Raw genomic sequence first — 54,954 nt, 5'->3', positions numbered from 1 at the left:
TACAGGTCGCTGAGCGTCGACGTGATGACCCGCGCCGTGAAGGTGGAGGCGTTGAACGAGTGCTCGGCGTAGAGGATCATCGACCGGTTGAACGCGTCGACGACCACGGCATCCGCCTCTTCGCCGAACGTCATCCAGAGGAAGTTGGCCGAGTAGTCGAGGTCATCGCGCGGCTCGATGAGCTCCTGCCCGCGGCGGCGGCGCTGGCCGTAGGCCACGATCGCGGGGAGCGCCGCGAACAGGCGGATGCTGCGCTCGAGGTTCTGCTCCGGGCTGCCGCCGGCATCCAGCACCGATCCGCCCGCACCGGGGTCGGACGCTCCGATCAGGCTGACCGCCGTGCGAACCTCGTCCATCGGGTGCGCGTCCAGCGGTACGAGGTCGATCGCGGCCCGCACGTTGTCGGCGAGAGCACGGTGCCGTCGCTCCTCGACGCGGAACGCCGCGAGCTCCTCCGGCGTCGGCAGCTCCCCGTGCCACAGCAGGTACGCCACGGCCTCGAACGACTGCGTGGCGGCGAGTTCCTGCACCGGGTATCCGCGGTAGAGCAGGCTGTTCGTCTCGGGATTGACCTTCGAGATGGAGGTCGTGTCGACGACGACCCCAGCGAGGCCCTTCTTGATGTCCGGTTCGGTCATGCTCACTCCTTCGTGTGCTGCTTCGTGTGCTGCGGCGCTCAGCGACCGGGCTGGTCGAGCGTGAAGTTGAAGACACCCGAGTCGAAGTGGTTGTACGACTCGTAATCGATGAGCTCGTAGAGATCCGCGCGATGCTGCATCTCTCCGAGCATCGACGTGAGATGCCCGTCCGTGTTCAGCGTATCGAGCGCGCGGCCCGCCGCGCCCATCGCGGTGCGCAGCAGCGACACCGGCCAGATGACGATGCTGACGCCCGCGCTCTGCAGCTGAGACGTCGAGAAGAGCTCGCTCTTCCCGAACTCGGTCATGTTGGCGAGGATCGGCACGTCGAGCGCGTTCGCCATCGCCTCGAACTCCGAGAGCTCGCGCATCGCCTCGGGGAAGATCGCATCCGCACCCGCATCCACGAGCGCCTTCGCGCGGTCGATCGCGGCATCCAAGCCCTCGATCGCCCGGATGTCGGTGCGCGCCATGAGCAGGAAGTTCTCGTCGCGGCGCGCATCGGCGGCGGCGCGGATGCGCTTGATCGCCGTGCTCTCGTCGACGACGCTCTTGCCGTCGAGGTGCCCGCAGCGCTTGGGGTTCACCTGGTCTTCGATGTGCATGCCGGCGAGCCCGGCATCCTCGAGCTCCTGGATGGTGCGCGCGACGTTCATCGGCTCGCCGAACCCGGTGTCGGCATCGACGATCGCGGGCAGATCGGTCATGCGGGCGATCTGCTTGGCACGGCCGGCGACCTCGGTGAGCGTCGTGAGTCCGATGTCGGGGAGCCCCAGGTCGGCCGAGAGCACGGCGCCCGAGATGTAGACGCCCTCGAAGCCCTTCTCAGCGATCAGGCGCGCGCTCAGCGGATTGAACGCACCGGGGAAACGCAGCAGCTCGCCGCTCGCGAGGCGCTCACGCAGCACGCGGCGCTTCTCGGCCGGGGTGGTGGTGGAGTACAGCATCAGAAGAGGCCCTTCGGAGCGTCCGCGGCGTCGAGCAGGCCGGGCTTCGCGACGATCGACAGCTCGCCGACCTCGGCCGCGGTCAGCTCGGGCAGGCGCTGCACGAGTTCGAGGAAGCGCTCGATCTCGGCGGACTCGAGCACGGGCTCGGCCAGCAGCCGGAACTTGGCGATGTAGTTCTCGCGAGCGAAGGGGCGGGCGCCGAGCGGGTGCGCGTCGGCCACGGCGATCTCATCGACGACGGTCGAGCCGTCGGTCAGACGGAACTCGACACGACCGCCGAACGCCTTCACGTCCGGGTCCTCGGAGTGGTAGCGACGGGTCCACTCGGCATCCTCGGCCGTGGTGATCTTGTGCCACAGCGCGACGGTGTCTTCCCGACCCGCGCGCGACGGAGCGTAGGAGTCGACGTGGTGCCAGCCGCCGTCCTGCAGCGCGACGGCGAAGATGTACGGGATGGAGTGGTCGAGCGTCTCGCGCGACGCCGTCGGGTCGTACTTCTGCGGGTCGTTCGCTCCCGAGCCGATCACGTAGTGCGTGTGGTGGCTGGTGTGCAGCACGATCGCCTCGATGTTCGCCGGGTCGCGGAGGGCCGGGTTCTCGGTGCCGAGCTTGCGGGCCAGATCGATCCACGCCTGTGCCTGGTACTCGGCCGAGTGCTCCTTCGTGTACGAGTCGAGGATCGCGCGCTTCGCCTCACCGGCGGCGGGCAGAGGCACCTCGTACGCGGCATCCTTGCCGTCGAGCATCCATGCGATCACGCCGTCCTCCCCCTCGTAGATCGGGGCGGGGCTGGTCTGACCGCGCATCGCGCGGTCGACCGCCTCGACGGCCATCTTGCCGGCGAAGGCCGGGGCGTGCGCCTTCCACGTCGAGATCTCGCCCTTGCGGCTCTGGCGGGTGGCGGTGGTGGTGTGCAGCCCCTGGCCGACGGCCTGATAGATCGTCTCGACGTCGAGCCCGAGGAGCGTGCCGATGCCGGCGGCGGCCGACGGGCCGAGGTGGGCGACGTGGTCGATCTTGTGCTTGTGCAGGCAGATCGCGCGCACGAGGTCCATCTGGATCTCGTAACCGGTCGCGATGCCGCGCACGAGCGCCCGACCATCGGCGCCGGTGTGCTGCGCGACCGCGAGGATCGGCGGGATGTTGTCGCCGGGGTGCGAGTACTCGGCGGCGAGGAAGGTGTCGTGGTAGTCGAGCTCGCGCACGGCCACGCCGTTCGCCCAGGCCGCCCACTCGGGGCTGGTGCGGTGGTCGAGGGCCGCGCCGAAGAGGTTGGCGCCGACGCCGCCGGTCGAGACCGGGTGGCTGAACGCCTGCGCACGGGCGGCGTTGATCGGGGCGCGGGTGAGGGAGGCCGCCGCCACCGAAGCGTTGTCGATGATGCGGTTGATGATCATGTCGACGACCGGCTGCTCGACCTCGACCGGGTCGGCGGCGACCTCGGCGATCTTCCAGGCGAGCTGGTCTTCGCGGGCGAGGTTCTCGTCGCTGCGGTGGACGCGGACGTGGTGGGTGACGGTCATGGTCTTCCTTCGGTCGCGGGGGCTGTCGCCGGATCGGCGGGGAGGGAGTCGAGGATGCCGGTGAGCGCGTTGTGCAGGTGCACGTGCGTGGCGTGGGCGGCGAGGTCGCCGTCGCGGGCGGCAAGCGCCTGGGCGATCGTGCGGTGCTCCGAGGCGGATGCCGCGAGCCGCGCGGGCTTGTCGCGGGCCATGCGCCGCACCCGCACGAGGTGCGTGCGCACGGTGCGGAGGGCGGCGGCGATGTAGTCGTTGGCGACGGCCGCGTCGAGGGCCGCGTCGAAGCGGGCGATCAGGGCGTAGTAGGCGTCGCGGCCCTCGCCGGCTTCGAGGTCGACGTGCGCGAACTCCTCGGCGAGTGCGGCGAAGACGGCGGCGTCTCCGCGGGTGGCGGCGAGGCGGGCCGAGGTCTCTTCGAGCGCGCGGCGGATCTCGAAGAGCTCGCGGATGTCATCCGCATCGAGGTCGGCCACGACCGTGACGCGCGGCGACTGCTGCACGACGAGTCCGTCGGCGGCCAGACGACGCAGGGCTTCGCGGAGCGGTGTTCGGCTGACGCCGAGCCGCGCGGCCTGCTCGACCTCTCCGAGGACCGAGCCCGCGGGGAGAGCCCCGGACTGGATACCGTCGAGCAGCGCCGCGTACGCGCGATCGCCGGCGGTGGTGCGCTCGACGGAGAGTGTCATGACTTTAGCGTATACACAAAGGAGGTACCGGCGACCTCATCTGTCGGAATCGATGGACCTCGTATACATAAGATGCGGAGAGCTCAGGCATCCGTTTCTCGAAGCACCTCGGGTATCCACGTGCCCAGGAGGACGGCGATGATCACGCCCCCCGCCGGTGCACCTTCGTCGACCGGAGCTCCGAGGGGCAACGGCCCTCGCGATCCGACGATGGCTGCCCGCTCCGACTCGCTCAGCCGGGCCGTGAGGTCGGCCTGCATCCGCACGCCGATCGCGGCGACCTCGGGGCGCATGCGCGCGAGCGCCACGTTGATGGCCGTGTCGATCTCTTCGGTGCCTTCGGGGTCGGCCGCGCGTGCGACGAAGTAGACGATGAGCGCACCGATCCCGATCGCCGCCGCTCCGATCACCACGGGTGCCGTCGGCAGGCCGCGCGATGCTTGGAACGCCGCGGCGACGACGAGCGCGACCGTGACGATCGCCTGCGGACGCAGCACACCCGCGTTCTGCGGACGGAATCGGCTCGATAGGACGACCAGAAGGTCGCCGACGGCCGCGGCCGCCGCGAGCGCAGTCGTGATGATCGCCGTCTCCGCCGGATCGAAGCGGACCCCGATCGTGAGCGTGGCACCGATGGCGGCGCAGAGCGCCGCGGCGAGCAGGACGAACGAGGTCCACCCCCAGTGCGGGTTCCGGGAACCGTACTTCACACGCAGCCAGGCCCAACAGTCCTTCCGCGCCTTTTCCGCCGCCTCTCGGGCGGAGTGCCAGGTCTCGATCGCGAGGTCCTTGAGACCGACCCGCTCGAACGCGTCCATCTCCGACTTCGCGGCGTCGAGGAGCTCGCGCTGCGTGGGCCGGACGCTCACGCCTTCTGGCGCGAGTAAGGATGCCAGTGGGCCGTGAGCGCTGCGATCATCGCGCCGCCGGCCGGCGTCTGCTCGGGCACGGGCTCGAGCACGATCCCCTCGGCTGTGAGATCGGCGAGCACTGCTGTGCGCAGCGCGACGATGCGCAGGCTGTCTTCGACGCCCAGCTCTTCGGATGCGTTGGCCTGGATCTCCGCTGCGCGTGCATCGAGTTCGGGTTGCATGCGCTCGACGGCGACGTTGACCACCGTGTCGATCTCGAGCCTCTCCTCGGGGCGCAGCATCCGCACGAGCAACACGAGCAGCATTCCGCCCACGCCGATCACTCCCCCGGCGATCACCAGTGGCAGCACCCACATCTCCGGACGGGAGAGCTGGAACGCGACGGCGGCGCCGAGGGCGATCGCGAGGCCGATCTGCATCCGCACGGCGGCCCAGTTCCACGGACGCCAGCCGGTGGCGGCGAGGACCATGAGGTCCGCCAGCGCGGAGAATCCGACGAGCACCGCGAGCAGTACCTCCGTCTGCGCGGGGTCGCTGCGGAACCCGCTGGCGACGGCGGCGGACACCGCTCCCGCGAGGAGGGCGGCGAACAGCACGAAGATCGCCCATCCACCATGCGGACTCCGAGCGCCGTACTCCCGTCGCATCCGCCGTCGGCACTCGCGCCACGCGTTCTCGGCTGCGTCACGAGCATCCGCCCAGATCCGGAGCGCGAGGTCCCCGTGCCCGACGACGCCGAAGACCGCGCGCTCGACCTCCTTCGCATCGATGTGCGCGGGGTTGGTCGGCAGATTCGAGCGCGTACGCGCGACCTGCTCGGTGAACTCCTCAGGCATGACCCTCACTCTGCTCTGCGATGTCGAACGTGACCACGACCTGTTCGGCGAGGCTCTGCACCACGGCTGCTGCGAGTGGCGTCAGAGACGACAGCGCTGCGACGACGCAGCGTCCGTGCACATCCAGGACGTACACGGTCGACACGGTCTGGGGCAGTGCCACGGCGTCGTCGCCGATCGCACCCTGCTCGTCGAGCAGGGTGACCCGCCAGCCGGAGACGCCGTCGAGGTCGAACCGCAGCGCCTCACCCGGCCAGGGGCTGGGCACGAGCGCCTCGGCGATGCCGACCGCGCCCTCGCCCGTCACGGGCGCGGGAACGCCATCGAGGGCCGCGATACCGAGCATCGCGTACAGCTCGGCGTCCGGATCGCACAGCAGCAGAACCGCACTCAGGTCGGTGTCGACGCGGGCACCCAGCGCCAGAGCGGATGCCGTCGCGACGGCCTCCCGCACGGCCTCGGGCGCCGTGGCGACCTGGCGCTCGTACCAGGCGGCGACCTCGTCGATTCCGGGAACGATCTGCCAGACCGCGGGATCGGGCTGCATCGTCAGCTCAGCCACGACGCCACCTCACGCTGGCGACGATGCCGTCGCACAGGAGCGAGATCGCGCTCATCGCTTCGTCGGGCAGCTGCGCACCGTCGGCGCCGCGAAGGATCTGCGAGCGGAACATCAGCCCTACGGCCGGCTGCCCCGGAACCGGGATCAGATACCCCGAACCGGCGATATCGACCTCGCCACCCTCGAGCTCACTGCGCTGATCCGCACCCCACCGGAGGATCGTGCCTGCGGGGTCCAGCGGAGTTGCACCGCGGGTGGAGATCAGGCCGCTCCCGACATCCTGCAACGACCCCCCGCCGGGCGCGCGCAGCCAGGACGCCACGAGACTCACCGGCACGAAGTCCTCCGGGGCGACGCTCGCCGGGGCGAAGACACGCACGATCTCTGCGCGAGAGGCGTCGGCGCGTGCTGTCGCCATCATCTCCTCGACCCTCGCCCGCATGATCGCGCGGTTCGCGACGGGGAACTGGTCGAGGACGGCGTCGAGACGCGGGCGCATCGAGGTGAACGACGCGTCCGTGGCTTCCCACCCCGCGGGAAGGAGAACGGCGAACGCGGGCATCCCCGCGGATCCTCCGACGAGCTCGGCGCGCAACGACATCGGGAGCCTCCGTGGAATCGACGGCGTCGAATGCGCCGGTATCGAGCCTAGTTGTTCGAGCTCAGGGCAGCGAGACCGGTGAGGCTGCCGAGCACTCGCAGATACGCGTCAGCCGCACCGCCGATCGCCTGCCCGGCCGTGGTCGGGTTTCCCGCGAGCGCCCGCCATCCCGCAGCCAATCCGCCCGTCCATCCGAAGTCCGTCGTGAGGAAGCGCGGGGTGTACAGCATCCGCATCAGGTTCTGGGAGTTGAGGCCGTGGGTGCCCGAGAAGAGGTCCGGGATCCTCGTGCGCAGGAAGTCGTCGAGTTTGCCGCCGAACTGGGCGAAGTCGTCGCCGCCGATGCGGAAGGCGGCCGCAATCCGCGGGAATCTGCCCGGGTTGACGAAGGTCGCGAACTTGGCGAGCTTGCCGAACGGGATGATGCTGATGGCAGCGAGCGCCACGCTGCCCCAGTCGCCGCGGCCCGCGTTGAGCTTGGCGATCTCCCCGAGCAGGCTGAGCACACCAGCGACGGCTGCCAGCACGGCGGCGAGCAGGGCCAGCGGGCCGGTGATGAAGAAAGCGACGACGAGAAGTGCGATACCCACCCAGAGCAGCACCGCGAGCATGGCCTCGACGAACGGCATCGAGTTGTCCCAGAAGCTGTCGGAGACACCGTCCTCGTTGACCTGCTCGAGACTCGAGCAGGCGGTCTCGTAGGCGTTCTCCCACGTCTCGGTCGGGGCGTCGAAGCCCGACCAGTAGTACTCCCAATCCTCGACGGCGGAGTCGAACGCGGCCTGCTCCGAAGCATCCGTGGGCGCCGTGCCAGTCTGCTCGACGTCGTTGCGCTCGTTGCGCTCCCACTCGAGTCGGTCGGCGGTGGCGCCGCCGAGCGCGGTCGACGCGGCCCTGACCTCCTGCCAGGTGCGCTCCGCTCCACTCACCCGCCAGCCGGTCTCGCCCTGCGCGGTCGAGAGGCTGCGCCCGTAGGCGGCGAGCGCCTCTCCGCTCGGCCGGTACCGCGACGCCGCGGTCGACAGGTCGGCGTGGACCTTCTTCGCCTGCTCGCGGATCGCCTCGAACGACTCCCCCTTGCCGACCGTCCCGTCGGCGAAGAGTTCGAGGGTGCGTGCGGCGCGGGCCATCTTCTCGCCGAGGGCCTCGATGTCGGCGGCGTGCGCGGCGATCGCGCCGGGGTCGCCGTCGATCGTGCGCACCTCGCGTCGGCCGGGGGTGTGCGGCATCTCGGCCTGCGAGTAGATGTAGGAGTTCTCGGTCATTCCTGCGTCTCCATGCTCCGGGCGAGTTCGTTGTCGGCTTCGATCCACCCGTCGCGGGCATCGTCGATGCGGGTCTTCATCTCTTCGAGCTCCCGGCGCAGCGTCTCGCGCTTGTCGTCCCAGGCGGACTCGAACTCGTCGGCGGCACGGGAGAGCCGCGTGTCGCCCATCGGCTCGTCGATCGCCTCGAGCAACCGTCCGGTCCGGGCACCAGCGCCCGCTTCGCCGAACTCCGCCATGATCGCCCCGAGAGCCGTGCTCAGCTCCCGCATCGACTCCAGCGGGATCTCCACCCCATCAGCCATGTCGCCCCTCCGATTCCGAGCACCAGCATAAAGGCGAGGGGCGCGGGGTCGCGATGGGGAGAAGGACCCATCCCCTTCCGATCGATGAGGTTTCAGCGCCCCTCCGGCACCGGCTCGACGAATTCCGCGGGCGGCGCGGGCTCGCCGAGCTTCACCACGACGACGCCCGCGAGCACGAGCGCTCCGCCCAGTGCCTGCAGCAGATCGGGCAGTTGCCCCAGCAGCAGCCAGCCGAACAGCAGTGCGGCGACGACCTCGGCGAGCGCGACGAACGATGCCAGCCTCGATCCGAGCATCCGCGTCGAGGCGATCCCCAAGAGATAGGCGAGGGCCGTCGCGAGCACACCCATCGCGAGCACGGGCACGAACCACGGCACGGTGCCGAAGCGGTAGGCGATGTCGTCGGTGCTCCAGGCGATCGGGAGGATGCCGACGGCTCCGGCGATCGTGAGCCCGACCGCGCCGAGCAGCAGCCCGCTGCCGGCGAGCGCGAGAGGCGGAAGTCCGGTGTCGGCCTTGGCCGACAGCACGAAGTAGGTGGCCGCGCCGACCATCGCGCCGAGCGCCCAGAGGATGCCGGCGACGTCGACGTCGGCACCGGTGACGATGTCGAGCATGAGCACGAGGCCGACGAAGGCGATCGCGGCGCCCAGGATGCTGCGGCGGCTGGGCTTCTCGCCCCGGCGGATCCAGAGCCAGAGGATGACGGCGACCGGCGCCGTGTACTCGATGAGCAGGGCGAGCCCGACGTCCATGACGGCGACGGCCTGGAAGTAGAACAGCTGCGTCGCGGTGACGGCGAGCAGTCCGTAGGCGGCGATGATGCCGGCGTTGCGGCGCAGCAGGTGCCAGCGCCCGCGCAGGGTGAGGATCGTCGGGATGAGGAGCACGAGGGCGGCGACCCAGATACGCGCGGTGACGGCGGCGCCGGGCGTCCACCCGGCGTCGATCAGACCGCGCGCCCATCCACCCGACATGCCGAACGCGAAGGCGGCGCCGATCGCCAGCGGGAGACCCAGCTTGACGCCGCGCGCCGTCCGCACGTCATCGGTCACAGTGCTCATGGCAGGTGACGCTACTCGCGGCGAATGTAAGATGTCAACATGATCTTCACCGATGACACGACGGATGCCCTGCAGGCATCCGTCTGGCTCGTGAACTCCGCCGAGCACCCCGACATGCTCGAGACCCTCGCCGACGAGGAGACCTTCCTCGAGGAGTTCCCCTACACCGGCCGACTCGAGCGGGACGAGGCCGAACTCGCCGATCTGCGCAGCATCCGTTCGCGCCTGCGCGCCCTGCTGCTCGCGCCGCGCGACGAGATGGCTGAACGCGTGAACGACGTGCTCACCGACACCCCCGTCGCGCCGCAGCTCGTGCGCCACGGCGACACCGACTGGCACCTGCACGCCGTCGGCGACGAACGGCCTCTCGCCGAACGCGTGCTGATCGAGACCGCGATGGCCCTGGTCGATGTGATCCGGCAGGACGAGGGCTCCCGCCTCTCGATCTGCGACGACGAGACCTGCGAGGCGATCGCCCTCGACCTCAGCCGCAACCGGTCCAAGCGCTACTGCTCCCCCACCTGCGCCAACCGCAACGCGGTGGCCGCGTACCGCGCCCGGCAGGCGGAGGGACAGCTGCGCACCTGCGCAGCAGACCACGCGCAGATGGATGTAGACGCCAACCTGTAGTAACAGGTATGCTCACCTGTAATGACAGGTTGTGGCGCGATGCCCGACCAGCAATGACGCTGCGCGACGAGGAGCACCGATGCCCACCTTCCACACCCCGCCGATCCAGCCGATGGCGATCGCCTTCGACGCCGAGAAGCTGACCCTCTCGCCCGAGGGCCCCACTCTCACCCGGCGGATGTCGGACCTCGAGGGACTCTTCCTCGACCACGACGCCTGGAAGGCCGCAGCCGAGGACGACAACCCCGTCGTCTACACCGTCGTCAGCTCGCCCGTGCCCGAGACCGATCGCGAGCTGCCCCAGTCGATCACCACGATCATGCCCGGCGACACCTCCGGCGAGCTCTGGATGACCAAGGGCCACCAGCACCCGAACCACCAGGGCGAGATCTACCTCGCGCTCAAGGGTCGCGGCGGGCTGCTCATGTTCGACGGCGAGCGCACCGAATGGCTCGACATGCTGCCCGGCACCATCGGGTACATCCCGCCGGGTTGGGCCCACCGCTCGATCAACACCGGCGACGAGCCCTACGCGTTCCTCGCGGTGTACCCCGGCGGCGCCGGTCACGACTACGGCTGGGTGCTCGAACACGGCATGGGATCCCGCGCCTACCGCGGCACCGACGGCTCGGCCGACCTGCGCCCGTACACGACCGCGAGCTGAGCCGGCCATGCTGATCGCCCACGACCTCGGCACCACGGGGAACAAGGCTTCGCTGCACCACGACGACGGGCGCCTGGTCTCATCGGTCACGGTGCCCTATCCCGCGCACTTCGCCGCGGGCGGTGTCGCCGAGCAGAACCCGCTCGACTGGTGGAACGCGGTCGTCGAGGCGACCCGCACCCTGCTCGCGGAGACCGGCACCCTCCCCACCGAGGTCGCGGGTCTCGTCGTGGGCGGTCAGATGATGGGCGCCGTGCTGCTCGACGCCGACGGCGAGCCCGCCCGCCCGGCGATCATCTGGGCCGACACCCGCTCGGGCGCGCAGCAGCGCGAGCTCGAGCAGGCGCTCGGCGCCGAGCACGCCTACGGCATCCTGGGCCACCGGCTGAACCCCACCTACTCGGTCGAGAAGATCATGTGGGTGCGCGACAACGAGCCCGACGTCTGGGCGCGTGTGCGCCGGTTCTGCATCGCGAAGGACTTCATCGTGCTGCGCCTCACCGGTCGCCTCGCGACCGACCGCTCCGACGCCTCGGGCACCAACGCCTACGACCAGCGCACCGGCACGTGGTCGAGCGAGGTGCTGCAGGCGGCACGTCTCGACCCCGCGCTGTTCCCCGAGATCCTCGACTCCACCGCGATCGCGGGCCCGCTGACGGATGCCGCGGCCGAGGCCCTCGGCCTGCACACGGGCGTGCGCGTGGTGATGGGTGGCGGCGACGGCCCGCTCGCCGCGGTCGGCTCGGGCGTGGTCGCGCCGGAGGACGGCGCCTACGTGTGCCTGGGCACCTCGTCGTGGATCTCGTTCGCCGCGGATGCGCCGCTGCACGACCCGGCGATGCGCACCTTCACGTTCGACAACGTCGTGCCGGGGTCTTTCGTGCCCACCGCCACGATGCAGGCGGGCGGAGCATCCGTCCAGTGGATCGCCGAGGCGCTCTCGGCCGACCCGGCGCACCCCGACACGGGGCGGCTCACCGCCGAGGCATCCGCCGACGTCGACACCGACGACCTCTATTTCCTGCCCTACCTGCTCGGCGAGCGCTCCCCCCTGTGGGACCCGGACGCCCGCGGCGCCTTCGTGGGTCTCGCCCGTCACCACACCCGTGCGCACCTCGTGCGCTCGGTGCTCGAGGGCACCGCGTTCAACCTGCTCACCTGCATCCAGGCGTTCCGTGCCTCGGGCGCCACGATCGACCGCATCGACGCGGTCGGCGGCGGCGCGCAGAGCGATGTGTACCTCTCGGTGCTCGCCGATGTGTGGGGCGTGCCGGTGCGCCGTCGCACCATCGTCGAAGAGGCGAACAGCCTCGGCGCCGCGGTCACGGGTGCCGTCAGCCTGGGCCTCGCCGAGTTCTCGGCCGCCCGCGCGCTCAGCGAGGTCACCGCCGAGTTCACACCCGACCCCGCCCGCCACGCGGTCTACGCCCAGCGCCACGCGCGCTTCACCGAGGCGTACACGGCCCTCGCCCCCTGGTTCGCCGGGCGACCGAGCGTCGAAACGACGAACTGATGGGCGTCATCCTCGTCACCAGCCGTTCGTTCTCCGACGGCGACCTCGACCTGGTCGAGCGGGCGGCGGTCGCCGGGCACCGCATCCTCCGCGGCCCCGCGCACCACGACCTCGACGAGCTGCGCGTGCTGCTGCACGGGGCGGATGCCTGGATCGCCGGCACCGGCCCCGTCACCGGCGCGCATCTCGCCGCGGCGCCGAAGCTCAAGATCATCGCGCGCTACGGCGTCGGCACCGAGGCGGTCGATCTGGCCGCGGCCCGGAGCCGCGGCATCCCGGTGTCGAACACTCCCGGCGCGAATGCGGATGCCGTCGCCGATCACGCGGTCGGCCTGATGCTCGCCGCCCTGCGGTTCGTGCCCGACGGCGATCGCCGGGTGCGGGCGGGCGACTGGGGAGTGCGCCGGGGCCGTGAGCTGGGAGCGGCGACCGTGGGGATCGTGGGCTTCGGCCGCATCGGCCAGGGGGTCGCGAAGCGGTTGAGCGGATTCGGATGCCGCATCCTCGCCGCCGACCCGTTCCTCCCCGCCGAGATCGTGCGCGCCGCGGGCGCCGTGCCCACGGTGCTCGACGAGCTGTTCGAGACGGCCGATCTGATCTCGCTGCATGCGCCGGGCGGCCAGCTGCTCGTCGATGCCGGCCGACTCGCCCGCATGCGTCGCGGCAGCGTCATCGTCAACACCGCCCGTGGCGACCTGATCGACGAGGCCGCGGTCGCCGACGCCCTGCACGACGGCATCCTCGCCGGCTACGCGGCCGACACCCTCGACGGCGACACGGCTGCGAAGAACAGCCCCCTGCTCGCCGATGCCCTCGCCGATCGGGTGATCGTCACCCCGCACCTCGGCGCCCAGACGACCCAGGCCGTCGACAACATGGGCTCCCTCTCGCTCGACGACGTGATCGCCGTGCTGAAGGGCTCCGACCCCCGCTTCCCCGTGACCGCCCCGTAGGAGAACCCGATGACCACTTCCCTTCCCGCTTCCCTCCCCGTCGACGCGGATACCGGCGCCGGATACATGGGCTTCGTCGGTGTGAGCACCGGATCGTCGTCGATCATGCAGGTCTTCCCCCGCTGGGCCGATGTGCTGGGCCTCCCGACCCGCGAGCTGGTCGGGCACGACCTCCCGATGGACGCCACACCCGCGCAGTACGTCGCGATGGTCGAGCAGATCCGCGACGACCCGAACCACCGGGGAGCACTCGTCACGACCCACAAGATGAACGTGTACGCCGCGGCATCCGATCTCTTCGACGAACTCGACCCGTTCGCGGTCTCGTGCAGCGAGATCTCGAGCATCTCGAAGCGCGGCGACCGCCTCATCGGCCGCGCGAAGGACCCGATCACCGTCGACCTCGCCCTGAACGACTTCCTGCCCGCCGATCACTTCGCCCGCACGGGAGCCGAGGTCGTCATCCTCGGTGCGGGCGGATCGGGCACGGCGCTCAGCTGGGCCCTCGCCGAACGAGCGGATGCCCCGACGCGGGTGACCGTGACGGCGCGCAGCGACGAGGCGCTGGAGCACCTGCGCGCCGTCCACGCGCAGCACGGCACCGCGGAGGGACTGATCCGTTACGTGCGCACCGACTCGCCCGCCGAGGCCGCGGCCCTGGTGGCGGCGGCGCCGGCGGGCTCCGTGATCGTGAACGCCACCGGCCTCGGCAAGGACCGCCCCGGCTCTCCCCTGCCCGACGACGTCGTCTTCCCCGAGAACGCGTACGTGTGGGAGTTCAACTACCGCGGATCGCTCGAGTTCCTGCACCAGGCCCGCGCTCAGGAGCAGGCGCGGTCGCTCGTCGTCGTCGACGGCTGGCGCTACTTCATCCACGGCTGGTCGCAGGTGGTCGCCGACGTGTTCGAACTCGATCTGACTCCCGAGATCGTCGAGCAGCTCGCCGAGGCGGCGGAGTTCGCGCGCCGATGATCCGCACGGTCCTCGGCGACATCGACCCGGCGCTGCTCGGGGCGACGAACTATCACGAGCACCTGTTCCAGGTGAGTCCGCTGCTGCCCGGTGACGAGCTCGACGACGAGGCGCTCTCGGGCGCCGAGGCCGAGGGTCTGCGCGACAGCGGGTTCGCCGCGATGGTCGACGCGACCCCGTTCGGGATCGGACGCGACTCCGAGGCCGTCGCACGCATCAGCGCCGCGACCGGACTGCACATCGTCGCCACGACCGGGCGCCACCGCGAGGCGCACTATGCCCCCGAGCATCCCACCCGCACCTGGGGCGTCGACGCCCTGACCGCGCTGTTCGTGCGCGACATCGTGGAGGCGATGCCGGTCGACGACGCCGAGGTTCTCACCTCGCCGACCCCGCGCACCGCGCACGCCCCCGACGGAGCCCCGGTGCGCGCCGGAATCCTCAAGGGCGGCATCGACTACTGGCGCATCAGCGACTTCGAGCGCACGACCCTCGACGCCCTCGCGGCCGCGCACCGCGAGACCGGGGCGCCGATCATGGTGCACCTCGAGTTCTGCACGGCGGCCCACGAGGTGCTCGATCTGCTCGCGGCCGCGGGCGCGGCATCCGATCGGATCGTGCTCGCGCACGCCGACCGCGATCCCGACCCGGGCCTGCACGCCTCGCTCGCCGAGCGTGGCGCCTACCTCGGTTACGACGGCATGGCCCGGCCGCGCACGCGATCGGATGCCGAGCTGCTCGCCCTCACCGCCGCGGTCGTCGAACGCGGCGCCGGCGACCGGGTGCTGCTCGGCGGCGACGTCGCGCGCCGCACCCGCTACCTCGCCTACGGCGGGATGCCCGGACTCGCCTACCTCGGCGAGCGCTACGTGCCGCGCCTGCGCGCCCTCATCGGAGACGAGGCCGTGGATCGGATGCTCGTCACCAACCCCGCCCGCCTGCTCACACTCTCGCGCTGAACCGACCGACCTCTGGAGACACCGTTGTCCGACGCATCCGCATCCGAATCCGAACCCACCATCCTGCACGCCACCTTCACCGCCCGCCCCGGCGAGGGCGATCGCGTCGCCGAACTTCTGCGCGAGTTTTCCGTGGAAGTACAAGCAGAAACAGGTAACGTGGTCTTCGATGCCACGCGACTCGTCGACGATCCCGATCGCTTCTTCGTGTACGAGGTCTATCGCGATCACGCAGCGTTCCAGGCGCACATCTCGGCCCCGGCCGGTGTGCCGTTCAATGCGGCGCTGCAGGAACTGATCGTGGAACCCTCTTCGCAGCTCACATTCCTCCGCCGTCTCTGACGGCGGATGCAACCGGAGGATCCCCCCCCTCTCTCCGGTTGGGAAAGGCCCGGTGTGTCCCCCTCGGATACCGGGCCTTTCCGGCGTCCGGGGCTCTCTCGTGGCGGGGCCCTTCGACAGGCTCAGGGACCCAGAATCTTCGTGCATCGCTCCGAAACTGGGTCGCTGAGCCTGTCGAAGCGTCCCGTACGCGCAACAACGGAGGAGAACTCGCCTTCCGCAGGAAGCATCCGCTCCTCCGGTCCTCCCGAACGCGAGATCTCCTCCCGAACGGATGCCGCAGACATCACCCGGGACGCGAAGAGGCCCCCCACCCGAAGGTGAGGGGCCTCTCGATCCGGAGATCAGATCACTGGTAGAGAACCGCGGCGATCTTGTCGTCCTCGAGGTTCGTCTTGTCGTACCAGTACGAACCCGTGTCGTAGAACTCGTCGACCGTCTCGCCGTTGGCGGCGTCGTACGCGGCCTGCACGACCTGCGCACCGATGCCGATCGGGTCCTGCGTGATGGCGCCGGCCATCGTGCCGTCCTTGATCGCGTTGATCTGGGCCGCACCGGAGTCGAATCCGACGATGGTGAGCTTGCCCTTCTCGAGCCCGAGCTCGTTGACCGCGTTCACGACGCCGATGGCGGAGCCCTCGTTGGTGCCGTAGATGCCCTTGAGGTCGGGGTGCGCGGCGATCATTGCCTTGGCGATGTCGGCCGACTTCAGGTGGTCGCCGTCGCCGTACTGGATGTCGACGATCTCGATGTCGGGGTAGTCCGACTCGATCTTCTCGACGAAGCCGTCACGACGCTCGACACCGGTCGAGTTGATCTGCGAGTGGCCGACGATGGCGACCTCGCCCTCACCGCCGATGAGCTCGGCCATGTGCTCGGCAGCCAGGGCTCCGGCGACCTTGCTGTCGGTCGCGGCGAGGCTCAGGCCCACGTCGCCGTCGCACGGTGCGTCGAAGTACACGACGGGGATGTCGGCGGCCTTGGCCTTGTCGAGGTAGGGCACGCAGGCCTCGGGGTCGAGCGCGGCGTACGCGATCGCCGCCGGCTTCTTGTCGATGGCGGTCTGCAGCATCTGCAGCTGCGCGTCGACCTCGGTCTCGGCGGCGGGGCCCTCGAAGGTGATGGTGACGCCGAGCTCGGCGGCCTTCTCCTCCGCGCCCTTCTTGACGGCCTGCCAGAACTGGTGCTGGAAGCCCTTCGAGACGAGGGCGATGTACATCTCGTCACCACTGCCGGCGTCGCCACCGGCGTCGCCGCCGCCCGCGTTGCTCGAGCAGCCTGCCACGACGATCGCCGCCGAGGCGATCAGAGCCGCGAACGCGGCCTTCTTTCCGAACTTCATGGAAACTCCGTTGTTTGTGTGTGTGCCGGCCCGGGAGCCGGAGTGGGACATTCGTGGTGCGGTGTGCCGGTGCGGATCGCTCCGCGGTGTCGGCCGGGTCGCCGATCGGAGGCGGCGGGCACAGCGCCGCCTCCGGGGTCAGGTGCGTGCGCGGTTGCGCAGGGAGTCGAAGAACACCGCGATCAGGATCACGACGCCGACGACGATGTTCTGCCACTCGGACTGGATCGACATGATCCGGAGGCCGTTGACGAGCACGCTCATGATGAGCGCACCGATCACGGTGCCGAGGATCGAGCCGCGTCCGCCGAGCAGCGAGGTGCCGCCGATGATGACGGCCGCGATCGCCTGCAGCTCGTAGCCCGTACCGATCTGCGGCTGGGCCGAGTCGAGGCGCGAGGCGATGATGACGCCGGCGATGCCGGTGAACGCTCCGGCGAACATGTAGACGAAGATCGTCCAGCGGCGCGTGTTGACGCCCGAGAGGCGGGTGGCCTCTTCGTTCGAGCCGATCGCGAAGGTGTAGCGGCCGAGCAGCGTCTTCGACAGCACGAGGTACGCGATGACCGCGAGCACGAGCGTGATGAGCACGGCGTTCGGGAGGCCCGGGATGAGGGTGCCGAGGGCGATCTGCTTGAAGTCCGGAGCGGACGACGAGAAGTAGATCGGCGCGACGCCCGAGATCACGAGCGCGAGGCCACCGGCGATCATCATCATCGCGAGGGTCGCGATGAACGGGGGCAGCCGCAGGAACGTGATGTTCACGCCGTTGACGAGGCCCATCAGCACACCGGTGGCGATACCGCCGATGACGCCGACGAACACCGGCAGCCCCATGTTGGTGATGAAGACACCGGTCATGACCGAGCAGAGCGCCATGCCGGTGCCGAGCGACAGGTCGATGCCGCCGGTGATGATCACGAACGTGGTGCCGAGGGCGAGGATGCCGATGACCGCGGTCGAGAGCAGGATGCCGGAGACGTTGCTCCAGGTGAGGAAGTTCGGGCTGGCGACCGAGAAGAAGATGAACAGCACGACGAGCGTGCCGAACGCCAGCGACTGCTGCACCTGGCGTCGGAGGAAGCCGCCGATGTCGCGCTTGTCGGTGTTCTCGTTGACGGCGGTCTGGATGATCGTCGTCGTCGACGACCCGTTCTGCGGGGTGCTCATCAGTCTTCCTCCCCATGGGCTGCGAGTTGCATGATCTTCTCCTGGCTGGCTTCCTCGTTGCGGAGCGTCCCGGTGATCCGGCCGTTCGCGAACACGGCGATGCGGTTCGCGACGCGGAGGATCTCGGGCAGTTCCGACGAGATGACGATGATGGACTTTCCCTGGTCAGCGAGCTGCTGCATCAGGCGGTAGATCTCTTCCTTCGCTCCGACGTCGATGCCGCGGGTCGGCTCGTCGAAGATGAGGATGTCGCAGTCGCGCATCAGCCACCGGGCGATGACGACCTTCTGCTGGTTGCCGCCCGAGAGCAGCTTGACGACCTGATTGACCGAGGGCGTCTTGACCCGCAGTTGCTGGACGTACTCCTTGGTGCGGTTCTTCGCCTTGCCGTCGCCCATCCAGCCGATCCCGTTGGCGTAGGAGCCGAGCGAGGCGAGCACGGTGTTGAAGGTGACGTCCTGTTCGAGCATGAGCCCGAGGAGCTTGCGGTCCTCCGAGAGGTAGCCGACGCCGTGCTTGACGGCATCCGCGGGCTGCCCGATCTTCGCCGGCCGACCCGAGATGGTCACCGTGCCGCCGTCGCTGGGGTCGGCACCGATGATCGCGCGAGCGGTCTCGGTGCGCCCCGCGCCCATGAGACCGGCGAACCCGAGGATCTCGCCCTTGTGCAGCTGGAACGAGATGTCCTTGAGCAGGCTCTTGGTCGACAGGTCCTGCACCTCGAGCACGACCGGGTCGTTGATGTGATCGCGGGCGGTGGGGCGGGTGCCCTCGTCGATCGCGCGTCCGACCATCATCTCGATGATCTTCGGGATGCTGACCTCGGCCTTGTCGAGTGATCCGATGTATGCACCGTCGCGCAGCACGCTGACGCGGTCGGCGAGGCGGCGCAGCTCGTCCATGCGGTGCGAGATGTAGACGATGCCGGTGCCGGATGCCTTGAGCTGCTCGATCAGCACGAACAGCGTCTCGACCTCGGAGTCGGTGAGCGCCGAGGTCGGCTCGTCCATGATGAGGACCTTGGCGTTGAACGAGAGGGCCTTGGCGATCTCGACCATCTGCTGCTCGGCCACGGTCAGGTCGCCGACGCGGGCCTTGGGGTCGAGGTGGATGTTGAGCCGCTGGAGCAGCTCGGCCGTCTGCTGGTTGAGCTTGCGCTCCGACAGGAACGGACCGGTGCGCGGCTCGCGCCCGACGAAGATGTTCTGCGCGACCGTGAGGTCGGGCATCATGTTGAGCTCCTGGTGGATGATCGTGATGCCGAGCTCCTGCGCCTGGAGCGGGCTCGTGAGCTCGACCTCCCGGCCCTCGAACACGATCGTGCCCTCGTCCTTGGCGTAGATCCCGGAGAGGATCTTCATGAGGGTCGACTTGCCGGCGCCGTTCTCTCCGACGAGGACGAGAACCTCCCCGGCGCGCACCTCGAGATGCACGTCCTTGAGCGCCTGGACACCGGGGAATCCCTTGCTGATGCCCTCCACTTTGAGGATGGGATCACTCACGTGCCTCACCTGCTTCCTTGAAGGTTCTTGTTCACTGCTGCTTCGTTGCTGCGTTCACCCGATGGGGTTAAACATCGGATCAATTCTGACGCTCCGCGGTCTCCCGCGCAAGTTGTACCTAAATGTATCTAATGAAGTCCGGGAGGGGAAGACCTGTAATAACAACTTGGTCACAGCTTCCCCGCCCGAGCGATCCGGCTAGTGCAGACGGATCGAGTCGACCGCGATGAGCTTGTCGCGGATGAACGCGTTCGCGTGCGCGCCCAGCTCGACGTTGTCGGTCCACAGATTGCGCCAGATCCCCAGCATCCGGCTCAGATCGGGCGCGACGACCGCCGACGAGAACGACTCGAACACGATCGGGCCGTCGTAACCGATGCGCCCCAGCGCCTTGAAGAACGTGTCGAAGTCGACCGATCCGGTGCCGAGGTAGCCGCGGTGGCTCTCGCCGATGTGCACGTACTGCAACTGCGGAGCGGCGTCGAGCACCGGCGCGAACATATCCGACTCCTCGATGTTCATGTGGTACGTGTCGAGGTGGATGCCGAGGTTCGGTCGGTCGATCCGGCCGACGAAGTCGATCGCCTGACGCGCGGTGTTCAGCACGTTCGTCTCGTAGCGGTTGACGACCTCGAGGGCGACCGAGACGCCCCGCTCGGCGGCGTGGTCGGAGACCTTCGCGATCGCGCGGCGGCTGCTCTCGAGCCCCTCGGGGGTGACCGGCTCCATGTACTTCTTCATGGCGCTGTAGATGACGCCGCAGAAGTGGGTGCCGCCGAGGTCGGCGAGCACGTCGACGGCGCGGAGCAGCAGGGCCTCGCCCGCGGCGAGGATCGCCGGGTCGGAGCTCGTCACATCGGTCGCCTCCGACAAGCCGAGCGAAGCGCTGACGGCGAGATCGTGCTCTTCCAGAGCGTCTTTCGCGGCGGCGACGTCGAACGAGAACGGATCCATGAGGGGGAACTCGATCAGGTCGAAGCCGGCCTCCTTGGTCTTCTCGACCGACAGACGGATGCCGTCGGCATCGAAGTTCCCGGTCCAGACGAGCCCGTGACAGCCGATGTTCATGCGATCCCTCGGAGGCGGGTGTGCGGCACCGTCGCCTCCATCGATTGGCACGTGCCAAAGCGATGTGCAGGTCACGCTATGCGCCGCGCCCGATCGATGTCAAGAACTTTCTTGTAACGTGCCAATAACGTCGGTTACGCTGATGCCACCCATCGGCGCACGGTGCGCCGCACGGTGATCACGGAGGATCGATGCCCGCGAGCGTCAAAGACGTCGCCGCCCTCGCCGGCGTCTCGTCGTCGACGGTGTCGAACTACCTCAACCACCCGCACGTGCTCCGCGCCTCCAGCCGCGAGAAGGTGCGGGCGGCCATCGAGGAGCTCGGCTACGTGCCCAACGAGTCGGCCCGCCAACTGCGTGCGGGGTCGAGCACCGCGCTCGCCCTGATCCTGCTCGACGCGTGGCTCCCCTACTTCCACGAGCTGTCCCGCGGCGTCGAAGACATCACCCGCGAGGCCGGCTGGTCGCTGTTCTTCAGCAACAGCAACCGCGACGGCGCGCAGGAGAGCCGCAACCTCGACATGTTCGAGGCGCACCGCGTGCAGGGCATCATCATCTACCCCTTCGGCGATGTCGTGCCGCGGCTCGAGACACTCGCCGATCGCGGCATCCGCTCGGTCGTCGTCGGCCCCATCCCGCCCTCCACGAAGGTCGCCTCGGTGCTCTTCGACGACGTCGGCGGCGGCCGCCTCGCGGGCGAGCACCTGCTCTCGATCGGACGCCGACGGGTGATGTTCCTCGGCAGCCCGACCGTCAGCCAGTCGAACGACCGCCTCGCCGGACTCCGCCAGGCGGTCGAGGCGACGGATGCTGCGATCGAGGTGATCGACGTCGATCACCTCACCACCGATGACGGCATGACCGCGGGGGCGCGCATCGCGGCCCTCCCCTCCGCCGAGCTGCCCGACGCGATCTTCGCCGCGAACGACATGGTCGCGCTCGGGGTGCTCACGCAGCTGGTGCGCCACGGCATCCGCGTGCCCGACGACGTCGCGATCATCGGCTTCGACGATGTCGCCCAGGCGCATCAGGGCGTGGTGCCGCTCACGAGCGTGCGGCAGCCCGGCTACGACATCGGTCGCGCTGCGGGGGCGGTGCTGCTGCAGCAGCTCGCCGATCCCGCCGCTCCGCCACCCGCGATGACGCCGTTCGCCGCCGAGCTCGTGGTGCGCGAGTCGACCGTCGGGCGCTTGCCAGCTGCCGGGCGTACCTAACTCAGGAAAAACTGCCCGGAACCCCCGCTTGCGGGGTGATTCGGCCCGCTTCGGCCCGTTCGTCCTGAGTTGGGTACGCATTGTCGCGCGCAGAGATCCGGAGAAGTGCGTCCGAGTGCCACCGGATCGACCCATTCCGGGCTTCCCCTCCCCGAATCTCCGGAGTTGTGAACCGCGAGCGCCCGAGATCTCAGGCCGACGCGTGCCCGACCACGCCCTTGCGCAGCAGCGCGTTGCCGTATTTGCGCGTCTCGCCCGTGCGCACCATCAGATACGCGGATGCCGCAACCTCGTAGTACGCGAAGCGCTCGACGAACCGCGTGGTCTCGCGCTCGGTACCCGCGGCGACCATCAGCTCGCGCTGCACCTCGAGCACCTCGCCATCGGCCGAGGTCATCAGATCGAGGCCGGGGGCGTCGTCGAGCGGCAGCACGGTGCGGATCGCCGCGACGACCTCGGGCGTGGTCGTTCCGGGCAGGTCGATCACCCGTGCGCCGAGCCCCCAGGCGGGGAAGTGCGCGTCGGCGATCACGACCGAATCGGAGTGCCCCATCCGATCGAGGTGCAGCAACAATTCACCGGTGAGCAGGGGATGGATGCCTTCGAGCACGGGGTTCCTTCGATCGGGGTGGTGCGTGACCGCGCGGTTCGGGTCCGCGCGGCCACGGGTCTTTACGGCCACGGGGCAGCGGCGGTCAGCGCGCCGGGATGAGCCCCTCGGCGGCCAGGTTCTGCCAGAGCTCGGCGGGGATCGCCAGCGCGGCGTACGCTGCGTTCTGCTCGAGCTGCGCGGGGCGGCTGCCGCCGACGACGACCGAGCGCACCTCGGCCGCCTGCAGCGGGAACTGGATCGCGGCGGCCGGCAGCGGCACACCGTGGTCGGCGCAGACCGCGGCGATGCGCACGAGGCGATCCCACAGGTCGTCGGGCAGCTGACCGTACTCGTACCGACCGTCGCGGCGCGGTTCGCTCGCCGCGAGCAGTCCGGAGTTGAAGACGGATGCCGCGACGATCCCCGTTCCGGTCTCCTGGCACGCCGGCAGCACGTCGGCGGCGGCGGGCTGCTCGAGCAGCGTGTAGCGCCCCGCGACCATGATGAGGTCCAGGTCGGCGGAGCGCACGGCGGTCGCCAGGGCATCCGACACCATCGACCCGATGCCGATCGCCGCGACCTGTCCGTCGGCGCGCAGGTGCTCCATCGCGGGCAGGGCCTCGGCGAGCGCGAGGTCGAGGTCGTGCCGCTCGGGGTCGTGCAGATAGAGCAGGTCGATGCGCTCGATGCCGAGGCGCTCGCGCGACTCGTCGAGGCTCCGACGGATGCCGTCGGCCGAGAAGTCCCACACCCGCTGCAGGTCGTCGGGCACGTGGAAGTCGTTGGCCGTGTCGAGGCCGCCCGTGTGCTCGGGGTTCGGGCGCAGGAGTCGTCCGGCCTTGGTCGACAGCACGAACTCGTCGCGGGGCTTCGTCTGCAGGAAGGCGCCGAGGCGCCGCTCCGACAGGCCGAGGCCGTAGTGCGGGGCGGTGTCGTAGTAGCGGATGCCGCTCTCCCACGCGGCATCCAGCACCGCCCAGGCGTCGTCGTCGCTCAGCGCGCGGAAGAGGTTGCCGACGTTCGCCGCACCGTAGCCGAGGGCGGGGATGTCGAGCACGTGATCAGGCGACGACATGCGCGCCGGTCCACGTGTAGGTGCGGATGCTGTCGGCCTTCATCTCCATGCCCGACCCGGGTGCGGTGGGGGCCATGTACGACCCGCCCTGGATGTCGGTGGGCACGACGAAGTGCTCGTGCAGATGGTCGACGAACTCGATCATCCGGCCTTCGCGGGTGCCGGTGACGGCGACGAAGTCGAACATCGACAGGTGCTGCACGGCCTCGCAGAGCCCCACTCCGCCGGCGTGCGGGCAGACCGGGACCCCGAACTTGGCGGCGAGCAGCAGGTTGGCGATGTTCTCGTTGACGCCGGCGACGCGTACGGCGTCGATCTGCATCACCGAGATCGCGTCGGCCTGCAGCAGCTGCTTGAAGATCATGCGGTTCTGCGCGTGCTCCCCGGTGGCGACCCGGATCGGGGCGACGCCGCGGGCGATCTCGGCGTGGCCGAGGATGTCGTCGGGGCTGGTGGGCTCCTCGATCCAGGCCGGGTGGAACTCGGCGAGCGCGTTCACCCACTCGATCGCCTCCGACACCTCCCAGCGCTGGTTCGCGTCGATCGCGATGGGGAAGTCGGGGCCGCACACCTCGCGGGCCTTGCGGAAGCGGCGGATGTCGTCGTCGAGGTCGGCGCCGACCTTGAGCTTGATCTGGGTGAAGCCGTCGGCCATGGCCTCACGGGCGAGACGCTCGAGCTTCTCGTCCGAGTAGCCGAGCCAGCCGGGGCTGGTCGTGTACCCCGGGTAGCCGGTGGCGAGCAGCTCGCGCTCGCGTTCGATGCGGCCGGGTTCGGCGGCACGGAGGATCTCGAGGGCCTCGTCGCGGGTGAGGGCGTTGGTGAGGTAGCGGAAGTCGACGAGGTCGACGAGCTCCTCGGGCGTCATCCGCGCGAGCAGCTGCCAGAGGGGCATCCCCGCACGCTTGGCCTTGATGTCCCACAGTGCGTTGATCGCGGCGCCGATGGCCATGTGCATGACGCCCTTCTCGGGACCGAGCCAGCGCAGCTGCGAGTCGCCGATGATCTCGCGGAAGGTTCCGCCCATGTCGTCGAGCAGCGGTTCGATCTCGCGTCCGACGAGATGCCCCGCGAGCGCGTCGATCGCCGCGACCTGCACGTCGTTGCCTCGGCCGATGGTGAACACGAACGCGTGGCCCTCGATGCCGTCCTCGGCATCGGTGCGCACGACCACGTACGCGGCCGAGTAGTCGGGGTCGGGGTTCATCGCGTCGGAGCCGTCGAGGCTGAGCGATGTGGGGAAGCGGATGTCGGTGGTGTCGAGTGCGACGATACGGCTCACGGGTACGGTTCCTCTCGGGGCATGGAGAAATCCCATGCAATCCCTTGGAGTGTAAACATCCGATGTCTATACTGTCAACGACGACGGCCGTCACTGGGCGGCCACCCGAAGGATCAGGAGAATCATGAAGTTCGCGCGGCTCGGCACCCCAGGTACAGAGATCCCCGTCCTCGTCGAGGGTGATCGCTACCTCGACCTCCGCTCGGTGACATCCGATGTGAACGGCGATTTCCTCGAGAGCGACTTCGTCTCCCGCGTCGCCGCCGCCCGCGACGCCGGTGAGCTCCCCGAGCTCGAGGATGCCGCGGCCCTCCGCATCGGAGCGCCCATCGCGCGTCCGAGCGCGGTGATCTGCATCGGCATGAACTACGCCGCGCACGCCGCCGAGTCCGGCTCCGAACCGCCGACCATCCCGATCCTGTTTCTGAAGACCCCGAACACCGTGGTCGGCCCGAACGACACCGTCACGATCCCCCGCGGCAGCAGCAAGACCGACTGGGAGGTCGAGCTCGGCATCGTCATCGGCACCCGCGCCGCGTACCTCGACTCCCCGGAGGAGTCGATGGCCCACGTCGCCGGCTTCGTACTCGCGAACGACGTCTCGGAGCGCGACTTCCAGATGGCCGTCTCGGGCGGCCAGTGGTCGAAGGGCAAGATCGCGGCGGGCTTCAACCCGACCGGCCCGTGGCTCGTCACCCCCGACGAGGTCGACCACCACGCGCTCGGCCTGCGCAGCTTCGTCAACGGCGAGCCTCGTCAGGACTCGAACACGAGCGACATGATCTTCTCGGTCGAGCACATCGTGCACCACCTGTCGCAGTACGTGACCCTCGAGCCGGGCGACCTCATCCTCACCGGCACCCCACAGGGCGTCGCGCTCTCGGGCAACTTCCCCTACATCGCCCCGGGCGACGTGGTCGAGGTCGAGATCGACGGCCTGGGCCACCAGCGCCAGGAGTTCGTGGCCTGGGAGGCGGCGAAGTGAGCGGCGCGCTCGACGGCCTGGTCGCGATCGTCACCGGCGGCGCCTCGGGCATCGGCGCGGCGATCGCCGCGCGGCTGCACGAGGACGGCGCGCAGGTCGCGATCCTGGACCGCGACACCTCCGGAGCGGATGCTCGTTTCGCCGCGTTCACGGCCGACATCTCCGACCGGGCGAGCGTCGATGCGGCGATCGCCGCCGTCGGCGAGAAGTTCGGCCGCCTCGACATCGTCGTCAACAACGCCGGGATCGGCGCGACCGGCGACATCACCGCCAATGATGACGACGAGTGGGCCCGCGTGCTGTCGATCAACGTCACGGGCATCGCCCGCGTGACCTCGGCCGCTCTCCCCTGGCTGCGCGAGTCGCCGGCCGCGGCGGTCTGCAACACGGCATCCATCGCCTCCACGACCGGGCTCCCCCAACGGGCGCTGTACACCGCATCGAAGGGCGCCGTCTCGGCCCTCACCCGCGCGATGGCGGCGGATCACCTGCGTGAAGGCATCCGCGTGAACGCCGTCAACCCGGGCACCGCCGACACCCCTTGGGTCGGGCGACTGCTGGGCGCGGCATCCGATCCCGACGCCGAGCGCGCGGCCCTCGAGGCCCGCCAGCCGCACGGCCGACTCGTGAGCCCGGCCGAGGTCGCGGCGGCCGTCGCCTACCTCGTCTCGCCGGCGGCCGGTTCGACGACCGGCACGTTCATCGAGGTCGACGGCGGCATGGCCCAGCTGCGCCTGCGGTCGGAGTAGACGCGGGGCGCACGTCGCCCGTCGCACGCCACGGAGGAGATCTCGCGTTGCGCAGGAGCAGATGGTTCGGATGCTCCTGCGCAAGGCCAGATCTCCTCCGTTGCGTGCGCGGGGTCAGGGGCCAGAATCGTCCGGTTCGTCGCTCGGCCACTCCCCCAGGGGAAGCAGTCGCTTCCGACCGAGAGATATATCGGCTCGCCCTCGATCGGGTATGAGAATGCGAGCCCGACCCCATCGCCGGTCCTCAGTCGGCCCGTCCGCGACTCCCGAGTGGATAACCCGTACGCACCCCCTGATTCAGCCCCCGAACAGCCGCCCGAAGAATCCCCGGCGGGGAGCATCCGCCGACTCCACCCGCGGGTCGTCCAACCGGTAGAACCGCCGCCCGTTCGCCCACAGGATCGCGTCGACGTCGTGCCCGCGCGTCTCGGCCCACTCAACCACGGTGTCGAGCCAGCGCTGCCGCGCGTGCGGCTGGTACGTCGCCGAGCCGTCGGCCGGCGCGTGCGGGTCGCCCTCCTCGGCCGGGCCGATCGAGGACACCGGCCAGTCGCTCCCCCACATCAGGCGCTCGACGCCGAAGGCATCCGCGGCGGCGTCGAGGAACGGCACGAGCTGCTCGGCGCTCCACACGCCCCCGGATTCGGCGGGCAGACCCGAGAGCTTGCAGAACGCCTCCGGATGCTTCGCCACCTCCTCGATGTCGCGCACCCATTCCGCGGACGGGGCGAGCGGGGCATCCGCCGTGCCGACGGCCGGCTTGCCGAGGTGGTCGAGCACCATCCGCAGCTCCGGCACGGCGCCGGCGAGGCGGGCGATGTCGGGCAGCTGCGCGGCCCGCACGCACACGTCGAACGTCCACCCGCGGGCGGCGACCTCGCGCGCTCCGGTCACGAAGGCGCTCGACACGGCGAGGCCGTCGGGATCGTTCTGCAGGTTGTGGCGCACACCGACGACGAGCGGATGCGTCGCTAACTCCTCGAGATGCGTCACCGTGTCGACGCCGCGGTGCAGCTGCGCTCCGGCGACGATTCCGGCGATCCCGAGGCGCCCGGCGAGGGACTGCACCCACCGCACCTCTCCGATGTAATCGCCCTCGGTCGTCTCGGCCTGGACGAACACCGCCTCCTCGCGCTCGACGTCGAGGCGATCGTGCTCGACCTCCGTCTCGGCGAAGCGGTAGGCGTAGGGACCCTCCAGCCAGGTGTAGGTGAGGACTTCTTCGTCCCACATGTGCAGGTGCGTATCGAGGACTCGCATACGCCCATCCTGCCTCAGACATCGGATCACTGGCTAGGATGACGGCCATGGCAGTCACCGATGAGGCGATCGAGAAGATCAAGGCGATGATCGTGTCGGGCGAGCTGTCGCCGGGCGATCGGCTTCCCCCAGAGAAGGAACTGTCGGAGCGTCTCGGCCTGTCGCGCAACTCGATGCGCGAGGCGGTGAAGGCCCTCGAGGTCATCCGCGTGCTCGACGTGCGCCGCGGCGACGGCACCTACGTGACGAGCCTCGAACCGCACCTGCTGCTCGAGGCGATCTCGTTCGTGGTCGACATGCACGACGACGACTCGATGCTCGAGATCTTCGCCGTACGGCGGATGCTGGAGTCGCAGGCCACCGGCCTCGCCGCGACCCTCGGCGATGACGAGCAGGTCGCGGCCCTCGTCGACGAGGTCGAGCGCGTCGATGCCTCGGTGACGATCGAGGAACTCGTCGAGCACGATATCCGCTTCCATCGCGAGATCGTCGGCATGGCCGGCAACGCGTACCTCGCGAGCCTGATCGAGCACCTCAGCAGTCAGACCGTGCGCGCCCGCGTGTGGCGCGGACTCACCGAGGGCGGCGCGGTCGAGCGCACCCTGTCGGAGCACCGGGCGATCGCCGATGCCATCGCCCGCCACGACCCGGCGCTCGCGACCTCGCTCGCCACGGCCCACATCGCGGGCGTGGAGCGGTGGCTGCGCCAGGCCGCCTCGGCCTAGGCATCCGCCCCTCCCGCTCACCGCAGCGCATCGATCGGTGCGAAATGACGGTTCTGAGGCGCCATAACCGACATATGGCACCGATCGATGCGAACTCTCACACCGATCAGTGCGCGCGTCGGCGCCCCGCGCCGAGAACCGCTACGCGCCGAGGCGCACCATGGCCGCGTCGAACTCGGCCGCCGAGCTGTCGCTGACCTCGTGGAACAGCGCCTGTTCGATCACGTCGGGCGCGGCGGTGAAGTAGGGCACTCCCGCAAGGCGCAGCCCGACGATGTCGTCGGCCGTGCGCAGCGACGCCGCGAGCACGTTCGATCCGCTGCCCTCGCAGACCTCCTGCATGCGGGCGATCACGGTGTCGCCATCGATACCGGCGTCGCGCATGCGCCCGAGGTAGGGCGCGATGTACTGGGCACCGATGCTCGCACACGCGAGCGCCTGGGCGACGGAGTAGACGGCCGTCACGAGCACAGTGGCGCCGTCGGCGACGAGGGCGGATGCCGCGGCGAACCCGGCGGCGGTCGCCGGCACCTTCACGGCGACGCGCGGTCCGAGTTCGCGGATGCGCTCGGCGTTGCGCACGAACGACGCGGTGTCGCCGCCCCACGTCTGGAAGAAGATCTCGGCGGCGCCCTCGGACTCCCACCGGGCGTAGAGCTCCGGGATCTCGCCGGCGGTGCGCCCGCCGCGTTCGAGGATCGTCGGGTTCGTGGTGACACCGTGCACGACGCCCGCGGCGAGGAGCCGGGACACCCGGTCGACGTCGGCGCTGTCGACGTACAGGCGGGGGGCGATCACGGTCATCGGGACTCCTCGGGGACAACCTGTCGTTACAGGTTCGCTTTCGGCTAATGTAATGACAGGCGCGGGGCGATGTCAAAGCTCCGGCCGACGTACATCGCCGTCGAAGACGACCAGGAGCGACATGGCCCCCGCACACCCCGAAGACCGTTCCGGCGTCGTGATCGTCGGCAGCGTCACCGCCGATGTGACCACCTTCTCGCAGCGCCTCCCCGCGCGCGGCGAGACGATCCTGGGCGATCAGTTCACCCTGATGCTGGGCGGCAAGGGCGCTAACCAGGCCGTCGCCGCCGGCCGTTCCGGCGCCCGCACGAGCTTCGTCGGATGCGTGGGCGACGACCTCTTCCACGACCTCGTCGTCGACGGCCTGAGCGAGGCCGGGGTCGACCTGGCGCATCTGCGCACCGTGCCCGGCCCGACCGGCATCGCGCACATCCGTGTCGACGCCTCGGCGCAGAACGACATCGTGATGGTGCCGCTCGCCAACGCCTCCCTCAACACCGACCAGATCGACGAGGCGCTCGCCGCCCTCGCCCCGACCACCTCGGTGCTGCTCACCCAGCTCGAGACGCCCTCGGCCCTCACGGCGCACATCACCGGCCGCGGCCGCGAGCACGGCATGACCGTGATCCTCGACCCCGCACCGGCCGCGACGCTGCCCGTCGAGGTGTGGGCGAACGTCGACATCGTCACGCCGAACGAGACCGAGGCGACGCTCATCAGCGGGATCGAGGTGACGGATGCCGCATCCGCCGAGCGCGCCGGACGCTGGTTCCTCGACCAGGGCGTCGGCGCCGCGGTCATCACCCTCGCCGGACAGGGGTCGTGCGTGGTCACGTCGGACGGGGCATCCGTCATCCCGCCGTTCCCCGTCGCCGCCGTCGACACCACCGCCGCCGGCGACGCCTACGCCGGGTATCTCGGCGCCGCGCTCGCGAACGGCAGCAGCCTCGCCGACGCCGTGCGCCTGGCGACGGCCGCGGGCGCCCTCACCGTCACGAAACAGGGTGCCTCGCCGAGCCTGCCCCTGCGCGCCGACGTCGACGCGTTCCTCGCGGAGCGCGAAGCGGCGCCCGTGAACTGACCCCACCGCCACCCGACCACAGAGACCGGAGCCGCCATGCGCAAGACCGCGACCACGATCAACCCCGCGCTGTCGCGGGTCATCAGCGAGACCGGGCACACCGACCTGCTCGTCGTGACCGACGCGGGCCTGCCGATCCCCCCGGGGTCCGAGCGCATCGATCTCGCCTATCGCCCGGGGGCGCCCGCCTTCTTCGACGTGCTCGACACCGTGCTCGCCGAGCTCGTCGTCGAGGGCGCCACGGTCTCGGCCGAGGTCGCCGAGAAGAGCCCCGAAGTGCTCGAGGCGCTGCGCGAGCGATTCGCCGGCATGGACTTCGAGATCGAGCTCGTGCCGCACGTCGACTTCAAGAAGCTCACCCACGGGGCGCGGGCGTTCGTGCGCTCCGGCGAGTTCACCCCGTACGCGAATGTGATCCTGCACGCGGGCGTGGCGTACTAACATGTCCGCCGTGCTTCCCGACGCGATCGACCGCCACTCCGCCGCACCCATGTACGACCAGTTGCGGCAGCTGATCGTCGACGGCATCGCGCGCGACGGGTTGCAGCCGGGCGATCCCCTCCCGGGTGAGCACGGACTCTGCGAGCGCTACGGCGTCTCGCGCACCGTCGTGCGCCAGGCGCTCGCGCAGCTCGAGCACGAGGGTCTCGTCGAGCGCGTCAAGGGCAAGGGCACCTTCGTCTCGCGCCCGCGCACGGCGGAGAGCCTGGTGCACACGCTCGTGGGTCTCTACGACGACGTCGAGCGTCGTGGCGGCCACGTGCACAGCGACGTGCTGCGCCACGAATTCGCCGTCGCCGACGACGAGATCGCGGCGGCCCTCGAGATCCCGGTCGGGTCGCGGGTCGTGGTGCTCGAGCGGCTGCGCCACGTCGATGACGAACCCTGGTCGCTGTCGACCACGTGGATGCCGGATGCCGTCGGCGCGGTCACCCTGGGCGTCGATCTGTCGGACTCCTCTCTGTACCGGGTGCTCGCCGAGCACGGCATCGTCGCCACCCGCGGTGTGCGATCGGCCGAGGCCACGGTCGCGACGCACGAACAGGCCGGCCACCTCGGCGTCAGCGCCGGATCCGCCCTGCTGCGCCTGCGCAGCGTGAGCCGCACCGACGACGACACCCCGATCGAGTACTTCATCGCCTACCACCGCGGAGACCGCTCGCGCTTCGAGTTCCAGCTGCAGCAGGAGCAGTCGCAGGCCTCCCTCCTGCACGTCGACGGCCGCGGAGGCATGACCCTCGCCGGCAGCACGAGGGTCCAGCCGTGACGGGCGACGACCGGACGCCCGACGCCGCAGCGGGAGCGGATGCCGACGCGGTCGTCCCGCCGGAGGCGCCCACGCCCGTCTCTCCCCCTGGGCCCGCGCAGCCGCCGTTGGCTCCGCCGGTAGGAGCGGATGCCGCAGCCCCCACTCTCCCGGCCGGCGCCCCGCTGCCGCCCGGTCACCGCCCCGCGCACCAGCCGCCGGCGTACCAGCCACCCGTTTACCAGCCGCCCGCGAGCTACCGGCCGACTCCGGCGTACCAGCCGGCCCCCGCGTACCAGGCTCCTCCCGCGCACCCCGGGGCTCCGACGTATCAGCCGGCCGCCGCCGCTCCGCCCGCAGCTCCGACTGCGGCTCCGGCTCCGGCATCCGCTCCGGCTCCGGCAACCGCTCCGACGTACCCGGTCCAGCAGACGTACCCGGCCCAGCCTCCCGCGGGGGCGTCACCACCGGTGGGCGGCTACCCGCCGGCGAACGGTTACCCGGTCGGCCCTGCCTCCGGCGCGCCCGCGGCCGCTTCGTCGACTCCCCGGCGCGGCACGCTCGTCGTGGTCCTCATCGCGATCGCGGTCATCGGCGTCCTGGTGGCCCTGGTCATCGGCATCATCCCCCGGGGCCTGGGCGACCGCGGCGAATCGGCACCGGCATCCGATTCCGACGACTCCGGTCAGACCGCCCCCGATCCCGGCGACACCGAGGCCGAACCTGCAGAGCCCGACGACGCGCCCTCTCTGCCCGACACCGGAAGCTCGGCCGAGGCCACCCTGCAGAACAAGATCGATGAGTACAAGGCCGCGCGCACCGACGGGTCGCTGTGGGAGAGGATCCCCGACACCGAGTTCAACCGCACGGCCGTCAGCGCCTACCTCTACCTCATGACCGACATGAAGCTCGCCGCGTCGTTCGGGGCCGACACCTCGGAGTACCTGCAGCGTGCCGCGAAGCTCGAGGAGCTGCTGCTCTCGGAGCAACCTCTCGGCTCCGACATCGAGATCGTCCTGTCGGACCGCACGTTCACCTACGACGGCGACACCGGCGAAGGCGGCTACACCGACAACTGAGCCCGGGTACGCTCGAACGGTGGATTCCTGGACCAGCAACGCGATCGCTCTGCTGGAGGCCGATGCCAACCGCAGTGCCGACACCCACCTGCACGTCTTCCCGCTGCCCGCCGACTGGGGCATCGACCTGTACCTGAAGGACGAATCGGTGCACCCGACCGGGTCGCTCAAGCACCGCCTGGCGCGGTCGCTGATCCTCTACGGCCTCGTCAACGGACTCATCCGGGGCGACACGACCCTCGTCGAATCGTCGAGCGGTTCGACCGCCGTCTCCGAGGCGTACTTCGCCCGGATGCTCGGGCTCCCGTTCGTGACCGTCGTGCCGCGCTCGACCGTGCAGGAGAAGATCGACCTCATCGAGTTCTACGGCGGCACCTGCCACTTCGTCGACCGCGCCGAGGACATGTCGCCCGAGGCCCGCCGCCTCGCCGCCGACTGCCACGGCCACTACCTCGACCAGTTCACCTACGCCGAGCGCGCGACCGACTGGCGCGGCAACAACAACATCGCCGAGAGCGTGTTCAGCCAGCTGTCGCAGGAGCGGCATCCGATCCCCCGCTGGATCGTGGTCGGCGCCGGGACCGGCGGCACGAGCGCCACGTTCGGCCGGTACGTGCGCTACCGGCGGCACACGACCGAGATCGCGGTCGTCGATCCCGAGGGTTCGGCGTTCTACGACGGCTGGGCGGGAACGGCGGATGCTCCGGCCGGGCGCCCGAGCCGCATCGAGGGCATCGGTCGACCGCGCGTGGAGCCGTCGTTCGTTCCGAGCGTGATCGACGAGATGATCCGCGTGCCCGACGCCGGATCGATCGCGGCGATCCGTCTGCTGCGCGAGCGCACCCTGCACTGGGCGGGCGGGTCGACCGGCACGAACCTGTACGGCGCCTTCCAGCTGATCGCGCGCATGCGTGCCGCGGGTGAGACCGGGAGCGTGGTGACCCTGATCTGCGACAGCGGAGTCCGCTACGCCGGCACCTACTACTCCGACGAGTGGGTCGCGGCGCAGGGTTGGGACCTCGCCCCGCACCGCGCCCGCCTCGATGGCTTCCTCGACACCGGCCTCTGGACCGAGCTCGCCGACTGAGCGCCCTTCGTCTCGTCGCTGCGCTCCTCGCTCAGGGGCCGTTGCCCAGACCCGGTTCCTGAGCGAGCGCAGCGCGACGAGGGGCCCAGAGACTGGGTCCCTGAGCCTGTCGAAGGGTCCCACCCCGAGACGCCCCGTACCCAACTCAGGAACATCGTGTCGAAATCGGCTGATTCGGGCCGTTTCACGCGCCCCGGCATCCGTTCTTCCTGAGTTAGGCCCGGGCCGCTCGCGCCCCGCCGACTACGCTGACCCCATGACTACTCTGATCCTCACCGTCGCGGGTGCAGACCGTCCGGGCCTCGTCGCCGCCGTCGCCGATGCCGTCGATGCCCACGGGGGCAACTGGGAGAACAGCCGCCTCGCTGAGCTCGCGGGCACCTTCGCCGGGGTGATCGAGCTCTCGGTGGCCGCCGATCGGGTCGCCGAACTGCAGGCCGCGCTGCGCGCCCTGACCGGACTGCTCACGGTGACGATCCACACCGGATCGGATGCCGCGGCCCACCGCGACGCGAGTTCGATCTCGCTCTCGGTGCTGGGCAACGACCGCGCGGGGATCGTCCACGAGATCTCCGGCGTTCTGACCTCCCACGCGCTCAGCATCACGAGCATGGACACCGAGACGCGCGACGCCGCGATGGCCGGTGGGCGCCTGTTCGAGTCGACGGTCACGGCGACGGTGCCGGCATCCGCTGACCTCGATGCGCTGCGCACCGACCTCGAGAAGCTGGCGGCGGAGATCCAGGTCGACATCACACTCGCCTGACGGGTTCGCGCGCCGCGCGCCGCGCGCCTCTCGCCCGCGCCGCCGGATGACAGGCAGGAGCAGACAACAGAATGTGGAAAGCCCCGCGATGACAACCTTCCCCGCTCCCGTGGCGCTGCGGTCGTTCGCGCGGGCACGCGACGCGTGGCCCCTCGATCCCGCGACCGTGCACCTCAATCACGGTTCGTTCGGCGCTCCGCCGACCGCCGTGATCGAGCATCAGGATGCTCTGCGCCGCCAGGGCGACCTCAATCCCGTCGCGTGGTTTCCGGCTCTCGGCGAGCGCACGCGCGAGGCCCGCGAGCGCACGGCACGTTTCGTGGGTGCGCGCGCCGATGACGTCGCCTTCGTGCCGAACGCCTCGGCCGCGGCGACCGTGGTCTACAACGCGATGCACCTCGAACCCGGAGACGAGATCATCGTCACCGATCACGGATACGGCGCGGTGACGATGGGCGCGGAGCGGTTGGCGCGCCGCACGGGTGCGACCGTCCGCACGGTGGCGATCCCGCTGCTCGCCTCCGACGACGAGGTCGTCGACCGATTCGCCGCCGAAATCGGCGATCGTGCGCGCCTAGTGGTGGTCGATCAGATCACGTCGCCGACGGCACGGCTGATGCCGACGCGACGCATCGCTGACATCGCCGCGCACCACGGTGCACGCACGCTGATCGATGGTGCGCACGCGCCGGGCCTCCTCCCGGATGCCGCGTCGGCGGCGGGCGGCACGTGGTGGTTCGGCAATCTGCACAAGTGGCCGTGCGCGCCGCGCGGGTCTGCGCTGCTGGTGACGACCGCCGCGGATCGCGACGACCTCTGGCCGCTGATCGACTCGTGGAACGCGCACGATCCCTTCCCCTCGCGCTTCGACTACCAGGGCACGATCGACGCGACCGGGTATCTCGCGACGCCAATCGCGATCGAGTTCGTCGAGCGCGAGATCGGGTGGGAGCGCACGCGCACGGTCATGACCGAGATGGCGGATGCCGGGGCCGAGGCGATCGCGGCGGCGTTCCGTCGCTTCGCCGATGCGGAACCGCTCACGCCGGTCCCCTCGCCGGTCCCGTCGATGCGACTGATCCGCCTGCCGCCCGGGCTGGGGGCGACCCGGGAAGAGGCGGATGCGCTGCGCGCCGAGATCCTCCCCGCGACCGGCATCGAGACCGCATTCACGAGCTTCGGAGGTGCCGGGTACGTGCGACTCTCGGTGCACCTCTACACCGAGGCATCCGACATCGAGCGGTTCGTCGATGTCGCAGTGCCGTGGCTCGTGGCGCGCGCCGGCATCCGCTGACCGTCCGCAACACCGTCGACGCGTCTGCGGGCGCCGAGACCCATCGCCCCCGGCTTCAATCCCCGAAGCCCCTCCCACACGACGAGGCCCCCTGCCGCGGTGTGCGATAGGGGGCCTCGTACGTGTGCGTCAGACGCGGATGCTCAGACCAGGCGGGTCTTCGGCGAGGTCGAGTAGGTGTGCTCGGCGTCGCGGTTGACGGTGTCGCCGAGGGCGGTGTCGATCGCCGCCATCGTGTCGGCGTCGAGCTTCACTCCCGATGCCTTGACGGTGTCGGCGAGCTGCTCGGGGCGCGATGCTCCGACCAGGGCTGCCGCGATGTTCGGGTTCTGCAGCACCCAGGCGATCGCGAGCTGCGGCATCGTGAGACCCGCCTGCTCGGCGATCGGCTTGAGGCGCTGGACCGCGGTGAGGATGTCGTCCTGCAGGAAGTTCTTGATGAAGTCGGCACCGCTGTGCGGGTCGGTCGCGCGCGAACCCTCGGGCACGGGCTGACCGGGCAGGTACTTGCCGCTGAGCACGCCCTGCGCCATCGGCGACCAGACGATCTGCGAGATGCCGAGCTCTTCGGAGGCCGGAACGACCTTGCCCTCGATGACGCGCCACAGCATCGAGTACTGGGGCTGGTTCGAGATGAGCTGGATGCCGAGCTGCTGGGCGAGCGCGTGGCCCTCGCGCAGCTGCTCGGCCGTCCACTCCGAGACACCGATGTAGAGCGCCTTGCCCTGGCGGACGACATCGGCGAAGGCCTGGAACGTCTCCTCGAGCGGGGTCTCGTAGTCGAAGCGGTGCGCCTGGTAGAGATCGACGTAGTCGGTGCCGAGACGGGTCAGTGAGCCGTTGATCGACTCCATGATGTGCTTGCGGCTGAGGCCGGTGTCGTTCGGGCCCTTGGGGCCGGTCGGGAAGTAGACCTTGGTGAAGATCTCGAGGCCTTCGCGGCGCTGCCCCTCGAGGGCCTTGCCGAGCACGACCTCGGCCGCGGTGTTGGCGTAGGTGTCGGCGGTGTCGAACGTGGTGATGCCGGCGTCGAGCGCCGCGTGCACCGTCTTGACGGCGGCATCGTCGCCGACCTGAGAGGCGTGGGTGACCCAGTTGCCGTAGGTGATCTCAGAGACCTTGAGACCACTGTTGCCGAGATAGCGATAGTTGACCATGTTCTAACGCTAGCGCCGGTCGCCGACACCGCGGGTCGGTTTCCGTGACCGGTCTCAGACCGAGCCTGAGAACCCGCCGCCATCGCGAGGAGTCAGGACACGCCGCTCACTCGGCATCCGTTGCGGCGTGTCTTGACCCCTCACCGAGGGATGAAACCCCTCAGCTCGTGCGCGCCGTCGTCTCGGTCACCGCGGCCGACTGCGTCTGCACGATCGAGGCGCGATCAGCGAAGCCCTCGGCGGTGACCTTGTCGAGCGCGACCTGCTTGCGGATCGCCGCAGCCTTCTCGTAGAGGCTCGGGTCGCCGTACGAGGTGAGCACCTTCACCAGCACGGGCAGCAGCTCGATCATGAAGAACAGCGCGGCGATGAGGATGTGCGCCCAGAGGATCGTGGGCTCCTTCTCGCTCAGGCGGTTCAGCCCGCTGATCTGGCTGAGGAGTCCGGTCGCTCCGGCGTTGCCCTGCGCCACGGCATCCGCTCGGGCGTTGTAGGCCGCGAGCGCCTGGTCGTAGGTGTCGCGTGCGGCGGGCAGCTGGTCCTGCGCGGTCTGGCGGTTCGTCGCCTCGGAGGTCGAGGTGTTCTCCTTCGCGGCGGTGCCGGCCGTGGCGAGCTCCTCGTTCGCGACGCGCAGCTGCTCGGCGAGGCCGTCGTAGGTCTGCTGGGCCTGGGCGAGCTGGGCCTGGGCGGCGTCGGAGCTCGCGCCCTCGCCGTTCACCCCGGTGCAGCCGGGCACCGTGCCCGCGCCCTCGCCGGTGAGTTCGCACTGGTAGAGCGCGCGGGCCTGGTCGATGACGGTCTGCTGATCCGCGAGCTTGGTCGTGAGGTCGTCGACGGTCGCTTGGGCGGCGGATTCGGATGCCGACGACGAATCGGTTCCCGCCACGATGCCCGTCGCCGCCTGGTTCTCGAGCTCGGCGACCTTGGCGGTCGCGGCGTCGAGAGCGATCTTCTCGGGGCCGGACTCGAGGGCCTCCTGGTCGGTCTGCGACTGCGTGATGTTGGTCGAGGCGACCTCGCGGGCGATGTCGTTGTGGAACACCTGCAGCACGAGCGGCTCGGCGACCACGAATCCGATGATCGCAGCCATGATCACTCGGGGGATCGCGAGGCCGATGAGGCGCCACACGTTGCGCGTCGACGCCATGGTCGAGGTGAGGAACCGATCGAGGTTGAAGATGATGAGCGCCCAGACGAGCGCGAGCGGAACGGCCAGCCAGATCGCGGCCCCCACGCCGGTCGTGAGCGCGAACAGCATCGAGATCGCCGAGACCAGGGCGGTGCCGGCGAGCACGAAGAACATCTGCACGAAGCGCGGCGTCTCGCCGGGGACGCGGTCGAGGATCTCGCCCTCGGCCCCGCCGAGGATCGCGAGCTGCCGCAGGCGCGAGCCCGGGGTGCGGGGCGCGCGGGGCCTGCGCTCGCGCGGCGGGCGCGGCGCGCGAGCGGACTTCGACGGCGCGGATGCCGCGGCATCCGCTTCTGCCGAGTCGTCGGCGGTCTCCGGGCGCGGGGTCTCGCGCGTGGCGGAGTCCGTGATGAACGGCTCGTCGGCGGAACCTGTGGGCTCGTACTCGCGCAGGAAGTCGAGGTCATCCGTCGCGGCGTTCGGGTCGCCGTCGATGATGATCCGACCCTGCGAGTCGAAGCGACCCGGTCGGTGGGCGGAATAGGGCATCCCGACAATCTACGAAAGGTCGCCTGTGCGCACGGTGGAAGAAGGCTTTGACGGCTCCCAGGTTCGGCAGGGGCGCGCTCCGGATCACACCCCGGCGGGCAGCAGCCTGCCGAGAAGAGCCTCGTAGGAGACGAGGGCGTCATCGAGGCCGAAGTGCCCGGCGGCGGCGAGGGTGCCGAGGCCGTGGATGAGACCCCAGAGCGCGACGACGTCGGTGGGTCGGTCGAGTCCGGTGGCGGCGGCCGCTGCGGCGAGCGCTCCTTCGAGCGCATCGATCAGCGGGGCCATCGTCGCGGTGGGCGAGCCCGGCACGCAGACCGTGGGGTCGTAGACGGCGTCGAAGGCATGCGGATGCTCGACGGCGAAGCGGATGTAGGCCTCGCCGCCCGCGGCGAGCGCCGCCCGCGGGGTCGCGGCATCCGTCGTCGCGTTCTGCACCTGGGCGAGCAGATCGGCCATGCTGCGCTCGGCGATCGCCTTGAGCAGACCGAGACGATCGGAGAAGTGGTGGTACGGCGCGTTGTGGCTGACGTCGGCGGCGCGAGCGACCTCGCGCAGGCTGATGTCGGCGGCCGGCATCCGCTCGAGCAACTGCATCGCGGCGTCTTCGAGGGCGCGCGCGAGATCGCCGTGGTGGTACCCCGTCTTCGAACTTGACATGAGCAATATTGTCTCCTATCTTGACACTGTCCACCTGCTTGACACTGTCCAGATTGGAACCGACGCATGACCGCTCTCGTGATCGACGGCCACCCGTACGCCGAATCCCTCACCGCTTCGCTCGCGCAGCGCTACGCCACAGGTCACGGCGATGCCCGCGTGCTCGCCCTGCGCGACCTCGACTTCGACCCGCACCTGCGCTTCGGATACCGGCAGCGCATGACCCTCGAAGCCGACCTGCTCGACGCCAAGCGGGCCCTCGCCGAGGCGCAGACGATCGTCATCGCGACACCGCTGTGGTGGGGGTCGGTGCCGGCGCTGCTCAAGGGCTTCTTCGATCGCGCCCTGCTGCCGCAGCAGGAGTACCACTACTCGCCGCAGGGGCTGCCGATCGGTCTGCTCACCGCACCGCACGGACGCCTGCTGCTGCTCGCCGACACCCCCTGGTACGCGGCACCCTTCACGGGACTGCCGGCGCAGCGCCAGGTGGTGCGCAACACGATGCGGTTCTGCGGCATCCGATCGGTGCGCGCGCACCGGATGCTCGGCGTCAAGAACGCCTCAGCCGAGAGGATCGGGCGCTGGCTCGAGGATGCCGAACGACTCGGCGCCGCGGATGGGCGCCGCGATGCGCGGCGCGGTCAGGCCATCGCGGCCGAGGCCGCTTCGTCCTCCGTCGTCGCGACGAGCTGACCGCAGGCGCCGTCGATCTCCTTGCCGCGGGTGTCGCGGAGGGTCGTCGGGATGCCGGCGTCGTTGAGGCGGCGCACGAACTCGGCCGTGACGTCCTTCTCCGAGGAGGTCCAGATCGACCCCGGCGTCGGGTTCAGCGGGATGGGGTTCACATGCACCCATCCGCGACCGCGCTGGTTGAGCTTCTCGGCGAGGAGATCGGCGCGCCAGGCGTGGTCGTTCATGTCCTTGATGAGCGCGTACTCGATCGAGACGCGGCGACCGGTCTTCTCGTAGTAGTTGTAGGCGGCGTCGAGGGCCTCGTCGACCTTCCAGCGGGAGTTCACCGGGATGAGCTCGTCGCGCAGGTGGTCGTCGGGCGCGTGCAGCGACAGCGCGAAGGTGACCGGGATGCCCTCGTCGGCGAGCTTCCTGATCGCGGGCACGAGGCCGACGGTCGAGACGGTGATGCCGCGGGCGCTCATGCCGAGCCCCTCGGGCTGCGGGGCGACCATGATGCGCACGGCATCCATCACCCGCTTGTAGTTGGCGAGCGGCTCGCCCATGCCCATGAAGACGATGTTGGAGACGCGCTCCATGCTGTGGTCGTCGGACTTCTTGCCGCCCAGGCCGCCCTCGGCGATGAGGCGGTTGGCGCGCACGATCTGCTCGACGATCTCGGCCGTCGACATGTTGCGCGTGAGGCCCGCCTGGCCGGTCGCGCAGAACGGGCAGTTCATGCCGCAGCCGGCCTGGCTCGACACGCAGAGCGTGATGCGGCCGGGGTAGCGCATGAGCACCGACTCGACGAGGGCGCCGTCGTGCAGGCGCCAGAGGAACTTGATCGTGTCGCCGCGATCGGTCTCGAGACGGCGCACCTCGGTCATGAGCGGCGGCAGCATGCCGGCGACCAGCTCGTCGCGGATGCCGGCCGGGAGGTCGGTCATGTGCGCGGGGTCGGACGTGTAGTGCCGGAAGTAGTGGGTCGCGAGCTGCTTGGCGCGGAAGCCGGGCAGGCCGAGCTCCTTCACCTTCTCGACGCGCTCCTCGGGCGTGAGGTCGGCGAGGTGCACGGGCGGCTTGCCGCGCTTGGGGCTGGCGAACTGCAGCAGCGGGCGCCCCTCGGCGTCCTTCTGCTGGGTCCAGCCCTCGGTCGCCGGGCGCACCTGGGTGGGGCCCGTGGTGCGCACCTTTCCCTGGGCGGGTCGACCCTCGAGGGCGGACGCGGATGCTGCGGGGCGCGTCTCGCGCGTGCGGGGGTTCTCGGTCATACCTTCCAGGGTACCGGCGAGCGGGTGGGAGACGGCTGGACTGTCGGGGTCCCTGCCTAGACTGACCGGCATGGACTTCGTGTGGATCATCGGGATCATCGTCGGCGCGATCATCGTGATCGCCATCGTGGCCGCAGCCCTGCGGGGCATGCGGCCGAAGGTGCCCGAGGTCACCCCGGGCGTTCCGGTGCCGATCGCCCCCGAAGTGGTCGCGAAGATCGACGATCTGGTGCGCGCCGACAGCAAGATCGTCGCGATCAAGACCCTGCGCGAGCACACCGGCGAGAGCCTGCAGTCCGCGAAGCGCCGCATCGACCACTGGCGGGTCGGCGCCGCCCCCGCGACGACCGCGATCCCGATCCAGCCGCCCGTCTTCCACGACGTCGGGTCGCTGCGCGCCTCGCTGCCGTCCGAGGCGGTGGCCGAGATCGACCGGCTCGTCTCCGCCGAGCAGCAGATCGCCGCGATCAAGCTGCTGCGTGAGGAGGCCGGCCTCGGCCTCAAGGAGTCGAAGGACCTGATCGACGCCTGGCGTGCCTGAGCGGGCCCGGACGCGCCCGTTGTAATGACAAGTTGGCGTCGGCGAGAATAGAACGACCCCCACCACAAGGAGCATGATGTCCGACCGCCTCACCCGTGCCCGCGCCACCGGAGTCCTCGCCGTGCTCCGCGCCTCGACCCCCGAGCTCGCCCTCGAGGCGTCCGAGGCCATCATCCGGGGCGGAGTGACCGGTATCGAGGTCACGTTCTCGACCCCCGATGCGCCCGCCGTCATCCGCGAGCTCATCGCCCGGCACGGCGACGCCGCCTACGTCGGCGCCGGCACCGTCACCACCGCCGAGCAGGCCGCCCTCGCCGCCGATGCGGGCGCCGAGTTCCTCGTGAGCCCGGGCACGCTCCCCCACCTCACGCGCAGCATGCTCGACACCGGCCGCGTCGTGATGACCGGCGCCATGACCCCCACCGAGGTCATGGGCGCGCTCGAACTCGGGGTCGACGTCGTCAAGATCTTCCCCGCGTCGCTCGGCGGCCCCTCGTACCTGGGCGCCCTGCGCGGCCCGTTCCCCGAGGCTCCCCTCATGCCCACCGGTGGCGTGAACCCCGACAACCTCGCCGACTGGTTCGCTGCCGGCGCCGTGGCCGTCGGAGCCGGAGGCGACCTCGCCAACGGCGCCTCGCTCAAGGCCCAGGACTGGGCCGACATCGAGAAGCGCTCCGCTCGCTTCGCCGCCGCCCTCGCGGCCGTCCGCGCCTGACGTCTCGGTGATCGCCCTCGACCCGTGGGCGTGGGCCGCGCTGGCCCTCGCCGCGGTGACGATCGGCATCTCGAAGACGGCGCTTCCGGGCGGCAGCATCCTCGCGATCGCCCTTTTCGCGGCCGTGCTGCCGGCGCGCACCTCGACCGCGGCCATGCTGCTGCTGCTGATGGTCGGCGATGTGTTCGCGCTCATCGCCTACCGCCGGCACGCGCACTGGCCGACGCTGCTGCGCCTCGCACCGGCCGTCGTGCTGGGACTCCTGGCCGGCTTCGCGTTCCTCGCGCTCACCGGTGACGGCGTCGTGCGGCGCGCGATCGGCGTCATCCTGCTGGTCATGATCGCAGTGACGCTCTGGCGACGGTGGCGGCAGAACAGGGCGGATGCCGTGGCTCCCGCCCGCGGGGGCATACTGCTCGCCGGCACCTACGGCACGCTCGGCGGATTCACGACGATGGTCGCGAACGCCGGCGGCCCGGTGATGTCGATGTACTTCCTCGCGACGCGCACCCCGGTGCAGGTGTTCCTCGGCACCTCGGCGTGGTTCTTCGCGATCATCAACCTCGTCAAGGTGCCGTTCCTCGCGGGACTCGGACTCTTCGAGGGGCAGGTGCTGCTGATGGATGCCGCGCTCGCCCCGCTCGTCGTCATCGGCGCGCTCATCGGGCTCGCCGTCGCGAAGAGGCTCGATCAGCGACTCTTCGACCGCATCGTCATCGTGCTCACGGTGCTCGGCGCGGTGTACCTGCTCTTCTGAGCTCCCGCGACGTCCCGGCTCAGTCGAGGAAGATGTCGGGGAACAGCGCCGCGTCGGGAGTGCCCGGGATCGCGGCGTAGCCCGAGAAGTCGGTCACCCCTGCAGCCTCGAGCACGTCCTCGACGATGAGCGTCTGCCCCGTGTACGACCCGGCGGGCTGCAGGAGCACCTGGTACGCGGCATCCGCGTAGATGTCGGGGGTGCGACTCGCGGCCATGACCTTGTCGCCGCCGAGCAGGTTCTGCACCGCCGCGGTCGCGATGGTCGTACGCGGCCAGAGCGTGTTCGCGGCGATGCCGTCACGCGCGAACTCCGCCGCGAGACCCAGCGTCGCCATCGTCATCCCGAACTTCGCGAGCGTGTAACCGGTGTGCGCACCGAGCCACTTCGGCGTGGGGTTGAGCGGCGGGGAGAGCGACAGGATGTGCGGGTTCTCGGCATCCTTCAGCATCGGCACGGCCGCGCGCGACAGCATGAACGTGCCGCGCACGTTGACGTCCTGCATCAGGTCGTACTTCTTGGGATCGAGGTCGAGCGACCGCGAGAGGTCGATGACGCTGGCGTTGTTGACGACGATGTCGATGCCGCCGAACTCGCCCTGCGTCTTCATCACGGCCTCGGTGATGTCGGAGTCGTCACGCACGTCGCCGACGATCGCGAGCGCCTGCCCGCCGGCCGCGCGGATCTGCTCGGCCGCCGTGTGGATCGTCCCCTCGAGCTTGGGATGCGGGGTGTCGGTCTTCGCGAGCATGGCGATGTTCGCGCCGTCGGCTGCGGCGCGCAGCGCGATCGCGAGTCCGATCCCGCGGCTGCCGCCGGACATCAGGATGGTCTTTCCTGCGAGTGACATGGGTCTCCTTCTGGGTCGGATGCCGGTGCGGGCGGGTTACTTCGGCGCCATGCGGATCGCGCCGTCGAGGCGGATCGTCTCGCCGTTGAGGTAGTCGTTCTCGACGATGTGCTGCACGAGGGCGGCGTACTCGTCGGGGCGCCCGAGCCGTGAGGGGTGCGGCACCTGCTGGCCGAGGGATTCCTGCGCGGCCTGCGGCAACCCCATGAGCATGGGGGTCTCCATGATTCCGGGGGCGATGGTGACCACGCGGATGCCGTAGCGGGCGAGCTCGCGGGCGACCGGCAGGGCCATCGCGTGCACACCGCCCTTCGACGCGGCGTACGCGGGCTGGCCGATCTGGCCATCGAAGGCGGCGACGCTGGCGGTGTTGACGATGACGCCACGGGTGTCGGTGTCGCTGTCGACGGGGTTCTTCACGATGACGGCGGATGCCTGCGACAGCACGTTGAACGTGCCGACGAGGTTGATGCGCACGATGCGCTCGAAGTCGGCGAGCACGGCCGGGTTGCCGTCTCGGTCGAGCACCTTCGCGGGCGGCGCGATGCCGGCGCAGTTGACCACGACGCGCAGCGGGGCGACGGCCTGCGCCTGGGCGACGGCATCCTGCACCTCGTCGACGCTGGTGACGTCGGCGGGCACGAAGAGTCCGCCGAGTTCGTCGGCGATCTCGGCGCCCTTCGACGTCGAGAGGTCGATGATCGTGACGTGGGCGCCGTCGGCGGCGAGCCGACGTGCGGTGGCGAGGCCCAGACCCGAGGCGCCTCCGGTGATGAGCGCGCCCTGTCCACTGATCTGCATGGTGTTCTCCTTCGAACGTCGTCGTGCGACTGAGTTTCAGCCTACGTGGTTCTTGGTGTCACCACGATCCCCGGGGGTAAGGCCGTGTGTCAGCGAGCCTACGGGGTCGGCACGGCAGACTGGAGGGATGAGCATCCCCGACGCCCACATCGAGATCCCCGCGCGCGTGCGCGACCTCGCCGGCCGCGCAGCCGTGACCCCGGTGTGGCGCAACGGCATCGGGGGCCTCACGTTCCGCACCGACGACGGGCGTTACATCAAGTGGGGTCCGCTCGACGACGAGGCGAACATGCACGATGAGGCCGAGCGGATGCGCTGGGCCCGCCGCTGGATCAGGGTGCCCGAGGTGCTCGCCCAGGGCGAGGACGACGCGCACGAGTGGCTCGTCACCCGCGCGATCGATGCGTTCAGCGCCGTCGATCCGCGCTGGGATGGCAAGGCTGAGATCGCAGTACCCGCCGTCGGTCGCGCCCTGCGGATGCTGCACGACACCCTCCCCGTCGCCGACTGCCCGTGGGAGTGGAGCGTGCACTGGCGTGTCTCGAACGCCGCCGAGCGCGGGGTCGTCGTGCCGCCCGAGCTGCACGAGGCCCCGCCGATCGACCGCCTGGTCGTGTGCCACGGCGATGCCTGCATGCCCAACACACTCCTCGACGCCACAGGTGAGCCCGCCGCCCACGTCGATCTCGCCGCCCTCGGTCTCGCCGACCGGTGGGCCGACCTCGCCGCCGCGGCCATGAGCACCGGATGGAACTTCGGCCCCGGCTGGGAGGACCCGCTGCTCGAGGCGTACGGCGTCGAACGCGACGACGAGCGGCTCGAGTTCTACATGCGGCTCTGGAACGAGACCTGAGCGACGGCTAGGAGCTCGGCCCGAGGATGAAGTTCCACGCGCCGGTCGCGATCGCGGCGGCCACGGCCACCCCGGAGATCGTGAGACCGACCGCGAGCAGCATCCATTCGGCCGCCCCGAACCGCGACTCGCGCGCCCACGTGCGCCGACCGGGGGCTCCGAAGCCGCGGGCCTCCATGGCGGTGGCGAGCTTCGCGCCCCTGCGGATCGAGAGCACGAGCAGGGCGAACGCCATGCCGAAGAACCGGCGGATGCGTCCCCGATCGGCGACTCCGCGGGCCCGGCGCGCGAGTTCGAGCGCCCGCCAGTCATCGAGGAACAGCCCGATCATGCGCAACCCGGCGAGCGCGCCCAGCACGAACCGGGCGGGCAGCTTCAGCACCTGAGCGAGTCCGTCGGCGAGGTCGGTGGGGTCGACCGTGATGAACAGCACCACCGACGGCAGCGCGATGGCGAGCACGCGCAGGAAGGTCGCGAGAGCGAGCGCGAGCGACCCGTCGCTGATGCGCAGCACGAACCACTCGACGTAGATCGTGCCGCTCGTCTCGCCGTAGAGCGCGATCGTGACGGCGGTGAGGGGCGCCGCGAGCCAGACCGGCCAGGTGCGCAGCCAGAACTCGCGCCAGCCGATGCCGGCGAAGAAGAACAGCACGCACTCGAGCACGAGGGCGACGGAAGCCGACACCGGATCGAGCGTGAGGATCAGCGGGATCGCGATCAGCGCGCTCACCCCGAGCTTGGCGACAGGGTTGATGCCGGCGATGCGTCCGGTGCGGGCGGTGGTGTCGAGCACGGTCATCGGATGCCGCCCAGCTCGTAGCGTTCGGCGTGGAGCGCGCGGGCGACGTCGAGGTCGTGCGTGATCGTCACGATCGCGGTGCCCTCGTCGCGCAGGGCGGCGAGCATCGCGACGAGTTCGGCCCAGGTACGGGCGTCCTGTCCGAAGGTCGGCTCGTCGAGCACGAGCACCCGGGGCCGGGTCGCGAGGGCGGCGGCGACCGTCAGCCGACGTTTCTCGCCGCCCGACAGCGTGTAGGGGTTGGCGCGCGCGAGCCGGTCGAGGCGCAGCCGGTGCAGCAGCTCCTCGCTGCGTGCGGCGATCTCGTCTTCGGGCATGCCGAGAGCGCGCGGGCCGACCGCGAGCTCGTCCTGCACGGTTTTCGCCAGCAACTGATGCTCGGGCTCCTGGAAGACCATCCCGATACGGGTGAGCAGATCGCGCGAGGCCCAGTCGATCGGCGTCGATCCGATACCGGCGGCCAGGGCCGCGGATGCCGCGACCGCACCGCCCGCAGGCGGCAGGAGTCCCGCGAGCGTGAGCCCGAGGGTCGACTTGCCGGCACCGTTCGGCCCGGTGATCGCGAGCGCCTGTCCTGCCCGCACGTCGAGGTCGATGCCGGTCGCCACGGGCTTCCCCTTCACGCGGGCGACGGCGAGATCGCGGGCCGAGATCAGCACCTCGCCGGACGCCGACAGCGGAGCGGGCGGAGCATCCGGAACGAACCCCGGCACCCACACCCCGTCGGCCGCGAGCCGGGCGCCCTCGACGCCGAGTACGTGCGCGGGCGGTCCGTCGGCCACGACCCCGCCCTGCCCGACCACGATCACCCGCGTGATCAGCGGCAGCCATACGTCGAGGCGGTGCTCGACGACGATCAGCGTCGCGGGGTGCGCCTGCAGCATCCGCTCGACCGCGTCGCGCACCTCGACCACGCCCTCGGGATCGAGGTTGGCCGTCGGCTCGTCGAGCAGCACGAGCCCCGGCCGCATCGCGAGGATGCCGGCGAGCGCGAGCCGCTGCTTCTGCCCGCCCGACAGCGCCTTGGTCGGTCGATCGAGCGGCACGTCGAGGCCGACCGCGTCGAGCGCCTGCGTCACGCGCGGCCAGATCGCGGCGCGCGGGATGCCGAGGTTCTCGCACCCGAAGGCGACGTCGTCACCGACCCGGGCGAGGATCACCTGCGAGTCGGGATCCTGGAGCACGAGCCCCGTGCGCCCGCGCGTGGACGCTGCGGGGATGCCGTCGACGAGGAGCGAGCCCTGGGCTTCGCCCTCCTCGTCGCCGCCGAGCACCCCGGCGAGTCCCTGCAGCAGCGTCGACTTGCCGGCACCGGACGCGCCGAGCACCAGCACGCGCTCCCCCGGCTCGATCCGGAACGAGACGTCCTGCAGCGCCCAGGCCAGACGGCTGGCATGACGCCAGCCCCACGCGGTCGCCTCGACCGTCGCGGGGCCGGCCTGATCGATCGTCATCAGACGCGGACGCGCGCCTCACGGCCCGAGCCGAAGCGATCGAGCGCTCCCGTGGCCGCGATGCCGCGCGCCAGCACCCACGACAGGGCCCCGGCGATCACCGCGCCCGACACGACCGTGCTGATCAGATAGATCACCGTGAACTCGGTGCCCGACCCCGCGTACCAGAGGATGAGGTTGTTGATACCGCCGGCGAGGGCCGCGCCCGCTCCGGCGAGGATCGCGACGGGCAGCGACCAGCGACGGTAGAAGAACAGCAGGAAGATCAGCTCGGCGCCGAGGCCTTGCACGAGCCCGGCCTCGAGCGTCAGGAACCCGCCCCACTGGTTGCCGATCAGGGCCGACACGACCGCGGCGAGCAACTCGACGTAGATCGCGGCGCCCGCCTTGCGGATGATGAGGCCGCCGAGCACACCGGCGAACAGCCACGGTCCGTCGAGCAGCCCCTGCAGGCCCGGGAGCAGCGGCTCGAGGAGCGCCTTCGGGCCGAGGTAGCCGACGTTCCACGCGAGGAAGATCAGCCCGGCGGCGACGCCGAGCACGCTGGCGACCACGATGTCGACGACGCGCCAACGCCAGATCGTGGTGGGTGCGCTCTTCGCGGATGCCAGCTTCGCGGCGGATGCCGGGTTGGATCCGGATGCCGGGTTGGGTGCCGTTTCGCCGGTGTTCTTCGCGGCGGATTCGGGCGTGGACGTACTCATCTGAACTCCTCCCTGCGCTGGCATGACCCAGATCAGGTTCGACGGTCGAAGCGCGATTCGCTCCCTCTCAGCCCGGCTCGCCGGACTCCCGTGGTTGTGCTGACCAGCATACCCGCGCGCCGACACCCGCGCCCGCCCGTGACGCATCGCCGCAGATCAGCCCGGGGATTGGGTACCGTAATCGAGTGACCGCCGCTCATCCCACCGACGCCGCCACCGCCGCCGTGCCCGATTCCGGCGCGGCTGCGACCGACGCCCCGGGCGAACTCGAGCCGCCTGCGACGGCATCCGTGCCCGCCGTGGCGGATCCGGACGAGGCGAAGGCTGCCGGCGTCGAGGAGGCTGGTCCTGAAGGTACTGACGTCGAGGCTGCCGGTGCCGAGGCCGCCGGTGTCGAGGCATCCGGTGCCGAGGCATCCGATACTCCGGAGGCGAACGAGAGCGAGATCCCCGAGGCCGCATGGGCAGATGAGAAGCGCCCGGCCACGGCCCTGACTTGGATCGACACCGCCGCCGTCGCCGCAGGTTCCGCGGCGCGCACCTACGACGAGCCGTACGTCGAGGATCCCGCCGTCGCGATCATGCGCGGGGCCCGACTGCGCCCGGCGATCGCGAGCGCCCGCGTGCTCGTGCCGATCGGCATGGTTCTCGGTCTCGTCGGCGCATACGCCGGCACGACCATCCTCTGGCCGCTGCACGAGGTCGCCCCGACCGTTCATTCTGTCGAGTTCACCACCGTCGCCGCTCCCCCGGCCGCCGTGGCGTGGCCCGGCGTCGGCAGTGCAGCCGTCGGCGTGGGCGGCATCGGCTCGACGGCATCCTCGGTGGATCCGGCGAGCATCGCGAGCATCACCAAGGTGGTCAGTTCGCTCATGGTGCTCGACCGGATGCCCCTGGCCCTCGGCGAGCAGGGTCCCGAGTTCTCGTTCACCCGTGCCGACAGCCAGTCGTACTGGTCGTATCGGATGTCGGATCAGTCGTCGCTCGATGTGCCGGTCGGCGGAGTGCTCACCGAGTACCAGATGCTGCAGGGCACGCTGCTCGGGTCGGCGAACAACTACATCGACCGCCTCGCGCGGGAGATCTGGGGGTCGAACAGCGAGTTCGCGGCCGCCGCGGAGATCTGGCTGAGCGAGCGCGGTCTCAGCGACATCACGGTCGTCACGCCGTCGGGCTTCGACATCGGCAACGTCGCGACACCCGATGCCCTGGTGCGCCTGGGCGAGCTCGCGATGAAGAACCCGGTGTTCGCGGAGATCGTCGGCACCCCGGCCGTCGAGCTGCCCGGTGCGGGCCTCGTGACCAACACGAACGGCATGCTGGCCGACCCCGGTGTCGTCGGCATCAAGACCGGCACGCTGGTCGGGTGGAACCTGCTCACGGCGAAGAACGTGACCGTGGGCGACAGCACCGTGCAGCTCTACGCGGCGGTGCTGAATCAGGACGACGATGCCCAGCGGCTCGCGGCCACGCGCTCGCTGTTCGCCGAGGTCGAAGCGGCGCTCCTCGCCCAGGAACCCGCCGTTCCGGCCGGCACGGTCGTGGGTCAGGTGCGCACCGAGTGGGGCGCGGAGGTCGACATCGTGACGGATGCCGACGCCGACGTGCTGCTCTGGAACGGTGCCGCGGCGACGACCTCGACGAGCTTCTCGCTCGGGGATGCGCGGGAGGACGGCGACGCCGTGGGCTCGCTGAGCACGGCCGGCCCGATCGACGCGACCACGACGGAACTCGTGCTCGACGACGACGTCGAGGGCCCCAGCATCTGGTGGCGCCTCACGCATCCGATGAACCTGTTCGGCCTCGACTCGGAGTAGAGCCGGGGTTCCTGACTCCGTGAGGGGTCACAACACGCCGTGATCGCGCGCGCCCGTGAGGCGTGTTGTGACCCCTCACGTTCAGATTGCCTCCTCGCACGCCTGTCGCCCTCTGCCGCCCGCTCATCCGCAGGGAAGAACGACACGTGCAGGGAGAATCCCGCTGAACCTCCCTGCAGATGTCTTTTCTCCCTGCACGTGGTGCCGCGCCATCACGCCTGCACGGACGGATCACGTCCGCACGGCGAGACCCCCGGGATCGCCGTGCAGACGTGCGCGCTCCGTGCAGATGAGCCGGATCGGACGGATGCCGCGGCGGCGGGTTGTCGGGGCGACGGCGCCGCACGCGAAGCGCCCCGGCCCGCGGTTGCGGGTCGGGGCGCTTCGGGTGGGCGTGAGCCCGGGTGCTGCGGCGGGTCAGCCGCGGCGGGTCAGCCGTGGCGGGTGTCCCCCTCGGGAGACGGGTGCTCGATCACGGCCTGCGCCGCGGCAGCTTCGGCGGCGGGCTGCTGGGCTCCGACCGATGCGCCGGTGACGGCATCCGCTGCTGCGGCCTCGGCGGCATCCACGTCGTCGGCGTCGCCCGTGATGACGGTCGGCGTCGAGCCGGTGAGTGCCGCCTCGGCGTCGATGTCGGTCGCCGCCTGCTCGAACTGCGACTGGTACAGGCGCCAGTAGGCGCCCTGGGCGGCGATGAGTTCGTCGTGCGTGCCCTTCTCGACGATGTCGCCGTGCTCCATCACGAGGATGAGGTCGGCATCGCGGATCGTCGACAGGCGGTGAGCGATCACGAACGACGTGCGCCCCTCGCGGAGCGCCGCCATCGCGTTCTGCAGGAGCAGCTCGGTGCGGGTGTCGACGGCCGACGTGGCCTCATCGAGGATCAGGATCGACGGCTGGGCGACGAACGCCCGGGCGATCGTGATCAGCTGCCGCTCACCCGCCGAGACATTCGACGCGTCCTCGTCGAGCACGGTGTCGTACCCCTCGGGCAACGCGTGCACGAAGCGATCGACGTACGTCGCCTTCGCGGCCTCGAGCACCTCGTCATCGGTCGCGGTGGAACGTCCGTATCGGATGTTCTCGCGGATGCTGCCCGCGAACAGCCAGGGGTCCTGCAGCACCATGCCGGTGCGGGAACGCAGCTCGTCGCGCGTGACCTCCGAGATGTCCTGACCGTCGAGCAGGATGCGCCCTCCGTTCAGCTCGTAGAACCGCATGATCAGGTTGACGAGCGTGGTCTTACCCGCGCCGGTCGGACCGACGATCGCCACCGTCTGCCCCGGCTCGACCCGGAAGGAGAGATCCGTGATGAGCGGACGCTCGGGCGTGTACGAGAACGCGACGTTCTCGAACTCGACGACGCCCTTGCCCTCGTCGAGCGCGGGAGCGTCGACGTCATCGGCCTCCTGCTCCTCGGTGTCGAGCAGCTCGAACACGCGCTCGGCCGAGGCGGTTCCCGATTGCACGACCGCCGCCATTCCGCCCAGCTCCGACAGCGGCTGCGTGAACTGCTGCGAGTACTGGATGAACGCCTGCACGTCGCCGAGACGCAGCTGGCCGTTCGCGACCATGAGGCCGCCGAGCACCGCGATACCCACGTAGGTGAGGCTGCCGACGAAGGTCATCGCCGGCATGATGATGCCCGACAGGAACTGCGCCTTGAACGCGGCCTGGAAGAGCTCCTCGTTCTCGTCCTTGAACTTGTCGAGGGCGTCCTGCTCGCGGCCGAAGACCTTGACCAGCGCGTGGCCCGAGAAGGCCTCCTCGACGCGGGCGTTCAGCCGTCCGACCTTGCGCCACTGCGTGCCGAAGGCCTTCTGCGAACGCGGACCGATGACGCCGAAGATCACTCCCATGAGCGGAAGCGCCACCAGCGCGACGAGCGCCAGCTGCCACGAGATCGAGAACATGAGCACGAGCACGCCCACGACCGTGAGCACCGCGGTGATCGCGCCCGACAGCGACTGCTGCATGGTCTGCGTGATGTTGTCGATGTCATTGGTGACGCGGGAGATCAGGTCACCGCGCTGCACCTTGTCGAAGTACGACAGCGGCAGTCGGTTGATCTTCGCCTCGACCGATTCGCGCAGACGCCACATGGTGCGCACCATGATGACGTTGATGACGTAGCCCTGGATCCAGCTCAGGAACGCCGCGACCACGTAGATCGCGAGGACGGCGGCGATGACCCACCGGAGGGCGTCGAAGTCGACGCCGTCACCGACCTGGAAGTCACCGAGCGCGGCGACCTGGTTGGCGAAGTCGGTCTGGCCGCCCTGCCGCAACGCGTCGACGACGTCGTCCTGCGAGGTACCCGCGGGGAATCCGGGGAAGTCGCCGTTCGCCTGCCCGAGCTGCACCGAGATGAAGCCCTTGTAGATGAGGTTGGTCGCCTCGCCGAGCACCTTCGGAGCCGCCACCGTGAGCACGACGCCGATGGCGCCGAGGATCGACACGATCACGAACCAGACCGCCGAGGGCTTGAGCAGGCCGATCATGCGGCTGAAGCTCTTGCCGAAGTTGTCGGCCTTGCCGGGCGCGACGCTGTCCCAGCCGCCGCCGTCCTGCCTCGCCTTCTCGGCCAGCTCGGCCTCGTACTTCTCCTCGTCGGTCAGTTCGGGCTCGACGACGGCCGCGGTGCCCGCGGTCGCGCTCTTGGCTCCGCGACCGCGACGGGTACGTGAGGAGTTCTGCTCGCTCATGCGTCCACCCCCAGCTGCGACTCGACGATCTCTCGGTACGTCGTGCTCGTCTCGAGGAGTTCTTCGTGCGTTCCGACGCCGACCATGGTCCCGCCCTCGAGCACGACGATGCGATCGGCATCGGTGATCGACGAGACGCGCTGCGCGACGACGACCTTGGTCACGTGGGGAAGCTCCCTCCACAGCGCCTGTCGCAGACGGGCGTCGGTGGTGAGGTCGAGCGCCGAGAACGAATCGTCGAAGACGAGGATCTGCGGCTGACGCACGATCGCGCGAGCGATCGCCAAGCGCTGGCGCTGACCGCCCGAGACGTTGGTCCCGCCCTGGGTGATCCGCGATTCGAGCCCCTGCGGCATCTCCTCGACGAAATCACGGCCCTGCGCGATCTCGAGCGCGTGCCAGAGCTCGTCGTCGGTGGCGTCCTCACGGCCGTAGCGGAGGTTCGACGCGACCGTGCCGGTGAAGAGGAACGGGCGCTGGGGAACGAGTCCGATCGTCGCCCAGAGCGATTCGACATCGGCGGTGCGGACGTCGGCTCCTCCGACGAAGACGGCTCCGCCCGAGACGTCGAAGAGGCGCGGGATCAGCGAGACCAGCGTGGTCTTGCCGGCACCGGTCGATCCGACTATCGCGACGGTCTCACCGGGCTCCGCGGCGAAGCTGATGCCGGAGAGCACGGGGGCGTCGGCTCCGGGGTAGGTGAACTCGACGTCGTCGAACGCCACGGAACCCGGAGTCGGGAACGAGGTGACGCCGTTCGCCGGACGCTCCATGCTCGACGTCGTGTCGAGCACCTCGCCGATGCGCTCGGCCGAGACCGCGGCGCGCGGGATCATGATCGCCATGAAGCTGGCCATGATGACGCCGCCCATGATCTGTCCGATGTACTGCATGAAGGCGAAGATCGTGCCGACCTGCACCGTGCCGCTGTTGACCTCGACGCCGCCGAACCAGACGACCGCGACGACCGTGACGTTGAGGATGAGCATGAAGAGCGGGAACAGCAGCACGAACAGCGAACCCACCTTGCGCCCGACGACCATGATGTCGGTGTTCGCGCCGCGGAAGCGCTCCTCCTCGATGCGCTCGCGCACGAACGCGCGCACGACGCGCACGCCGGTGAGCTGCTCGCGCATGACGCGGTTCACGGTGTCGAGCTTGCCCTGGTAGCTGCGGAACAAGGGGACCATGCGGCTGACGACGAGTCCGGCGACGATCAGCAGGAGGGGGACTGAGACGGCGATGAGCCAGCTCAGGCCGATGTTGGTCTGCACCGCGAAGATGATGCCGCCGATCGCCAGCAGCGGTGCGGTGACGAGCATGGTGGCACCCATCATCGCCAGCATCTGCACCTGCTGAACGTCGTTGGTGTTGCGCGTGATGAGCGAGCCGGCGCCGAACTGCGACACCTCTCGCTCGGAGAATCCGCTCACCTTGCTGAACACGTCGGCGCGGATGTCGCGGCCGGCACCCATCGACGCGCGGGCGGCGAAGTACGTGGCGATGATCGACGCGATGATCTGACCGAGCGAGACCGCCAGCATGAGCAGACCGGTGCGCCAGATGTAGGCGGTGTCGGACTGTGCGACGCCTCTGTTGATGATGTCTTCGTTGAGACGCGGGAGATAGAGGGTGGCGATCGCGCTCGCGAACTGGAAGACCAGGACGGCGACGAGCAACCACTTGTAGCGGGACAGATACCGAATGAGAATTTTACCCAGCACAGGCGGACTTTCTGAGAGGTGAAGCTGTGGACTCAGGCGTGGGGGAAGGTGCCGACCGGGATCGGCCACAACAAAGCGTGACACGAAGCTCCGACATTCGTACCGCCGAGTTCGGAACCTTCGCTCACAGCGAACCCATCGAC

55 protein-coding genes and 1 riboswitch (1 of these 56 cut by a window edge) are annotated in these 54,954 nt (G+C 69.9%); of the genes, 24 read left to right on the top strand and 31 right to left on the bottom strand.

Going from position 1 to position 54,954, the window contains the following annotated elements:
- The 11 genes from ACI2JZ_RS09175 to ACI2JZ_RS09125 all read right to left on the bottom strand — a co-directional run.
- Window positions 1-638: the 5' portion of a bifunctional 2-methylcitrate synthase/citrate synthase gene (locus ACI2JZ_RS09175; protein WP_404597289.1), read on the bottom strand. Its footprint begins 496 nt before the window's first position; only the first 638 of its 1,134 coding nucleotides appear in the window; the start codon lies at window positions 636-638; its stop codon lies off the left edge, out of view.
- 38 nt (window positions 639-676) lie between these two features.
- A complete protein-coding gene (gene prpB / locus ACI2JZ_RS09170; RefSeq protein WP_247956958.1) occupies window positions 677-1,585 on the bottom strand; it encodes a methylisocitrate lyase in 909 nt (302 codons plus the stop codon).
- Window positions 1,585-3,111, bottom strand: a complete 1,527-nt coding sequence (locus ACI2JZ_RS09165) for an MmgE/PrpD family protein (RefSeq protein ID WP_404597288.1) — start codon at window positions 3,109-3,111, stop codon at window positions 1,585-1,587. Before ACI2JZ_RS09165 ends, prpB begins: the two co-directional genes overlap by 1 nt.
- A complete protein-coding gene (locus ACI2JZ_RS09160; RefSeq protein ID WP_247633777.1) occupies window positions 3,108-3,794 on the bottom strand; it encodes a GntR family transcriptional regulator in 687 nt (228 codons plus the stop codon). Before ACI2JZ_RS09160 ends, ACI2JZ_RS09165 begins: the two co-directional genes overlap by 4 nt.
- 83 nt (window positions 3,795-3,877) lie before the next feature.
- Entirely contained in the window at window positions 3,878-4,663 is a 786-nt protein-coding gene (locus tag ACI2JZ_RS09155; protein ID WP_404597287.1) for a hypothetical protein, read from the bottom strand.
- Window positions 4,660-5,502: a hypothetical protein gene (locus ACI2JZ_RS09150; protein ID WP_404597286.1), complete on the bottom strand. Its 843-nt coding sequence runs from the start codon at window positions 5,500-5,502 to the stop codon at window positions 4,660-4,662. Before ACI2JZ_RS09150 ends, ACI2JZ_RS09155 begins: the two co-directional genes overlap by 4 nt.
- Window positions 5,495-6,064: a hypothetical protein gene (locus tag ACI2JZ_RS09145; RefSeq protein ID WP_404597285.1), complete on the bottom strand. Its 570-nt coding sequence runs from the start codon at window positions 6,062-6,064 to the stop codon at window positions 5,495-5,497. Before ACI2JZ_RS09145 ends, ACI2JZ_RS09150 begins: the two co-directional genes overlap by 8 nt.
- A complete protein-coding gene (locus ACI2JZ_RS09140) occupies window positions 6,057-6,665 on the bottom strand; it encodes a hypothetical protein (protein ID WP_404597284.1) in 609 nt (202 codons plus the stop codon). The genes ACI2JZ_RS09145 and ACI2JZ_RS09140 overlap by 8 nt, the downstream gene beginning before the upstream one ends.
- Before the next feature lie 47 nt (window positions 6,666-6,712).
- Window positions 6,713-7,930: a hypothetical protein gene (locus ACI2JZ_RS09135; RefSeq protein WP_404597283.1), complete on the bottom strand. Its 1,218-nt coding sequence runs from the start codon at window positions 7,928-7,930 to the stop codon at window positions 6,713-6,715.
- Window positions 7,927-8,235 (bottom strand): hypothetical protein, encoded by a 309-nt coding sequence (locus ACI2JZ_RS09130; protein ID WP_247624463.1) that lies wholly within the window; start codon window positions 8,233-8,235, stop codon window positions 7,927-7,929. The genes ACI2JZ_RS09135 and ACI2JZ_RS09130 overlap by 4 nt, the downstream gene beginning before the upstream one ends.
- Window positions 8,236-8,327: 92 nt before the next feature.
- On the bottom strand, window positions 8,328-9,299 hold the full coding sequence (locus tag ACI2JZ_RS09125) for an EamA family transporter (protein WP_404597282.1): 972 nt from the start codon (window positions 9,297-9,299) through the stop codon (window positions 8,328-8,330).
- A 39-nt stretch (window positions 9,300-9,338) separates the two neighbouring features.
- Here ACI2JZ_RS09125 and ACI2JZ_RS09120 point away from each other — a divergent pair, with 39 nt between their 5' ends.
- The 7 genes from ACI2JZ_RS09120 to ACI2JZ_RS09090 all read left to right on the top strand — a co-directional run bounded on the left by ACI2JZ_RS09120 (window position 9,339) and on the right by ACI2JZ_RS09090 (window position 15,332).
- A complete protein-coding gene (locus ACI2JZ_RS09120; RefSeq protein WP_404597281.1) occupies window positions 9,339-9,929 on the top strand; it encodes a CGNR zinc finger domain-containing protein in 591 nt (196 codons plus the stop codon).
- A gap of 79 nt (window positions 9,930-10,008) precedes the next feature.
- Window positions 10,009-10,593: a glucose-6-phosphate isomerase family protein gene (locus ACI2JZ_RS09115; protein WP_404597280.1), complete on the top strand. Its 585-nt coding sequence runs from the start codon at window positions 10,009-10,011 to the stop codon at window positions 10,591-10,593.
- Between the two features lie 7 nt (window positions 10,594-10,600).
- Window positions 10,601-12,106, top strand: a complete 1,506-nt coding sequence (xylB, locus tag ACI2JZ_RS09110) for a xylulokinase (RefSeq protein ID WP_404597279.1) — start codon at window positions 10,601-10,603, stop codon at window positions 12,104-12,106.
- Entirely contained in the window at window positions 12,106-13,059 is a 954-nt protein-coding gene (locus ACI2JZ_RS09105; protein ID WP_404597278.1) for a phosphoglycerate dehydrogenase, read from the top strand. The genes xylB and ACI2JZ_RS09105 overlap by 1 nt, the downstream gene beginning before the upstream one ends.
- Before the next feature lie 9 nt (window positions 13,060-13,068).
- On the top strand, window positions 13,069-14,031 hold the full coding sequence (locus tag ACI2JZ_RS09100) for a shikimate dehydrogenase family protein (RefSeq protein ID WP_404597277.1): 963 nt from the start codon (window positions 13,069-13,071) through the stop codon (window positions 14,029-14,031).
- The gene (locus tag ACI2JZ_RS09095) at window positions 14,028-14,990 is read left to right on the top strand and encodes a phosphotriesterase (RefSeq protein ID WP_404597276.1); all 963 of its coding nucleotides are present in this window, start codon (window positions 14,028-14,030) and stop codon (window positions 14,988-14,990) included. Before ACI2JZ_RS09100 ends, ACI2JZ_RS09095 begins: the two co-directional genes overlap by 4 nt.
- Window positions 14,991-15,014: 24 nt before the next feature.
- Window positions 15,015-15,332, top strand: coding sequence for a putative quinol monooxygenase (locus tag ACI2JZ_RS09090; RefSeq protein ID WP_247624455.1), 318 nt, complete (start codon window positions 15,015-15,017; stop codon window positions 15,330-15,332).
- A 349-nt stretch (window positions 15,333-15,681) separates the two neighbouring features.
- Here the strand turns inward: ACI2JZ_RS09090 and ACI2JZ_RS09085 are convergent, their stop codons facing one another.
- The 4 genes from ACI2JZ_RS09085 to ACI2JZ_RS09070 all read right to left on the bottom strand — a co-directional run bounded on the left by ACI2JZ_RS09085 (window position 15,682) and on the right by ACI2JZ_RS09070 (window position 20,414).
- Window positions 15,682-16,674, bottom strand: a complete 993-nt coding sequence (locus ACI2JZ_RS09085) for an ABC transporter substrate-binding protein (protein ID WP_247624454.1) — start codon at window positions 16,672-16,674, stop codon at window positions 15,682-15,684.
- Window positions 16,675-16,812: 138 nt separating this feature from the next.
- Window positions 16,813-17,844: an ABC transporter permease gene (locus ACI2JZ_RS09080; protein ID WP_247624453.1), complete on the bottom strand. Its 1,032-nt coding sequence runs from the start codon at window positions 17,842-17,844 to the stop codon at window positions 16,813-16,815.
- Window positions 17,844-19,346 (bottom strand): sugar ABC transporter ATP-binding protein, encoded by a 1,503-nt coding sequence (locus tag ACI2JZ_RS09075; protein ID WP_247624452.1) that lies wholly within the window; start codon window positions 19,344-19,346, stop codon window positions 17,844-17,846. Before ACI2JZ_RS09075 ends, ACI2JZ_RS09080 begins: the two co-directional genes overlap by 1 nt.
- Before the next feature lie 198 nt (window positions 19,347-19,544).
- Window positions 19,545-20,414, bottom strand: coding sequence for a sugar phosphate isomerase/epimerase family protein (locus tag ACI2JZ_RS09070; RefSeq protein ID WP_404597275.1), 870 nt, complete (start codon window positions 20,412-20,414; stop codon window positions 19,545-19,547).
- A gap of 191 nt (window positions 20,415-20,605) precedes the next feature.
- Between ACI2JZ_RS09070 and ACI2JZ_RS09065 the strand changes: the two genes are divergently transcribed.
- Window positions 20,606-21,628 (top strand): LacI family DNA-binding transcriptional regulator, encoded by a 1,023-nt coding sequence (locus ACI2JZ_RS09065; RefSeq protein ID WP_247633766.1) that lies wholly within the window; start codon window positions 20,606-20,608, stop codon window positions 21,626-21,628.
- Window positions 21,629-21,818: 190 nt separating this feature from the next.
- Here ACI2JZ_RS09065 and ACI2JZ_RS09060 read toward each other — a convergent pair whose 3' ends face one another.
- The 3 genes from ACI2JZ_RS09060 to ACI2JZ_RS09050 all read right to left on the bottom strand — a co-directional run bounded on the left by ACI2JZ_RS09060 (window position 21,819) and on the right by ACI2JZ_RS09050 (window position 24,577).
- A complete protein-coding gene (locus ACI2JZ_RS09060; protein ID WP_247624449.1) occupies window positions 21,819-22,238 on the bottom strand; it encodes an RbsD/FucU domain-containing protein in 420 nt (139 codons plus the stop codon).
- An 85-nt stretch (window positions 22,239-22,323) separates the two neighbouring features.
- Entirely contained in the window at window positions 22,324-23,295 is a 972-nt protein-coding gene (locus ACI2JZ_RS09055; protein ID WP_404597274.1) for an aldo/keto reductase, read from the bottom strand.
- Complete coding sequence (locus ACI2JZ_RS09050) at window positions 23,282-24,577, bottom strand: L-fuconate dehydratase (protein WP_247624447.1); 1,296 nt, start codon at window positions 24,575-24,577, stop codon at window positions 23,282-23,284. The genes ACI2JZ_RS09055 and ACI2JZ_RS09050 overlap by 14 nt, the downstream gene beginning before the upstream one ends.
- 124 nt (window positions 24,578-24,701) lie before the next feature.
- On the opposite strand from ACI2JZ_RS09050, the gene ACI2JZ_RS09045 reads away from it, so the two are divergent.
- Entirely contained in the window at window positions 24,702-25,562 is an 861-nt protein-coding gene (locus ACI2JZ_RS09045) for a fumarylacetoacetate hydrolase family protein (protein ID WP_247633762.1), read from the top strand.
- On the top strand, window positions 25,559-26,311 hold the full coding sequence (locus ACI2JZ_RS09040) for an SDR family NAD(P)-dependent oxidoreductase (RefSeq protein ID WP_247956972.1): 753 nt from the start codon (window positions 25,559-25,561) through the stop codon (window positions 26,309-26,311). Before ACI2JZ_RS09045 ends, ACI2JZ_RS09040 begins: the two co-directional genes overlap by 4 nt.
- A 297-nt stretch (window positions 26,312-26,608) precedes the next feature.
- Here ACI2JZ_RS09040 and ACI2JZ_RS09035 read toward each other — a convergent pair whose 3' ends face one another.
- Window positions 26,609-27,571 (bottom strand): amidohydrolase family protein, encoded by a 963-nt coding sequence (locus ACI2JZ_RS09035; protein WP_404597273.1) that lies wholly within the window; start codon window positions 27,569-27,571, stop codon window positions 26,609-26,611.
- 47 nt (window positions 27,572-27,618) lie between these two features.
- On the opposite strand from ACI2JZ_RS09035, the gene ACI2JZ_RS09030 reads away from it, so the two are divergent.
- The gene (locus ACI2JZ_RS09030; RefSeq protein WP_247624443.1) at window positions 27,619-28,296 is read left to right on the top strand and encodes a FadR/GntR family transcriptional regulator; all 678 of its coding nucleotides are present in this window, start codon (window positions 27,619-27,621) and stop codon (window positions 28,294-28,296) included.
- A gap of 141 nt (window positions 28,297-28,437) precedes the next feature.
- Here the strand turns inward: ACI2JZ_RS09030 and ACI2JZ_RS09025 are convergent, their stop codons facing one another.
- Window positions 28,438-29,100: a transaldolase family protein gene (locus ACI2JZ_RS09025; RefSeq protein ID WP_404597272.1), complete on the bottom strand. Its 663-nt coding sequence runs from the start codon at window positions 29,098-29,100 to the stop codon at window positions 28,438-28,440.
- A 121-nt stretch (window positions 29,101-29,221) separates the two neighbouring features.
- Here ACI2JZ_RS09025 and ACI2JZ_RS09020 point away from each other — a divergent pair, with 121 nt between their 5' ends.
- The 7 genes from ACI2JZ_RS09020 to ACI2JZ_RS08990 all read left to right on the top strand — a co-directional run bounded on the left by ACI2JZ_RS09020 (window position 29,222) and on the right by ACI2JZ_RS08990 (window position 35,653).
- Window positions 29,222-30,181 (top strand): ribokinase, encoded by a 960-nt coding sequence (locus ACI2JZ_RS09020; RefSeq protein ID WP_404597271.1) that lies wholly within the window; start codon window positions 29,222-29,224, stop codon window positions 30,179-30,181.
- A 36-nt stretch (window positions 30,182-30,217) separates the two neighbouring features.
- Window positions 30,218-30,622, top strand: a complete 405-nt coding sequence (rbsD, locus tag ACI2JZ_RS09015) for a D-ribose pyranase (protein ID WP_247624440.1) — start codon at window positions 30,218-30,220, stop codon at window positions 30,620-30,622.
- Between the two features lies 1 nt (window position 30,623).
- On the top strand, window positions 30,624-31,448 hold the full coding sequence (locus ACI2JZ_RS09010; RefSeq protein ID WP_247624439.1) for a GntR family transcriptional regulator: 825 nt from the start codon (window positions 30,624-30,626) through the stop codon (window positions 31,446-31,448).
- Window positions 31,445-32,506, top strand: a complete 1,062-nt coding sequence (locus tag ACI2JZ_RS09005; protein ID WP_404597270.1) for a hypothetical protein — start codon at window positions 31,445-31,447, stop codon at window positions 32,504-32,506. The genes ACI2JZ_RS09010 and ACI2JZ_RS09005 overlap by 4 nt, the downstream gene beginning before the upstream one ends.
- A gap of 19 nt (window positions 32,507-32,525) precedes the next feature.
- Window positions 32,526-33,593, top strand: coding sequence for a PLP-dependent cysteine synthase family protein (locus ACI2JZ_RS09000; protein WP_404597269.1), 1,068 nt, complete (start codon window positions 32,526-32,528; stop codon window positions 33,591-33,593).
- 256 nt (window positions 33,594-33,849) lie between these two features.
- Window positions 33,850-34,359, top strand: a complete 510-nt coding sequence (locus ACI2JZ_RS08995) for a glycine cleavage system protein R (RefSeq protein WP_404597268.1) — start codon at window positions 33,850-33,852, stop codon at window positions 34,357-34,359.
- 88 nt (window positions 34,360-34,447) lie between these two features.
- Window positions 34,448-35,653, top strand: a complete 1,206-nt coding sequence (locus ACI2JZ_RS08990) for an aminotransferase class V-fold PLP-dependent enzyme (RefSeq protein WP_404597267.1) — start codon at window positions 34,448-34,450, stop codon at window positions 35,651-35,653.
- Window positions 35,654-35,796: 143 nt separating this feature from the next.
- Here the strand turns inward: ACI2JZ_RS08990 and ACI2JZ_RS08985 are convergent, their stop codons facing one another.
- From ACI2JZ_RS08985 to ACI2JZ_RS08975, 3 genes are all read right to left on the bottom strand, one after another.
- Window positions 35,797-36,810 (bottom strand): aldo/keto reductase family protein, encoded by a 1,014-nt coding sequence (locus ACI2JZ_RS08985; protein ID WP_247633749.1) that lies wholly within the window; start codon window positions 36,808-36,810, stop codon window positions 35,797-35,799.
- A 160-nt stretch (window positions 36,811-36,970) separates the two neighbouring features.
- Complete coding sequence (locus ACI2JZ_RS08980; RefSeq protein WP_404597266.1) at window positions 36,971-38,488, bottom strand: DUF4407 domain-containing protein; 1,518 nt, start codon at window positions 38,486-38,488, stop codon at window positions 36,971-36,973.
- A gap of 84 nt (window positions 38,489-38,572) precedes the next feature.
- The gene (locus tag ACI2JZ_RS08975) at window positions 38,573-39,148 is read right to left on the bottom strand and encodes a TetR/AcrR family transcriptional regulator (RefSeq protein ID WP_404597265.1); all 576 of its coding nucleotides are present in this window, start codon (window positions 39,146-39,148) and stop codon (window positions 38,573-38,575) included.
- 66 nt (window positions 39,149-39,214) lie between these two features.
- Between ACI2JZ_RS08975 and ACI2JZ_RS08970 the strand changes: the two genes are divergently transcribed.
- Window positions 39,215-39,841, top strand: a complete 627-nt coding sequence (locus ACI2JZ_RS08970) for an NAD(P)H-dependent oxidoreductase (protein ID WP_404597264.1) — start codon at window positions 39,215-39,217, stop codon at window positions 39,839-39,841.
- Here the strand turns inward: ACI2JZ_RS08970 and rlmN are convergent.
- Complete coding sequence (rlmN, locus tag ACI2JZ_RS08965) at window positions 39,790-41,091, bottom strand: 23S rRNA (adenine(2503)-C(2))-methyltransferase RlmN (RefSeq protein ID WP_404597263.1); 1,302 nt, start codon at window positions 41,089-41,091, stop codon at window positions 39,790-39,792. The two genes, ACI2JZ_RS08970 and rlmN, sit on opposite strands and share 52 nt — an antisense overlap.
- Before the next feature lie 70 nt (window positions 41,092-41,161).
- Between rlmN and ACI2JZ_RS08960 the strand changes: the two genes are divergently transcribed.
- From ACI2JZ_RS08960 to ACI2JZ_RS08950, 3 genes are all read left to right on the top strand, one after another.
- On the top strand, window positions 41,162-41,632 hold the full coding sequence (locus ACI2JZ_RS08960; RefSeq protein ID WP_247624429.1) for a hypothetical protein: 471 nt from the start codon (window positions 41,162-41,164) through the stop codon (window positions 41,630-41,632).
- Window positions 41,633-41,708: 76 nt separating this feature from the next.
- Complete coding sequence (locus ACI2JZ_RS08955; RefSeq protein ID WP_247624428.1) at window positions 41,709-42,347, top strand: bifunctional 4-hydroxy-2-oxoglutarate aldolase/2-dehydro-3-deoxy-phosphogluconate aldolase; 639 nt, start codon at window positions 41,709-41,711, stop codon at window positions 42,345-42,347.
- Between the two features lie 7 nt (window positions 42,348-42,354).
- Window positions 42,355-43,104 (top strand): sulfite exporter TauE/SafE family protein, encoded by a 750-nt coding sequence (locus ACI2JZ_RS08950; RefSeq protein WP_404597262.1) that lies wholly within the window; start codon window positions 42,355-42,357, stop codon window positions 43,102-43,104.
- Between the two features lie 19 nt (window positions 43,105-43,123).
- Here ACI2JZ_RS08950 and ACI2JZ_RS08945 read toward each other — a convergent pair whose 3' ends face one another.
- Window positions 43,124-43,954 carry an NAD(P)-dependent oxidoreductase gene (locus ACI2JZ_RS08945; RefSeq protein ID WP_247624426.1) on the bottom strand — a complete coding sequence of 277 codons (831 nt, stop codon included), beginning with the start codon at window positions 43,952-43,954 and terminating at the stop codon, window positions 43,124-43,126.
- A gap of 36 nt (window positions 43,955-43,990) precedes the next feature.
- The gene (locus ACI2JZ_RS08940; RefSeq protein ID WP_404597261.1) at window positions 43,991-44,755 is read right to left on the bottom strand and encodes an SDR family NAD(P)-dependent oxidoreductase; all 765 of its coding nucleotides are present in this window, start codon (window positions 44,753-44,755) and stop codon (window positions 43,991-43,993) included.
- 127 nt (window positions 44,756-44,882) lie between these two features.
- On the opposite strand from ACI2JZ_RS08940, the gene ACI2JZ_RS08935 reads away from it, so the two are divergent.
- Window positions 44,883-45,608, top strand: coding sequence for a phosphotransferase (locus ACI2JZ_RS08935; RefSeq protein WP_404597260.1), 726 nt, complete (start codon window positions 44,883-44,885; stop codon window positions 45,606-45,608).
- Window positions 45,609-45,615: 7 nt separating this feature from the next.
- Here ACI2JZ_RS08935 and ACI2JZ_RS08930 read toward each other — a convergent pair whose 3' ends face one another.
- From ACI2JZ_RS08930 to ACI2JZ_RS08920, 3 genes are all read right to left on the bottom strand, one after another.
- Entirely contained in the window at window positions 45,616-46,407 is a 792-nt protein-coding gene (locus tag ACI2JZ_RS08930; protein ID WP_336641645.1) for an energy-coupling factor transporter transmembrane component T, read from the bottom strand.
- Window positions 46,404-47,861, bottom strand: a complete 1,458-nt coding sequence (locus ACI2JZ_RS08925; protein ID WP_404597259.1) for an ABC transporter ATP-binding protein — start codon at window positions 47,859-47,861, stop codon at window positions 46,404-46,406. The genes ACI2JZ_RS08930 and ACI2JZ_RS08925 overlap by 4 nt, the downstream gene beginning before the upstream one ends.
- Entirely contained in the window at window positions 47,861-48,565 is a 705-nt protein-coding gene (locus tag ACI2JZ_RS08920) for an ECF transporter S component (protein ID WP_404597258.1), read from the bottom strand. The genes ACI2JZ_RS08925 and ACI2JZ_RS08920 overlap by 1 nt, the downstream gene beginning before the upstream one ends.
- A riboswitch (TPP riboswitch) is annotated at window positions 48,556-48,667 on the bottom strand. (Overlaps the previous gene by 10 nt.)
- A gap of 83 nt (window positions 48,668-48,750) precedes the next feature.
- On the opposite strand from ACI2JZ_RS08920, the gene ACI2JZ_RS08915 reads away from it, so the two are divergent.
- Window positions 48,751-50,382 carry a D-alanyl-D-alanine carboxypeptidase family protein gene (locus tag ACI2JZ_RS08915; RefSeq protein ID WP_404597257.1) on the top strand — a complete coding sequence of 544 codons (1,632 nt, stop codon included), beginning with the start codon at window positions 48,751-48,753 and terminating at the stop codon, window positions 50,380-50,382.
- A gap of 431 nt (window positions 50,383-50,813) precedes the next feature.
- Here ACI2JZ_RS08915 and ACI2JZ_RS08910 read toward each other — a convergent pair whose 3' ends face one another.
- Together ACI2JZ_RS08910 and ACI2JZ_RS08905 are read right to left on the bottom strand one after the other, a co-directional pair.
- Window positions 50,814-53,087: an ABC transporter ATP-binding protein gene (locus ACI2JZ_RS08910; protein ID WP_404597256.1), complete on the bottom strand. Its 2,274-nt coding sequence runs from the start codon at window positions 53,085-53,087 to the stop codon at window positions 50,814-50,816.
- The gene (locus tag ACI2JZ_RS08905; protein ID WP_404597255.1) at window positions 53,084-54,811 is read right to left on the bottom strand and encodes an ABC transporter ATP-binding protein; all 1,728 of its coding nucleotides are present in this window, start codon (window positions 54,809-54,811) and stop codon (window positions 53,084-53,086) included. The genes ACI2JZ_RS08910 and ACI2JZ_RS08905 overlap by 4 nt, the downstream gene beginning before the upstream one ends.
- Between the last annotated feature and the right edge of the window lie 143 nt (window positions 54,812-54,954).

Origin of the sequence: Microbacterium sp. NPDC087868 (assembly GCF_044900755.1) — a bacterium.
Classification (GTDB): Bacteria; Actinomycetota; Actinomycetes; order Actinomycetales; family Microbacteriaceae; genus Microbacterium; species Microbacterium galbinum.
This window is presented reverse-complemented; position numbering and strand designations above follow the sequence as displayed.

Coding starts and splice junctions, on each gene's coding strand:
- ACI2JZ_RS09100 (WP_404597277.1), top strand. CDS start 13,069: ATGACCACTTCCCTTCCCGCTTCCCTCCCCGTCGACGCGGATACCGGC.
- ACI2JZ_RS08940 (WP_404597261.1), bottom strand. CDS start 44,755: ATGCAGATCAGTGGACAGGGCGCGCTCATCACCGGAGGCGCCTCGGGT.
- ACI2JZ_RS09130 (WP_247624463.1), bottom strand. CDS start 8,235: ATGGCTGATGGGGTGGAGATCCCGCTGGAGTCGATGCGGGAGCTGAGC.
- ACI2JZ_RS08930 (WP_336641645.1), bottom strand. CDS start 46,407: ATGACCGTGCTCGACACCACCGCCCGCACCGGACGCATCGCCGGCATC.
- ACI2JZ_RS08920 (WP_404597258.1), bottom strand. CDS start 48,565: ATGAGTACGTCCACGCCCGAATCCGCCGCGAAGAACACCGGCGAAACG.
- ACI2JZ_RS09010 (WP_247624439.1), top strand. CDS start 30,624: ATGTCCGCCGTGCTTCCCGACGCGATCGACCGCCACTCCGCCGCACCC.
- ACI2JZ_RS09140 (WP_404597284.1), bottom strand. CDS start 6,665: ATGTCGTTGCGCGCCGAGCTCGTCGGAGGATCCGCGGGGATGCCCGCG.
- rbsD (WP_247624440.1), top strand. CDS start 30,218: ATGCGCAAGACCGCGACCACGATCAACCCCGCGCTGTCGCGGGTCATC.
- ACI2JZ_RS08955 (WP_247624428.1), top strand. CDS start 41,709: ATGTCCGACCGCCTCACCCGTGCCCGCGCCACCGGAGTCCTCGCCGTG.
- ACI2JZ_RS08935 (WP_404597260.1), top strand. CDS start 44,883: ATGAGCATCCCCGACGCCCACATCGAGATCCCCGCGCGCGTGCGCGAC.
- prpB (WP_247956958.1), bottom strand. CDS start 1,585: ATGCTGTACTCCACCACCACCCCGGCCGAGAAGCGCCGCGTGCTGCGT.
- ACI2JZ_RS09035 (WP_404597273.1), bottom strand. CDS start 27,571: ATGCGAGTCCTCGATACGCACCTGCACATGTGGGACGAAGAAGTCCTC.
- ACI2JZ_RS09080 (WP_247624453.1), bottom strand. CDS start 17,844: ATGAGCACCCCGCAGAACGGGTCGTCGACGACGACGATCATCCAGACC.
- ACI2JZ_RS09020 (WP_404597271.1), top strand. CDS start 29,222: ATGGCCCCCGCACACCCCGAAGACCGTTCCGGCGTCGTGATCGTCGGC.
- ACI2JZ_RS09150 (WP_404597286.1), bottom strand. CDS start 5,502: ATGCCTGAGGAGTTCACCGAGCAGGTCGCGCGTACGCGCTCGAATCTG.
- ACI2JZ_RS09105 (WP_404597278.1), top strand. CDS start 12,106: ATGGGCGTCATCCTCGTCACCAGCCGTTCGTTCTCCGACGGCGACCTC.
- ACI2JZ_RS09165 (WP_404597288.1), bottom strand. CDS start 3,111: ATGACCGTCACCCACCACGTCCGCGTCCACCGCAGCGACGAGAACCTC.
- ACI2JZ_RS09095 (WP_404597276.1), top strand. CDS start 14,028: ATGATCCGCACGGTCCTCGGCGACATCGACCCGGCGCTGCTCGGGGCG.
- ACI2JZ_RS08970 (WP_404597264.1), top strand. CDS start 39,215: ATGACCGCTCTCGTGATCGACGGCCACCCGTACGCCGAATCCCTCACC.
- ACI2JZ_RS08985 (WP_247633749.1), bottom strand. CDS start 36,810: ATGGTCAACTATCGCTATCTCGGCAACAGTGGTCTCAAGGTCTCTGAG.
- ACI2JZ_RS09085 (WP_247624454.1), bottom strand. CDS start 16,674: ATGAAGTTCGGAAAGAAGGCCGCGTTCGCGGCTCTGATCGCCTCGGCG.
- ACI2JZ_RS09120 (WP_404597281.1), top strand. CDS start 9,339: ATGATCTTCACCGATGACACGACGGATGCCCTGCAGGCATCCGTCTGG.
- ACI2JZ_RS09025 (WP_404597272.1), bottom strand. CDS start 29,100: ATGACCGTGATCGCCCCCCGCCTGTACGTCGACAGCGCCGACGTCGAC.
- ACI2JZ_RS08995 (WP_404597268.1), top strand. CDS start 33,850: ATGACTACTCTGATCCTCACCGTCGCGGGTGCAGACCGTCCGGGCCTC.
- ACI2JZ_RS09070 (WP_404597275.1), bottom strand. CDS start 20,414: ATGAACATCGGCTGTCACGGGCTCGTCTGGACCGGGAACTTCGATGCC.
- ACI2JZ_RS09125 (WP_404597282.1), bottom strand. CDS start 9,299: ATGAGCACTGTGACCGATGACGTGCGGACGGCGCGCGGCGTCAAGCTG.
- ACI2JZ_RS09055 (WP_404597274.1), bottom strand. CDS start 23,295: ATGTCGTCGCCTGATCACGTGCTCGACATCCCCGCCCTCGGCTACGGT.
- ACI2JZ_RS09135 (WP_404597283.1), bottom strand. CDS start 7,930: ATGACCGAGAACTCCTACATCTACTCGCAGGCCGAGATGCCGCACACC.
- xylB (WP_404597279.1), top strand. CDS start 10,601: ATGCTGATCGCCCACGACCTCGGCACCACGGGGAACAAGGCTTCGCTG.
- ACI2JZ_RS08910 (WP_404597256.1), bottom strand. CDS start 53,087: ATGAGCGAGCAGAACTCCTCACGTACCCGTCGCGGTCGCGGAGCCAAG.
- ACI2JZ_RS08945 (WP_247624426.1), bottom strand. CDS start 43,954: ATGTCACTCGCAGGAAAGACCATCCTGATGTCCGGCGGCAGCCGCGGG.
- rlmN (WP_404597263.1), bottom strand. CDS start 41,091: ATGACCGAGAACCCCCGCACGCGCGAGACGCGCCCCGCAGCATCCGCG.
- ACI2JZ_RS09160 (WP_247633777.1), bottom strand. CDS start 3,794: ATGACACTCTCCGTCGAGCGCACCACCGCCGGCGATCGCGCGTACGCG.
- ACI2JZ_RS09065 (WP_247633766.1), top strand. CDS start 20,606: ATGCCCGCGAGCGTCAAAGACGTCGCCGCCCTCGCCGGCGTCTCGTCG.
- ACI2JZ_RS09045 (WP_247633762.1), top strand. CDS start 24,702: ATGAAGTTCGCGCGGCTCGGCACCCCAGGTACAGAGATCCCCGTCCTC.
- ACI2JZ_RS08960 (WP_247624429.1), top strand. CDS start 41,162: ATGGACTTCGTGTGGATCATCGGGATCATCGTCGGCGCGATCATCGTG.
- ACI2JZ_RS09115 (WP_404597280.1), top strand. CDS start 10,009: ATGCCCACCTTCCACACCCCGCCGATCCAGCCGATGGCGATCGCCTTC.
- ACI2JZ_RS08980 (WP_404597266.1), bottom strand. CDS start 38,488: ATGCCCTATTCCGCCCACCGACCGGGTCGCTTCGACTCGCAGGGTCGG.
- ACI2JZ_RS08925 (WP_404597259.1), bottom strand. CDS start 47,861: ATGACGATCGATCAGGCCGGCCCCGCGACGGTCGAGGCGACCGCGTGG.
- ACI2JZ_RS09030 (WP_247624443.1), top strand. CDS start 27,619: ATGGCAGTCACCGATGAGGCGATCGAGAAGATCAAGGCGATGATCGTG.
- ACI2JZ_RS08975 (WP_404597265.1), bottom strand. CDS start 39,148: ATGTCAAGTTCGAAGACGGGGTACCACCACGGCGATCTCGCGCGCGCC.
- ACI2JZ_RS08990 (WP_404597267.1), top strand. CDS start 34,448: ATGACAACCTTCCCCGCTCCCGTGGCGCTGCGGTCGTTCGCGCGGGCA.